The organism is Rhizobium sp. SAFR-030 (assembly GCF_059415005.1).
The window spans coordinates 166,735-220,611 of record NZ_JBPFDO010000001.1 but is presented as its reverse complement, the minus strand read 5'-3'; the positions used below and the strand labels follow the sequence as shown (position 1 = coordinate 220,611).

Genomic DNA, 53,877 nt, shown 5'->3' with positions numbered 1-53,877 from the left:
ATGTCCCGCACGATGATCGAGAACATCTTCAAGGGCGTGAAGGACGGTTTCGAGCGCAAGCTTGAAATCAACGGCGTCGGTTACCGCGCAGCCATGCAGGGCAAGAACCTGCAGCTGTCGCTCGGCTTCAGCCACGACGTTGTCTACGAGCCCCCGCAGGGTATCTCGATTGCCGTGCCGAAGCCGACGGAAATCGTCGTCACCGGCATCAACAAGCAGCAGGTCGGTCAGGTTGCCGCGGAAATCCGCGAATACCGCGGTCCGGAGCCCTACAAGGGCAAAGGCGTCAAGTACGCCGAGGAACGGATCGTCCGCAAGGAAGGCAAGAAGAAGTAAGGGTGACGCGAAATGGCTAGCAGGAAAGAAGCGCTTTCGAAGCGCGCGAGCCGCGTGCGCCGCCAGATCAAGGCGGTTGCCAATGGCCGCCCGCGTCTGTCGGTTCATCGCTCGTCGAAGAACATCTACGCCCAGATCATCGATGATGTGGCCGGCCGCACGCTGGCTGCTGCATCGACGCTCGATACGGGCCTCCGTACGTCTCTGAAGACGGGCGCCGACACTGCAGCTGCTGCTGCCGTCGGCAAGCTCGTTGCCGAGCGCGCCACGGCGGCCGGCGTGAAGGAAGTCGTGTTCGATCGCGGCGCCTTCATCTTCCACGGCCGCATCAAGGCACTCGCCGATGCTGCCCGCGAAGGCGGTCTGAGCTTCTAAGAATTTTCGCCCGGCTGCCTCGATAAGGGGAGGTCGGGCGAAAGGCGGTCACTCCGCCATCATCAGTCGTTCCGCCTGTTTGGCGGTTGGCTCCCAGAAATCGCCCGTTGCACCCGGAAAAGAAAAAGGAAAAGGACAATGGCACAAGATAGAAGAGGTTCGGGCAACGATCGCCAGAACCGCGAAGAGCGCGATAGCGAATTCGTCGACAAGCTGGTCGCGATCAACCGCGTTGCCAAGGTCGTCAAGGGCGGCCGTCGTTTCGGCTTTGCTGCTCTCGTCGTCGTCGGCGACCAGAAGGGTCGCGTAGGCTTCGGTCATGGCAAGGCACGCGAAGTGCCGGAAGCCATCCGCAAGGCAACCGAAGCTGCCAAGCGCGATCTGGTATTCGTACCGCTGCGCGATGGCCGCACGCTTCACCACGACGTCAACGGCCGCCACGGCGCCGGCAAGGTTCTGCTGCGCTCCGCCAAGGCTGGTACCGGCATCATCGCCGGTGGTCCGATGCGCGCCGTCTTCGAAACGCTCGGCGTTCATGACGTCGTTGCCAAGTCGACCGGTTCGTCGAACCCCTACAACATGGTTCGCGCCACGTTCGACGCCCTGAAGCATCAGGTGCACCCGAAGGACATCGCAGCTCAGCGCGGCCTCAAGTACGCCACGCTTCAGGCTCGCCGTGCCGCTTCCGGCAACGCGTCTGAAGAATAAGAGGAGTCTGATCCATGGCCAAGGCTACGCAGAAGACTGAAGCAAAGACGGTTACGATCGAACAGATCGGCAGCCCCATTCGCCGTCCGGCCGTACAGCGCGCAACGCTCGTCGGTCTGGGCCTCAACAAGATGCACCGGGTTAGCACGCTGGAAGATACGCCTTCTGTTCGTGGCATGATCCGGGCTGTCCAGCATCTCGTTCGCGTCGTCGGCGAGAAGTGAGACGGGAGTAGAGATCATGAAACTCAACGAGATCAAAGATAACGAAGGCTCCAGCAAGGACCGCATCCGCGTAGGTCGCGGTATCGGCTCGGGCAAGGGCAAGACCGGTGGTCGCGGCGTCAAGGGTCAGAAGGCCCGTTCCGGCGTGTCGATCAACGGCTTCGAAGGCGGTCAGATGCCAATCTACCGTCGCCTGCCGAAGCGCGGCTTCACCAACATCTTCCGTTCGGAATTTGCTGTTGTGTCGCTCGGCCGCATCCAGACCGCCATCGATGCCAAGAAGCTCGACGGCTCGGTCACCATCGATGCTGCTGCGCTCAAGGCTGCCGGCGTGATTCGTCGCCTGAAGGATGGCGTTCGCATCCTCGCTGACGGTGAACTGACGGCGAAGGTTTCGATCGAAGCTGCCGGCGCCTCCAAGGCCGCCGTCGAGAAGATCGAAAAGGCTGGCGGCTCGATCAAGCTGCCAGAAGTCGCTTCGGCCGAATAATATATCTCTTGAAATCGCCCGGGGTTCTTCACACCGGGCGATTTTGCTCTCATATGTGAGCCTCACGTGCCCGGGCCGCATTGGCGGCGCTCAGCCGGGCCATCGCGGAAAATGGGGTGAGGCATTGGTTGCGCTGCAGCCCTTCCGTCTCCCGGTTTTCTGAACCTGAATATGGACTGCCTTCCGGATGGGGCTCCCTGCATCCCGTCGGAATTGGTCAGGCGGAGAAATGCATGGCTTCTGCAGCTGAACAACTGGCCTCAAATCTCAATTTTTCGACCTTCTCGAAGGCAACTGACCTGAAGAAGCGCCTCTGGTTTACGCTGGCTGCACTTCTGGTCTACCGCCTCGGCACCCACATTCCGCTCCCCGGCCTCAATCCGGAAGCCTATGCGCAGGCCTTCCGCGGCCAGGCCGGCGGCATCCTCGGGCTGTTCAACATGTTCGCCGGCGGCGCTGTCCAGCGCATGGCGATCTTTGCCCTCGGCATCATGCCGTACATTTCCGCCTCGATCATCGTCCAGCTGATGACCTCGGTCGTTCCCTCGCTTGAGAACCTCAAGAAGGAGGGCGAACAGGGCCGCAAGATCATCAACCAGTACACGCGCTACGGCACCGTGCTGCTCGGCACGCTGCAGGCCTACGGCATCGCCGTCGGGCTTGAGAGCGGCAACGGCATCGTCCTTGATCCGGGCTGGTTCTTCCGTATCTCGACGGTCGTCTCTCTGCTTGGCGGCACGATGTTCCTGATGTGGCTCGGTGAGCAGATCACCTCGCGCGGCATCGGCAACGGCATCTCGCTGATCATCTTCGCCGGCATTGCCGCAGGCCTGCCGACAGCTCTCGCCAGCACGCTCGAGCTCGGCCGTACTGGGGCGCTGTCGACGGCATTGATTCTCCTGGTCGTCGTGGTCGCCATCGGCGTCATCGCTCTGATCGTCTTCGTCGAGCGTGCCCAGCGACGCCTGCTGATCCAGTATCCGAAGCGCCAGGTCGGCAACCGGATGTTCCAGGGTGATACCTCGCACCTGCCGCTGAAGCTGAACACCTCTGGCGTCATCCCGGCGATCTTCGCGTCGTCGCTGCTACTCCTGCCGGCGACGGCCGCGGGCTTTGCCGGCAACACCAGCCTGCCGACCTGGGCGACGAGCATCATTGCCGCCCTGCAGCACGGCCAGCCGCTGTTCATGGTGTTCTATGGTGCGCTGATCGCCTTCTTCGCCTTCTTCTACACGGCCATCGTGTTCAATCCGAAGGACACGGCCGACAACCTGAAGAAGCACGGTGGCTTCATCCCGGGTATACGTCCGGGCGACCGTACCGCCGAGTACATTGATTACGTGCTGACGCGGATCACCGTCGTCGGTGCGATCTACCTGGTGTTCGTCTGCATTCTTCCAGAAACACTGATTGCGCGCACGGGTATCCCGTTAGCCCTTGGTGGTACTTCGCTTTTGATCGTTGTCAGTGTAACCCTCGATACGGTAGCACAGATCCAGGGTCACCTCATTGCCCAGCAATACGAGGGTCTGATCAAGAAGTCGAAGTTGCGTGGAGGAAAGAGGGGACGATGAGACTGATTCTTTTGGGGCCGCCGGGCGCGGGTAAGGGGACCCAGGCCCAGCGGATCGTGGAGAAATACGGGATTCCGCAGCTCTCCACCGGTGACATGCTGCGTGCCGCGGTAGCGGCCGAGACGGAAGTCGGGAAACGCGCCAAGGCGGTCATGGATGCCGGCAAGCTGGTATCCGACGATATCGTCATTGCCATCGTCTCCGAGCGAATCGATCAGCCGGACTGCGCCAAGGGCTTCATTCTCGATGGTTTTCCACGCACCCTGGTGCAGGCGGACGCGACAGAATCGATGCTGCATGCCAAGGGTCTCGACCTGTCGGTGGTGATCGAACTGAAGGTCGACGACAAGGAACTGGTGCGCCGGGTTTCCGGCCGCTATTCCTGCGCCCAGTGCGGCAGCGTCTACCACGACACGGACCACAAGCCGGCAAGCGAGGGCGTCTGCGACAAGTGCGGCTCGACCCACTTCAAGCGCCGACCGGACGACAATGCCGAGACCATGATCCAGCGCCTCGAGGTCTACTACAAGGAAACCTCGCCGCTGATCGGCTACTACTACGCCAAGGGCCGGCTTAAGACAGTCGACGGCATGGCCGACATGGATGTGGTGACGAGAGACATCGAGGCGATCCTGGCGTCCCTCTGAGGGATGCTTCGCCTTGTGAATAAGAATCTTGGCGGGAACGGTTGCAATTTTTCGCCGATTCCGTTAAAGACCGCGCCAACTCGCTTCAATTCATTGCGATCGGCGCGGATCTCCCGAAAGGGATCCGTAGCGGTCGCTTTGACTTGTATCGGATGAGATTGACCGGGTGGCCCTTGTTGAAGGCCGCTCTCATGGAAGAAGTACCACTTGCCGGATGGCAACTGGAACCAAGGAGAATAGGCGTGGCACGTATCGCTGGCGTCAACATCCCGACCGCGAAGCGCGTCGTTATCGCGCTGACCTACATTCACGGGATCGGCCCTAAATTCGCTCAGGCAATCGTCGAGAAGGTCGGTATTCCGGCTGATCGTCGCGTTCATCAGCTGACGGACGCTGAAGTCCTGCAGATCCGCGAAACCATCGACCGCGACTATCAGGTCGAGGGTGACCTTCGTCGCGATACCGCGATGAACATCAAGCGTCTGATGGACCTCGGCTGCTACCGTGGCCTGCGTCACCGTCGCGGCCTTCCGGTCCGCGGTCAGCGCACGCACACCAACGCCCGCACCCGCAAGGGTCCGGCGAAGGCGATTGCCGGTAAGAAGAAGTAATTTCCGGTTATCCGGGAAGAGGGGCCGGCGCTTCGTCGCTGGCCTCTTTTTGAGTTTGGGTAAGGCCTCGGTCTTGCCCGGTGGAGCCGCTGGCACTACGGCGGTGACGATATCAACGAAAGGAAAGACATGGCCAAGGAAGCCACTCGCGTCCGCCGTCGCGAACGCAAGAACATCTCGTCGGGCGTTGCCCACGTGAACTCGACGTTCAACAACACCATGATCACCATCACCGACGCGCAGGGCAATGCAATTGCCTGGTCTTCGGCTGGTGCAAAGGGTTTCAAGGGTTCGCGTAAGTCGACCCCGTTCGCCGCTCAGATCGCTGCTGAAGATGCTGCCAAGAAGGCGCAGGAACACGGCATGAAGACGCTCGAAGTCGAAGTCACCGGTCCGGGTTCCGGCCGTGAATCGGCTCTGCGCGCCCTGCAGGCTGCCGGCTTCATGATCACCTCCATCCGTGACGTGACGCCGATCCCGCACAACGGCTGCCGTCCGCGCAAGAAGCGTCGCGTCTGACGCGTCTTCGCAGGCCTTCCGCTGGGAGGCCTCGGTCTGAATTTCGGTGATGCCGCCTTATCTCGCATTCGAGGTATGGCGGCTTTGCCGTAACGCCGAAGAAGAAGTCTCTTTCTTGGCGCTTCTCATGCTCGGTTGCCACGATTGGATAGTGGCAGCGAACGGAAGGTGAAACACATGATCCAGAAGAACTGGCAGGAACTGATCAAGCCGAACAAGGTGGAGTTCACCTCGTCCGGCCGCACGAAGGTGACGCTCGTCGCCGAGCCGCTGGAACGCGGCTTTGGTCTGACGCTCGGCAACGCCCTTCGTCGCGTTCTGTTGTCGTCGCTGCGCGGTGCAGCAGTGACTGCAGTGCAGATCGACGGCGTACTGCACGAATTCTCCTCCATCCCCGGTGTTCGCGAGGATGTGACGGACATCGTGCTGAACATCAAGGAAATCGCCATCAAGATGGATGGCGACGATGCAAAGCGCATGGTCGTGCGCAAGCAGGGCCCGGGCTCGGTAACCGCCGGCGACATCCAGACTGTCGGCGACATCGAGATCCTTAACCCCGACCACATCATCTGCACGCTCGACGAGGGCGCGGAGATCCGCATGGAGTTCACGGTCAACAACGGCAAGGGCTATGTTCCTGCCGATCGTAACCGTGCAGAAGACGCACCGATCGGTCTCATCCCGGTCGACAGCCTCTACTCCCCGGTCAAGAAAGTGTCCTACAAGGTGGAAAACACCCGTGAAGGCCAGGTTCTCGACTACGACAAGCTGACCATGGCCATCGAAACCGATGGCTCGGTTACTGGCGAGGACGCCGTTGCCTTCGCCGCTCGCATCCTTCAGGACCAGCTGTCGGTCTTCGTCAACTTCGACGAACCGCAGAAGGAAGCCGAAGAGGAAGCCGTTACCGAACTCGCGTTCAACCCGGCGCTCCTCAAGAAGGTCGACGAACTGGAACTTTCCGTCCGTTCGGCGAACTGCCTGAAGAACGACAACATCGTCTACATCGGCGACCTGATCCAGAAGACCGAGGCGGAAATGCTCCGTACCCCGAACTTCGGTCGCAAGTCGCTGAACGAGATCAAGGAAGTTCTCGCCTCCATGGGCCTGCATTTGGGCATGGAAGTTCCGGCCTGGCCGCCGGAGAACATCGAAGATCTCGCCAAGCGCTACGAAGACCAGTACTAACCATTTAGACTGCAGGCGGATGCCTGCAAGTAAAGGAGACCAGAGATGCGCCACCAGAAAGCCGGCCGCAAGCTCAACCGCACCGCCAGCCACCGCAAGGCCATGTTTGCCAACATGGCAGCCTCGCTGATCACGCATGAGCAGATCGTAACCACCCTGCCGAAGGCGAAGGAAATTCGCCCGATCGTAGAAAAGCTGGTTACGCTCGGCAAGCGCGGCGACCTGCATGCTCGTCGTCAGGCGATCTCGCAGATCCAGGATCAGGATGCCGTCAAGAAGCTCTTCGACGCCATCGCGACCCGTTACGCAACCCGCAACGGCGGCTACCTTCGCATCATGAAGGCCGGCTACCGCCAGGGCGACAACGCCGCTCTCGCCGTCATCGAGTTCGTCGAGCGTGACGTCAACGCCAAGGGCGCGGCCGACAAGGCCCGCGTTGCTGCTGAAGCAGAAGCTGCCGAAGCCGCTTGAGGCATTTACCCGACGCGAGCCGCTTGAGCGGCTCGCCGAAGGCCGGAACGACAAAAGGCCGGAGGAGAAATCCTCCGGCCTTTCTGCGTTCATGGTCAAAGCTTCGCTTGTCTGGCTGTTCAGTTGGGCCGCGGTTGAGCCACCCGACCGACCCCCTGCATTGCGGCTGCCTTCTTCTGACGTCGGCGCTCCATCAGCTTCGGCCTGATCACCCGGTAGCCGAGCAGCAGCGCGACGATTGCGATGTAGATTGCAGGCTCGAGCGTCAGGCTCTTGCGCGACAGGACGAAGTGCAGAAGCGCCGCCAGTACCAGGGGATAGGCGAGCTTGTGCAACTCGTTCCACCGGCTTCCGAGCCGTCGGATCGACCACCGGTTGGAGGTCAGCGCCATCGGGATCAGGATCAGCAGACCGACCATGCCGAGCATGATGTAGGGCCGCTTGAGGATGTCGCCGGCGATCGAGGAGAGCACCAAACCGCGGTCGAGCGTCAGATAGACCGTGAAATGCGCCAGCACGTAGTAGAAGGCGAGGAGGCCGAGTGCCCGCCGATAGGCGATCAGATTGACCGAGAACAGGTCGCGGATCGGAGTCACCGTCAGGCCGAGACACAGGAAGCGCAGCGCCCAGATGCCCAGGCGATGCTCGAATTCCCGGACGGGATCCGCGCCCAGACCGCCATAGATGCCGAGGTAGAAGGCGTAGAGGCCGGGTAGCAGGCCGATGGCATATAGCGCCCAGATGGAGGCAGGGCGGAACCGGGGTGGTAGCGAGAAGCCGGCCATCTCAGAACGACTTCTTCAGGTCCATGCCCGAATACAGGCTGGCGACCTGGTCGGCGTAGCCGTTGAAGGGAAGCGTATCCAGCCGGCGCCCGCCGAACAGGCCGTCGCCCTCTCCGATGCGACGCTCGGACGCCTGGCTCCAGCGCGGATGGTCGACCTGCGGATTGACGTTGGCGTAGAAGCCGTATTCCTTCGGCGCCGACAGGTTCCAGGTGGACGGCGGCTCCTTCTCGGTGAGGGTGATCTTGACGATCGACTTGATCCCCTTGAAGCCGTATTTCCAGGGCACTACCAGCCGGATCGGCGCGCCGTTCTGGTTCGGCAGCGTTTCGCCATAGAGACCGGTCGCGAGGATGGCGAGCGGATTGCGTGCCTCGTCAAGCCTCAAGCCCTCCACATAGGGCCAATCGAGCGCCTGGAAGAAGCCTCCCTGGCCTGGCATTTCCTCCGGCCGGACGACGGTCTGGAAGGCGACGTATTTCGCCGAGCCCAGCGGCTCCACCCGGTCGAGAAGGGCGGAGATGGGAAAGCCGATCCACGGGATGACCATCGACCAGGCTTCGACGCAGCGCATCCGGTAGATGCGCTCCTCCATGGCGAATTCCTTCATCACCGTCTCGATGTCGATGACCTGCGGCTTGGCCACCAGTCCACCGACCTCGATCGTCCAGGGCCGCGGCTTGAACTCGCCGCTGTTCTGGGCGGGGTCCGCCTTGCCGACGCCGAATTCGTAGAAATTGTTGTAGGTCGTGACGTCCTTCTGTGGCGTCAGCTTGTCGTCGACCTTGTAGGCTGTCGGCTTGCCGACGAGGGGTGCGGCCAAGGCGCTGCCAGCGCCGGAAAGCGCAAGGCCGGCTGCGGCGCCGGCCATGAAGGTCCGCCGGGACAGGTAGACCTGGTGGGGCGTGATCTCGGATGAAGCAATCGACGGCGGACGGTAGGCGGCCATGAACATCTCCTCGGCAGCTCGATGCGGCGTTTCCTCCTCTCATACGTAGAGAAAACCGCGGCGGTTTCACAGGCGGCGAAATCTTCTGGCGACCACTTTTGTGTGAAAGATCAGCGATGCGGTCAATCTGCATGTGACCGAAGCAAAGCAGCTTGTCTCCTTGCACTGCTTCACCGTTGAACTCTCGGCAAGGGTTCACCATCTAGAGCCTGTCAGATTATCGCTCGGGGAGAAGCCGGATGGTCGCCAGAAGCTGGAATGAAACGCAGGGTGCAGCGTTCGCGGATCAGATCGATCCTATCGAGCGGCTTCGGCGTCTGCGCCGTCTTGCAGGGATCGCCCGCGTGATGGATACGGCGATCCGTATTCCGGGCACGGGCATCCGGTTTGGCGCCGACTCGATCATGGGCCTTGTCCCGCTGGTCGGCGATGCAGGCGGCGCGATGGTTGGCCTTTATATCGTCAACGAAGCCCGGCGCCTCGGCATCCCGCCATCCAAGCTTGCGCAGATGGTCGGCAATATCGCGCTCGACGGCGTCGTCGGCAGCGTGCCGATGGTCGGCGACCTCTTCGATGTGTTCTTCAAGTCGCACCGTCGCAACCTGCAGATCATCCTCGACCACTTCGGCGTCCATCCCGACGAGTTGCACCAGCGGCGCTGACGCCTGTGGCCTGGCAACCGAGTAGGGTGGCCAGGCACCGTCGCGCAACCGTACCGCTTTGGCCTCTGCTGATAGTGACAGTTTTCGGCGTTTGGAGTAGGACTGCGGCCAAACCGGACAGTCCCTGTCGCGCCGATATGGAGGCAGTCCCGCTATCATACCGAGGATGACACCATGCCCGCTTACCGTTCCAGAACGACGACCCACGGCCGCAACATGGCGGGTGCCCGCGGTCTCTGGCGTGCGACCGGAATGAAGGACAGCGATTTCGGCAAGCCGATCATCGCCGTCGTCAATTCCTTCACGCAGTTCGTACCCGGCCATGTGCACCTCAAGGATCTCGGCCAGCTGGTGGCCCGCGAGATCGAGGCGGCCGGCGGCGTCGCCAAGGAATTCAACACCATTGCCGTCGACGACGGCATCGCCATGGGTCATGACGGCATGCTCTATTCGCTGCCGTCGCGCGAGATCATCGCCGACTCGGTCGAGTACATGGTCAATGCCCATTGCGCCGATGCCATGGTCTGCATCTCCAACTGCGACAAGATCACGCCCGGCATGCTGAATGCCGCGATGCGTCTCAACATTCCGGCGGTTTTCGTCTCCGGCGGCCCGATGGAAGCCGGCAAGGTCGTCATGCATGGCAAGACGGTGGCCCTCGATCTCGTCGATGCGATGGTGGCGGCGGCCGACGACCGGATTTCCGATGAGGACGTCTCCGTCATCGAGCGGTCCGCCTGTCCCACCTGCGGCTCCTGCTCGGGCATGTTCACCGCCAACTCGATGAACTGCCTCACGGAAGCACTTGGCCTGTCGCTGCCGGGCAACGGCTCGACGCTGGCGACCCATGGGGATCGCAAGCGCCTGTTCGTCGAGGCCGGCCACCTGATCGTCGATCTCGCCCGCCGCTATTACGAGCAGGAAGACGAGGGCGTCCTGCCGCGCTCGATCGCCACCAAGCAAGCCTTCGAGAACGCCATGACGCTCGACATCGCCATGGGCGGCTCGACGAATACGGTGCTGCACATCCTGGCGGCCGCCTATGAGGGCGGCGTCGACTTCACCATGGACGACATCGACCAGCTGTCGCGCCGCGTGCCGTGCCTCTCCAAGGTCGCGCCCGCCAAGCAGGACGTGCACATGGAAGACGTCCACCGCGCCGGCGGCATCATGCGCATCCTCGGCGAACTCGAACGCGGCGGATTGCTCAACACCGAGTGCAAGACCGTGCACGAGGCAACGCTGGGCGACGCCATCAACCGCTGGGACATCACCCGCACCAATTCGGAAAGTGTGCGGACCTTCTTCAAGGCAGCCCCCGGGGGCGTGCCGACGCAGGTCGCCTTTTCGCAGTCGTCCCGCTGGGACGAGCTGGACACCGACAGCGAAAACGGCGTCATCCGCTCGGTCGAGAAGCCGTTCTCAAAGGATGGCGGCCTTGCGGTTCTCTACGGCAACATCGCGCTCGACGGCTGCATCGTGAAGACCGCCGGCGTCGACGAATCGATCCTGAAGTTTTCCGGCCCGGCGCGCGTCTTCGAGAGCCAGGACGCCTCGGTGAAGGCGATCCTCAACAACGAGGTCAAGGCGGGAGATGTCGTGGTTATCCGCTACGAAGGCCCGAAGGGCGGTCCTGGCATGCAGGAAATGCTCTATCCGACGAGCTATCTGAAGTCGAAGGGTCTCGGCAAGGCCTGTGCGCTGGTGACCGACGGCCGCTTCTCCGGCGGCACATCCGGCCTGTCGATCGGCCATGCCTCGCCGGAAGCGGCACAGGGCGGCATGATCGGGCTGGTGCGCGAGGACGATCTGATCGAGATCGACATTCCCAACCGGACGATCCATCTGGCGGTTTCGGACGCGGAACTGGCATCGCGTCGTGCCGAACAGGACAAGCTTGGCTGGAAGCCGGCGGCACCGCGCAAGCGCAACGTGACGACCGCTCTCAAGGCCTATGCAGCCTTCGCCTCCAGCGCCGACAAGGGCGCGGTGCGGATCCTGCCGGAGTAAGGGCGCAAGCTGCATAGCGAGAAATGAAGCAACCCGTCGCTCATCACGGCGGGTTGCCTCGTTTGTGGCGGAGAAATCAGAGCGGCTTGATCAGGCCCTTGTAGGCTTCCTCAAGCTCCTTCATGCGCGTCTCGTAGGCGGTGCGGATGCAGCTCGCATCGGCGTCGCAGGCCTGCCGCGTCTTCAGCCAGGCCAATTGATCCTCACGCAGGACATCGCGGTTGCCCATCGGCATCAGGCCGGCCAGCAGATCGAAGGTGGTCACCATCTTGACGTCCAGGTCGTTCAGCGAAAGATCCTCGCAGATCGCCTTCTCGTCGGCGGCAAGGTCGCTTTTCTTGCAGTCGAAGCTGGCAGCATCAGCCGGTCGGGTGGCAAAGCCGGTAGCCCCGAGGGCCAGGCTTGCGAGAAGGAGGCTGGTGTAAAGGCGCGTGGTCATCATGTCGATCTCCGTGAACCCCGACTACGGGGCTGGAAGCGTTTGGTTCCATGACCGGGCAATGTCGGGGGCGAAGCTAGGATGGTGCCACTGTCTCGAAGGCCCGGCGGCGCGCGGAGGATTGCCGGGGATAGGCGAGGGGTCGCTTGGCAGGCGGGGCGATCGGCCCTATCTGTTCAACGACTGCTGCATGCTGGCGTCGTTGCCCTCCGTCATCCTCGCTGGGATGGCGGCTATCCTTTCCCGCATGCGGCGCTACAAGTTCATGACGTGCAATCAATGAGGAATCACATGCCGAGCATGCCGAAAAGCGCCTCGATCACTCTCCTGGCGTTGACGATGCTGCTGCCGCTCCAGGCCGCCGCGCAGGACAAGGTGCTGCCGGAGAGCCGCACCGAGATGCAGCTGTCGTTTGCGCCGCTGGTCAAGCAGACCGCCGGCGCCGTCGTCAACGTCTATGCCGAGCGCGTCGTGCAGCGTCAGAACCCGTTTGCCGGCGACCCCTTCTTCGAGCAGTTCTTCGGCCAGCGCATGCCGAACCGCTCGGAAAAGCAGTCGTCGCTCGGCTCCGGCGTCATCTTGTCCCACAACGGCCTGGTGGTCACCAACAACCACGTCGTCCAGGGCGCGGACGACATCAAGATCGCCCTGCCGGACGGCCGCGAGTTTCCGTGCGAGGTCCTGCTGAAGGATGAGAGCGTCGACCTCGCCGTCTTGAAGATCAAGGCCAAGGAAGAATTCCCGGTTCTCGGGCTCGCCAACTCCGATGCCGTCGAGGTGGGTGATCTGGTGCTCGCCATCGGCAATCCCTTCGGCGTCGGCCAGACGGTCACCAGCGGCATCGTCTCGGCGCTCGCCCGCAATCAGGTGAGCGATGGCGATGTGGGCTTCTTCATCCAGACCGATGCGTCGATCAATCCGGGCAATTCCGGCGGCGCGCTGATGAACATGAAGGGCGAGCTGATCGGCATCAATACGGCAATCTTTTCGCGCGGCGGCGGCTCTAACGGCATCGGCTTTGCCATTCCCGCCAACCTGGTGAAGGTGTTCCTCGCTGCTGCCGAAGAGGGCAAGCAGTCGTTCGAGCGTCCCTATGTCGGTGCTACCTTCCAGCCGGTGACGTCCGAAGTCGCCGAAGCGCTCGGCCTGAAGACGGCCCGGGGCGCGCTGATCGTCAGCGTCGTCGAGGGCGGGCCGATCGACAAGTCGGGCCTGAAGCCGGGAGAAGTCATCAGCGCGGTGAACGGCATTCCGGTCGAGCATCCCGATGCGCTGTGGTACCGCCTGACCACGGCCGGCCTTGGCCAGACCGTCACGCTGACGGCCCAGCAGAACGGCAGCAGCCGCGAGATCCAGATGACGCTGAGCTCCGCTCCGGAGACGGTGCCGCGTGACGAGCGCCTGATCGACGGCCGCAACCCGTTTGCCGGCGTGCGCGTCGCCAACCTGTCGCCGCGCCTTGCAACCGAGCTGCGGCTGACGACCGACAAGACCGGTGTTGTCGTCACCGAAGTGGTGCGCAACTCGCCAGCGGCACGTCTCGGTTTCCAGGCGGGTGACATCCTGATTTCCGTCAATGGCGATCCCGTTCCCTCGACCAAGGGACTGGAGGCTCTGGTGGAAGAGAACCCCGGCGTCTGGCGCGTCGAGATCGAGCGTGGCGGCAAGCGGATCCGCCAGTTCTTCCGATGAGCGAGGACCTCTTCGCGCCACGGATCCCGGAAGCGGTCACCAATCGGCGGCCGCTTGCCGATCGTCTGCGCCCGACATCCTTGTCCGAGGTCACTGGCCAGCCGCACCTGACCGGAGAGGACGGCGTGCTGCGCCGGATGATCGGTTCAGACTCGCTGGGCTCGATGATCTTCTGGGGACCGCCGGGGACCGGAAAGACGACCGTTGCGCGGCTGCTGTCGGGTGAGGCGGGTCTGGCCTTCGAGCAGATCTCGGCGATCTTCTCCGGTGTGGCGGACCTGAAAAAGGTGTTCGAGACCGCGCGTCTGCGGCGCATGGACGGGAGGCAGACCCTGCTGTTCGTCGACGAGATCCACCGGTTCAACCGCGCCCAGCAGGACAGCTTTCTGCCGGTGATGGAAGACGGCACCGTCATCCTCGTCGGTGCCACGACCGAAAACCCCAGTTTCGAGCTCAATGCCGCTCTCCTGTCGCGCGCCCGCGTCCTGACGTTCCGGTCGCATGACGAGGAAAGCCTCACTGAACTGCTCCAACGTGCCGAACAGGTGGAGGAGAAGCCACTCCCGTTGACCGAGGACGCACGGGCCATGCTGATCCGCATGGCGGATGGAGACGGACGCGCCGTGCTGACGCTTGCCGAGGAGGTTTGGCGTGCGGCCCGCGAGGGGGAGATCTTCGAAGGCGAGGGACTGACGCAGATCGTCCAGCGTCGCGCGCCGGTCTATGACAAGGCGCAGGACGGCCACTACAATCTGATCTCGGCGCTGCATAAATCGGTGCGCGGCTCCGATCCGGATGCTGCACTCTACTATCTGGCGCGGATGTTCGATGCCGGCGAGGATCCGCTTTACCTGGGGCGGCGGCTGGTGCGCATGGCGGTCGAGGATATCGGGCTTGCCGATCCGCAGGCGTTGGTCGTCTGCAACGCCGCCAAGGATGCCTATGACTATCTCGGCTCGCCGGAGGGTGAGCTGGCGCTGGCGCAGGCCTGCGTCTACCTGGCGACCGCGCCGAAATCAAACGCCGTCTACATGGCCTTCAAGGCGGCGACGCGGGCGGCCAAGGAGCATGGTTCGCTGCTGCCGCCGAAACACATCCTCAACGCGCCGACCAAGCTGATGAAGGGCGAGGGGTACGGCGACGGCTACCGCTACGATCACGACGAGCCTGATGCCTTTTCGGGCCAGGACTATTTTCCGGAAAAGCTCGGGCGGCAGACCTTCTACGATCCCCCGGAACGCGGCTTCGAGCGCGATATCAGGAAGCGGCTGGACTGGTGGTCGAAGCTGCGGCGCGAGCGCGGCGGAAGCTGATTAGGACGCCTTCTGCTGCCGGGGTGCCGAAGAAACGCCGGCCGCCGTCACCATCTTGACCGAGGATTCGGCCAGCCCGTGGTGCCCCTCGGCATCGACGAGCAGATGCCAGTGGCCGTTTTCCGGGATGACGATCTTCACCGGCGACTTCTTGGCGACGCCACCGACATACTTGAAGTCCAGCTTCTCGGTGAACCGCTTGAAATTCCCGGCCGTCATCAGCCGCACATTGTTGACGGCCGACAGCGTCACCTCGATCGTGGTTCCGGCGCGCAGTTCCTTGAGGTCGTAATGCGTGAATCGGAAGAGCGGTACCGACATGCGTTGCTCCATGGACAGGATTGGCGACAGGAGACCGTACGGCAACCTTCTTAACGAAATGTGGAACCAAGCGGCAGGTCGCTCGTTATTTAGGCGAAGCGAAGAGGGAAAGAGCTTTCCTTCCTCCCGCGATAAAAGGCGATGTTCCCCTGCAATCGCCGCACAACAAAACGTAAATGATCTCCAGTCAAGCTTGGCCCTCTACCGTCTCCCCTGCGGTAGAGGGCCTCTCCTTTTCTGCGGATCGCACTCTCCCACAGACAAGTCTAGAACGCCGTCGCCTGCCGCGTCCGTCGCCGCCGCAACCGGCGCTGCAGCGGCTGGTCGAGCCCGACGGTCAGCAGCCAGCTGATCAGCACCGTGGCGGTGATGAACGCGACACCTGCGTAAGGAGCGATGGCGGGCTCGGTCATCGACGGCCACACCACCAGTGCCCAGTCGAGAAGCGGCACGTGCAGCACGTAGACCGCATAGGAGGCGGTGCCGAGGAAGCTTACGATCGCCGCGATGCGCGGGCCCGGAACGATGCTGCTCGCCGCATAGAGGAGTGCTGGCCAGACAAGCACCACCACCACCAGATCGAAGGGCGCCTTCATCGGCTTCGGTGTAGGAAAGGCCAGCACCGCCGCCACCACCAGCAGGCAGGCAATTGCCGCGACGGGACGGACCGTCATCGGCGTGCGGCGAAACCGGTAGATCAGCACGCCGACGAAGAACGAGAAGAACACCCGCGCCATGCCCGCATACATTTCGTGCCACCGGAACCCGGCATGCAGCCGGTCGAACTGGATGGCGGCAATCGCCAGGCCAATCAGGCTGATGGCGATGACGACGAGGATCTGCCGCAGCGACGCCCGCGCGCCCTTCCAGGCATAGGCGAGGTTGGCGACCAGCTCGTTGAACAGCGACCAGGCCGGATGCACGAGGAACAGGGCGGCATTGAAGGATATGGTGACCGGCGAGGGGAGGAACAGCAGCCCGGTGACGATGCCGATCGCCAGTTCATGGCCGATCACGTACTGGCCGAAGAACACCGGCCGGCCGATTGCAAGGCTGTAGGCGTAGTAGGCGATGACCAGAGCCAGTGCCAGGGCGTAGAGCGGATAGAGCCGCAGCAGCCTGGCCTTCATGAAGGCGACCGGCGTCATGGCTCCCTCACGCAGGATCTGCCCGTAGGCATGCGCCAGCACGAAGCCGCTCAGCCCGAAGAACAGGTCGACGCCGAGATAGCTCGAGGGTAGCGCATCGCCCAGCAGTTCCTCGGTATGCCGCTGGATGATGAACACGGCGGCGATGCCGCGCAGTCCGTCGAGGAGCACGAAGCGCTGCGGCTTGGATCGGTTGGTCGGGCTCATCGGGGCTTTCGGTGACAGAGGCAAGGAGGGGCGCACGGTAGGATCATCAGGCAGGCGAGGTGAGGCGAGGCCGGAACAAGCCCGGCGACAAGAATGGCGCAGCCGCCGCACTTGTCGAGGTGTCTCCGCCAATTCTGCCGCGCTTGTGATCCGGCATCCACACTTCACGCGCTGCTGACGCAGACTTGACGAAACCATCCACCGCCGGCCGGGTTGTTCCCGCTTCGGACGTTGCCCGGGAGCTGCCGGGGACAATCTTGGAGGAACCGATGCAACTCACCCGCCGCACTCTGCTTGCCGCAACCACCGTCACCGCCGCTGCCGCCACTTTCGCCAGCCCGCACATTGCCCGCGCCGCGCTGCCGATCGCCCAGCCCAAGCTGCCGTTTGGCGACGACGCGCTGGCGCCGAGCATTTCCGCCCGCACCGTCGGTCTGCACTACGGCAAGCACCACAAGGCCTATTTCGACAAGCTGAACCAGCTGGCCGCCGGCACCCGGTATGCCGACATGGATCTGGCCGGCATCGTCACGGCGTCGGCCAAGTCCGAGGCGGATGCGAAGATCTTCAACAACGCCGCGCAGCCCTGGAACCACGTCGCCTACTGGGACCAGTTCGTGCCCGGCGGACCGAACCGGCCGGAAGGCGAGCTCGGCGCGATGATCGGCGAAACCTTCGGCGGCTATGACGGCTTCGTCGATCGGGTCGTGTCGGTCTCCGACGAGGTGTTCGGCACCGGCTGGGTGTGGCTGACCCGCAATGACGACAACCAGCTGGCGCTGATCGGCTACGAGGATGGCAACAACCCGGTCGCCGTCGGCCGCCCCGCCTATCTCGGCATCGACATCTGGGAGCATGCCTATTACCTCGACTACGAGAACCGCAAGCCGGAACACATCCGCGCCGTGCTCGACAAGCTGGTCAACTGGCGTGTCGTCGCCGACCGGATGGCCGTCTGACCGCATCGGCATGCACCGAGGTTCATGGTGACCGGCGCACGGCGCCGGTTTTCGCTTGCGTTGCGCGCTATCGCAGATCGTCCGGCTGATACCGGCGATTGCGCCGCGGGCCGATGCGGCCTAGAAGTGCCGGCCATGTATTCCCCTCTCTTGTCGATGTATCAATCCCGCTGCGCCGCCCGTGCGGCAGGGCTTGTTGCCGCCGGCATGCTGGTCGCCGCCTTCTGCCTTCCTGCCCAAGGGCTCGCCGCCGATCCGGAGGCCGGGCGTCGGACCTTCCAGTCCTCCTGCGCTTCCTGTCATGCGGTGGCGAGCGCCAGCAACGGCTTCGGCCCACATCTGAAGGGCGTGTTGGGTCGCCCGGCCGCCAGCCTGCCGGACTATGCCTATTCGCCGGCGTTGGCCGATGCGGGCGAGAAGGGGCTGGTCTGGGACGAGCAGGCGCTGTCCGAATTCCTGTCCAGCCCGTCGAGCAAGGTGCCGGGCACCAAGATGCGCTTCTTCGGCTTCTGGACCCAGTCGAGCATCGACGACGTCATCGCCTACCTCAGGAACAACCCGTGATCTGTCGCGGTCGCGGCCCCTCCACCGTCGATTACAGGCGGCAAGCACTCGAGACAAAACAAGGCAGGCTCTGCCACATTCGGTTAATCGAGTGTTTACGGATTCATGAAAATGAATGGCAGATGGTGCGGGGGTTGCTCGTGCGATGAGGGGTCCGGGCCGGGCCGCATGATCGCTCCCGTGGTGTGGAAGCCGGATGTATCGCCTGCGCATCGCCGCATGCAGGCTGTGTATGGAGTTTGAGACATGACCATGAAGCGCTTTGCCCTGGCGATTGCCACCCTTTCCGCTGCGCCCCTGCTGGCGACTGCTGCCGGCGCAGCAGACCTGACCTCCGCTTACGAGGCCCCCACCTATAACGAGCCGGCTGCCGCCTCGTCCGATTGGAACGGCGCCTATGTCGGCGTGCACGGCGGGCTTGCCTCGCCGAAGTTCAACCCGTTTGCCAGCGGCAAGGGCGTCGCGGCCGGTGCCCATGCCGGCTACAATGCCGATGTCGGCGGCGCCATCCTCGGCGGCGAAGTCGAAGCGTCCTACATGGGCGACACCGAAATCAAGGTGAACGGCGGCGAGCTGAAGGAACGTCACCGCCTGGCCGCCAAGGTCAAGGCCGGCGCACCTCTCGGCCAGACGCTCGTCTACGGCACGGCCGGTCTCGCCATGACCAACTTCCGCGACAATGACGGCGTATCCGGCCCGGATGGCTGGAAGCCCGGCTTCCTGGTCGGCGCCGGCGTCGAGCATAAGCTGACCGGCAACATTTCGGCGCGCGTCGAGTACAACTACACGGCCACCAACGAGGTCCGCAGCTTCTCCAACGGCATCGCCTCGGAAAAGGACCTGCACGACCACTCGGTCAAGGCCGGCCTGAACTACAAGTTCTAGTCGCCGGGCCTCCAGTCCCCGGTCTTAGAGACGAGCCCTCTCCCCGTGAACCGGGGTGGGGGCTTGTTGCGCTTCATGCTGTGCGGCACGTGCCACCGCTCGGTAGTAGGCAGTAGGCAGTAGGCAATAGGCAGTAGGCAGTGGGCAGTGGGCAGTGGGCAGTGGGCACTTCCGCCCTGAGCCGTCATCCTCGGGCCTGTCCCGAGGATCTGCTGCCGATCGCTCTGCCTTCACGCCCACGGATTCGCCCCCCATCGGCGACACCGGCCTTTCCCGTATCTGCGGTCGCGGATCCTCGGGACAGGCCCGAGGATGACGGAGTGTGTGGTGCGGGCTGTGCCAGACGAGCGGGTGACGAGACGCGCAGCCGTTGTCGCAACCCAGCCCGGCAACTCGGGCTACCGGGCACGCATGCGCATCTCTGACGCTATCCAGTGCGTTCGCCAGCATCACGCCATCAGCGGACGCATCACCCAGCCTACCCGCCGGCGCGCATCGGCCGCCTCCTCAAGGGGACGTGGGAGTTCGGAGCAGCTCTCGCTCTCTGACCCGTCATCCTGTGGTCGAAGAACACTGTTCACCGTCGCCCGTGGACTTGGATCCTGCCCCGAGCCGTCATCCTCGGGCCTGTCCCGAGGATCTACTGCCGATCGTTCTTTCTTCGACGCCCACGGAATCGCCCCCACCGGCGACACCGACCTTTCCCGTATCTGCGGTCGCGGATCCTCGGGACAGGCCCGAGGATGACGGAGTGTGTGGTGCGGGCTGTGCCAGACGAGCGGTTGAGGAGACGCGCAGCCGTTGTCGCGACGCAACCCGGCACCTTGGCTTGACGCGCCTGCCCGCGCATCTCTGACGCTATCCAGTGCGTTCGCCAGCATCACGCCATCAGCGGACGCATCACCGCAATGGCCCCGCCTCAAGGGGACGTGGGAGTTCGGAGCAGCTCTCGCTCTCTGACCCGTCATCCTGTGGTCGAAGAACACTGCTCACCGTCGCCCGTGGACTGGCATCCTGCCCTGAGCCGTCATCCTCGGGCCTGTCCCGAGGATCTACTGCCGATCGCTCTGCCTTCGACGCCCACGGATTTCGCTCCCACGGACGACACCGACCTTTCCAGTATCTGCGGTCGCGGATCCTCGGGACAGGCCCGAGGATGACGGAGGTTGTAGTGCGGGCTCTGCCAGACGAGAGGGTGACGAGAAGCGCAGCCGTTGTCGCGACGCAACCCGGCAACTAGGCTTGTCGTGCCCGCACGCACATCTCTGAGGCAGATGGCTACCGGCTATGCAACCGATACGTCCTTCTTTAACGATGGCGAAGGGCAGGATCATCGAGGGGAGGAGACCCATGAGCAGGATCGAGCAAAAGATCGCCGTCGTCACCGGCGGCAGCCAGGGACTGGGCGCCGCCATCGCCCTGCAGTTTGCGCAAGCCGGTGCCGGCGGCATCGTGATCGTCGGGCGTGACCTGGAGAAGGGCCGGGCAGTAGCGGCCCGCATCACCGAGGCGACCGGCGTGCGGGTCGAATGCGTCGCCGCCGATCTCGCCGATATCGAGGCGGTGCGCAGCATCATCCCGGCAGCCGAACGCCTGTTCGGCCGCGTCGATATCCTCGTCAATGCGGCAGGCCTCACCGATCGCGGCAATATCCTCAACACCACGCCCGAGCTGTTCGACCGGATGTTCGCCGTCAACACCCGCGCGCCGTTCTTTCTCATCCAGGATGCGGTGAGGCTGATGATCCGCCATGGCATAGAGGGGCGGATTGTCAATATCGGCTCGATGTCGAGCCTTGCCGGGCAGCCGTTTCTGGCGCCCTATTCGGCCTCCAAGGGGGCGCTTGCCACCGTCACCTGCAATACAGCCTTCGCGCTGATGCGCCACCGCATCCACGTCAACCAGCTGGACATCGGCTGGATGAATTCCGACCACGAGCGCCAGCTGATCCTGTCGGAGACCGGCGATCCCGATTTTATCGATCGCAAGGCTGCGGAAAAACCCTTCGGCCGCATCCTCGATCCGAAAGAGGTGGCGCGCACCGTGCTGTGGATGGCGTCCGACGAAAGCGGCATGATGACCGGCGCCGTCATCCCCTTCGACCAGTCCGTCTATGGTGGCTACGACGACGCGCCGGTGCCGGCGGATAGGCTGGAGGGGTGAGGGTTTCTGGTTGCTCGGTGCCGGTGGCCCGGCAGGGCAAGGGGGGAACTGGCTCAGGCGCCGGCGATCACGCCACGCCCTTGGCGAGCGCTTGCGCCGTGCTTTCAGGATGTCGGGCGATGACCTTCAGATAAGCGCGTGCCGTCTGGTCTGGCACGGAGCGGCCCTGTTCCCAATCGCGCAGCGTACCCAGCGGGATCTGATAGCGGGCGGAAAACTCTTCCTGCGTCAGGCCGAACGCCCGGCGGATGACCTTTACCTGCGGCATGCGAGGCGCTGCCCGCAACTGTTCCTGCGTCATCGGCGGATTGTCGGGATCGGCGAGCGCATTGGCCTCCGCTTCCTCATCGGTCATGGCGTCGACACGCGCCCAATCGGATATCTGAGATTTACGTGTTGGCATCGTCATACTCCCGTCGTTCCGCCCGCGTCGATTTTCGCGCAGAGATGAGACGAATTACCTCGCCGCGCTCGGTGTAGATTACCGTGAGGAAGATCCCGTTGCCAAGGCCAATGATCCTACGCCGAAGCTCTCTGTACTCCATCGAGCGTGCTTCGCTATCGACAGCGAATGGATCGTTGAAAACGTCACAGGCGGCTAGGAAGCTCACCCGGTGTTTGGCGAGATTGCTGGTCGCTTTTGCATCATCCCACTCGAAAGATAGCATGAGCTTATATAGGGTCCCAGTAGTGTTTCCAGCATTCATCGCTAAATCGGCAGCATCCGTTCAGCCTATGACAATTCCTTTCCCGCAATTGATCATACGATTTCCGGTGAAATTCATGCGCTCATTAACTACGAGCTCCCGATCAGTAAATCGCGCGTGACAAGGGGCCGGTATTTCACCACGTAGTCGTACTAATAGAACGTTTTCATCTTCCGGAATGCCCATGCCCGACGAGAGCTCTAATTCGGCAGCACTCATTTTTTCGCGGTCGATGAATTCGATCCTAAGATCAATGCGGTGGATCTTCGATCGGATGATCAACTTTGGCGTCCGGGGAGCTGCTTCAATTTCATCCAGATCACTGCGCGTGATCCAGTCATTTTGCCTCATCACGACGACTGGGTTTAAGCACACATCATAGATATTCAGAGAAAGTGTATCGTAGCCTTCGTCATCCTTTTCGAAGTATATCATATCAATTCCACGGGCCGTCAGCATCGCGCCGCATTGGTAGGCATAATTCCCTCCACAATCAAATATGGTATGGCGCCGTCTCCAATTGACTTTACTCTGAACGTGCGTGCGCCCTGATCTTTTCAGTCCACGCAATTGATTTTTTGTGAATGCGCCGCCATCTGCTTCGTCATGATGACGGGCGCAGAGAGCTATCATACCTTCCGGCGCATGATGATGCCGCTCGGCCCAAGGCGGATCAAAATGGTGATACTCCAGATGCGGGGAACCGCAGACTGGGCATCCAAACCCTACCTCTTTTCGCAACGCTAAACGTATCTGTCTCGGTGGCGTACGTCCGGTGCTGGATGTCACATTCATATAGAATCTCGTTCGCTATATGTTCCACCTTTAAGTCCAGCCCGGGGTTTCCCCCGGGCCGCACGCAATTCGGACCTTCAGCTCTACCTCAGCTGCAGCCACTCGTTGCGCCGCACGTGTCGCACTTCTCACAAGTCCCGTTGCGCACCATCGTAAAATTCTGGCACTCGGAGCACATGTTGCCGGTGTAGCCCTGCATGATCGACTTCATGCGGCGGTCGGCTTCCTTCTTCTTGGCTTCCGTCTTGGCGGCGGCGGCGTCTGCCTCGGCCTTGTCGGAGAAGAGGGCGGTGGCCGCCTGCTGGCCTTCGTCGGCGATCGCCTCGTCGGCAATCTCTTCCGTCAGTTCCTTGGCGCGCTCCTCGTAGTCGCGCTTGAAGGAGACGACTTCCGAAGTCGAGATGGCCAGTGTCGTTTCCAGCTTGCGGGCAGCCGAGCCGGCAAACGAGGTGACGTTGGTCGATGAGCCCCGGGCAGGGGCGGCGGTGGCCGATCCCTTCGGCTCGCCGGATGCCAGACGGTCGGAACCGCCCGAGACGAGCGTCGGCTTGTACCCGCGCGTCCAGCCGGTGGAGACGAGGTTGGTCTTGCCTTCCTCGATGCCCTTGCCGAGTGCGGTCTGCGAGAAGTCCGACGTGTCCACATGCGCCAGATCATGGCGGCTGAGGTAGGAGACGGCGAGCTCGCGGAACACGTAGTCGAGGATCGACGTGGCGTTCTTGATCGCGTCGTTGCCGGTGACGATGCCGGCCGGTTCGAACTTGGTGAAGGTGAAGGCCTCCACATATTCTTCGAGCGGCACGCCGTACTGGAGACCCAGCGAGATGGCGATGGCAAAGTTGTTCATCATCGCCCGGAAGGCGGCACCTTCCTTGTGCATGTCGATGAAGATCTCGCCGATGCGGCCATCGCCGAATTCGCCGGTGCGCAGGTACACCTTGTGGCCGCCGACATTGGCCTTCTGGGTATAGCCCTGGCGGCGGTTCGGCAGCTTTTCACGCTCGCGCGTGACGCGCTCCACCACCCGCTCAATGATCTTTTCGGTAACCGTGACCGCCTGGGCGGCCGCCGGCTGCTGGATCAGGTCCTCCAGCGCATCCTCGTCGTCCTCGTCCTCGATCAGCGAGGCGTTGAGCGGCTGGGAGAGCTTGGAGCCATCGCGGTAGAGCGCATTGGCCTTCAGCGCGAGCTTCCAGGACAGCATGTAGGCGGCGCCGCAATCCTCGACGGTCGCCTCGTTCGGCATGTTGATCGTCTTGGAGATGGCGCCCGAGATGAACGGCTGGGCGGCCGCCATCATGCGGATGTGGCTTTCCACCGACAGGTAGCGCTTGCCGATCTTGCCGCACGGATTTGCGCAATCGAAGACCGCCAGATGCTCGGACTTGAGAAAGGGCGCGCCTTCCAGCGTCATCGCACCGCAGACGTGGATGTTGGCGGCCTCGATGTCCTTCTTCGAGAAGCCGATATGCTCAAGCAGGTTGAAGCTCATGTCGGCGAGTTGCGCGTCGGAAACCTTCAGCGTGTCCTTCAGGAAGTCGATGCCCAAAGTCCACTGGTTGAAGACGAACTTGATGTCGAAGGCGGCCTTGGTGGCGCCGTTGATCGCCTCGATCTTGTCGTCGGTGAAGCCCTTGGCGCGCAGCGAACCGGGGTTGATGCCGGGTGCCTGGTTGATGTTGCCGTGGCCGACGGCATAGGCCTCGATCTCGGCCAGCTGGCTTTCCGAATAGCCCAGCGTGCGCAAGGCTTCCGGAACGGCGCCGTTGATGATCTTGAAGTAGCCGCCGCCGGCGAGCTTCTTGAACTTCACCAGGGCGAAATCGGGCTCGATGCCGGTCGTGTCGCAGTCCATGACGAGACCGATCGTGCCGGTCGGCGCAATCACCGTCGTCTGGGCGTTGCGGTAGCCGTGCTTTTCACCGAGCTCCAGCGCCTTGTCCCAGGCAGCCTTGGCATGGGCGACGAGATCCTGGTCGGGGTTGTCGGCATCGATGAGCGGTACCGGGTTGACCGACAGGCCTTCATAGCCGGTCTGTTCACCGTAGGCGGCGCGGCGATGGTTGCGGATGACGCGCAGCATGTTGTCGCGGTTCGGCGCAAAGCCCGGGAAGGGGCCGAGTTCCGAGGCCATCTCGGCCGACGTGGCGTAGGAGACGCCGGTCATGATCGCCGTCAGCGAGCCGGCGATGGCGCGGCCTTCGGTCGAGTCGTAGGGGATGCCGGACGACATCAGCAGACCGCCGATATTGGCGTAGCCGAGGCCGAGCGTGCGGTATTCGTAGGAGCGCTCGGCGATCTGGCGCGACGGGAACTGCGCCATCATGACGGAGACTTCAAGCACGACGGTCCACAGGCGAACGGCGTGTTCGTAGGCCGCGATGTCGATGTTCTTGGTCGTCGCGTCCTTGAACCGCAGAAGGTTCAGCGAGGCAAGGTTGCAGGCCGTGTCGTCGAGGAACATGTATTCCGAGCACGGGTTGGAGGCGCGGATAGGACCTGCGGCAGGTGACGTGTGCCAGTCGTTCATCGTCGTGTTGAAGTGCAGGCCCGGATCGGCCGACGCCCAGGCGGCGTAGGAGATCTTTTCCCACAGGTCGCGCGCCTTCAGCGTCTTCATCACCTTGCCGTCCTTCCGGGCGGTGAGGTTCCAGTCGCCATCATTCTCGACGGCGCGCAGGAAGTCATCCTTCAGCGAGACGGAGTTGTTGGAGTTCTGGCCGGAGACCGTCAGATAGGCTTCCGAATCCCAGTCCGTGTCATAAGTCTTGAACTCCATGTCCTTGTAGCCCTGGCGGGCGAACTGGATGACGCGCTTGACGTAGTTTTCCGGAACCTGGTCCTTCTTGGCAGCCTTGATCTCACGCTTCAGGGCAGGGTTCTGGTTCGGGTCGTAGCAGGCCTCGTTGTCGGCCTCGCAGTTGACGCAGGCCTTCATGATCGCCTTCAGGTGCTGGGCGACGATCTTCGAACCGGTGACGAGGGCGGCAACCTTCTGCTCTTCCTTCACCTTCCAGTCGATATAGGCTTCAATATCCGGGTGATCGATGTCGACGACGACCATCTTGGCCGCACGGCGCGTGGTGCCGCCCGATTTGATGGCGCCGGCAGCCCGGTCGCCGATCTTCAGGAACGACATGAGGCCGGACGAGCGACCGCCGCCCGACAGCTTTTCGCCTTCGCCGCGCAGATAGGAGAAGTTGGAGCCGGTGCCGGAGCCGTATTTGAACAGGCGCGCTTCACGCACCCAGAGATCCATGATGCCGCCTTCGTTGACCAGATCGTCCTCGACGGACTGGATGAAGCAGGCATGCGGCTGCGGGTGCTCATAGGCCGATTTCGACTTCGTCAGCTTGCCGGTGAAGGGGTCGACGTAGAAGTGGCCCTGGCCGGGGCCATCGATGCCATAGGCCCAGTGCAGGCCGGTGTTGAACCACTGCGGCGAGTTCGGGGCAACGCGCTGGGTGGCCAGCATGTAGGCAAGCTCGTCCTTGAAGGCGGCCGCATCTTCTTCCGAGGTGAAGTACTTGCCCTTCCAGCCCCAGTAGGTCCAGGTTCCGGCGAGACGGTCGAACACCTGGCGGGCGTCGGTCTCCGAGCCGTACTGCTCTTCCTTCGGCAGGTTCTTCATTGCCTCGAGGTCGGCAACCGAACGCCAGAGGAACGACGGCACGTCGTTTTCCTCGACCTTCTTCAGCATCTTCGGGACGCCGGCCTTGCGGAAATACTTCTGCGCCAGAACGTCGGTTGCCACCTGGCTGAACTGCGTCGGCACATCGATATCGGCAAGCCTGAAGACGATCGAACCGTCGGGATTGCGGATCTCGCTCACCGCCTTGCGGAATTCGATCTCCCCATAGGCACCTGTCTCAGGCCTGGTGAAACGACGTTCGATGCGCATTGCCTTATCCCTCGTCAGTTCGGCGCCGCGTTTTCGGGCGCACGTGTCCGTCCGGCCGCTCGCCATCATGGGCAGCCGGTAAAAATTCCATCATCCGTGAATCATCTTGGATGTCTAACTGTATCTTGTGACGGATGGTGCCTGCAAACACTAAATATGGTATTAACAGTTTCTTTGCGCCAGTGCCAATCACAGTTTAAGCGACTTCCGCCAGGCACGCGACCGCGATTGCCGAGGCGGGTGTAAAGCCGCCCAGGCACGTCGTCAGTCCGTCCATTCCGAAAGAGAACCGGCCTCGTATCTCCGGTCCAGTCGCCGCCGCAACATGAAATCCAATCTCGTTCGAATGCGTGATTCCGTCAAGGCATAGATCGCAATCATCTCTTAACCACAAGATATTGTGGGTCTGCCCTGTGGAAAACGGGGACAGGCGAATCACTCAAGGAACTCAATGGCTTGCCGGAAGAGGCTGGTGAGGGAGGACAGAAACCGGGCTCGGCCGAGATGGCGGTGACCGAAGCTACGACCGGTTGTAAAATCCGATACTTCGCCCACTTTTTTAACTTTCGATCCTTAGAAGGTGTGGACGAGCGGCTGGCCTGTCGATCCATGCGGGCCAGCGGTGGCTGCCCGTCGCATGAGATCCCTTTGGTCGGAGTCCGTACCGTGAGCATCAAGAATCTATCCATTTTGAAGAAGGTCAGCCTTGTCGTCGTGCTCATGGGCGCGGCGGCGGCCGCAATTGCCGCGGTCGGTGCACAAGGTCTGTTTTCCCTGGGGTCAGCGCTGAAGGATACCGGCGCCCGCGAGGAGGTGGCTCGCGAAGCCATGGACCTGCGCGTTGACATCATCGCCATCAGCCGCATGACCTATCAGCTGGCATTCGCACCGGAAAAGGCCGCAGATTTTGCCGCCGAAACCGAGAAGCGCGCCAAGGAAATGCTGGAGCGCCTGCCCAAGATCGCCGCCACGGCCGATGCCGAGGAAACCAAGCAGCTGGCCGACATCCGCACCAGCCTCGGGTCATACTTCGACAGCATCCGCGCCATGGTGAAGATCGCCGGAAGTGACGCCGGCAAGGATCCCAAGGTCATGGCCGATGCGCTGTCCAAGGCACTCGACGGCCAGAAGGCGGTCACCGCCGCCGTCAAGGTCTACAGCACCTACTCCGCCAACACGCTGTCCAATTCGCGCGCCTATGCCATCGGCGAATCGCAGTTCACCGTCATGGTGCTCGGCATCACCGCCGCGGTCTGCATCGCAGCCGGCGTCGCCCTCAGCCTGTTGATCGCCCGCCGCGGCATCGCCGGCCCGATCCGCCGCATGACCGGCGTCATGAGCGAGATGGCCAAGGGCCGCACCGATCGTGAAGTCACCGACACCGACCGCCTCGACGAAATCGGCGAGATGGCCCGGGCTCTGGAGATCTTCCGAGCCAATGAAATCCACATGCGCCAGATGGAAGCCCAGGAACAGGCTCTGAACCGTCAGAGCAAGGACCTGCAGGTCTCGATCAGCGGCATCGTCGCCGCCGCCGCCGCCGGCGACTTTAGCCAGCGCATCGAGAAGAGCTACGAAGACCAGGACCTTGAGCGCTTTGCCTCGAGCGTCAACGAACTGGTGGAGAGCGTCGACCGTGGCGTCACCGAAGTCCGCCGCGTGGTTGCGGCGCTCGCCGAGCAGGACCTGACGCAGGACATGCGCGGCCAGTTCCAGGGCGCCTTTGCCGAACTGCAGCAGAACGTCAACGCCACCATGGGCACGCTGCGTGCGACGATGGAAAACGTGCGCGGCGCTGCCGGCACGATCTCCGACAATTCCGGCGAACTGTCGTCGGCCTCAAACCAGCTGGCCCGCCGCACCGAGCAGCAGGCCGCATCGCTGGAAGAGACCGCAGCAGCGCTCGAAGAGATCACCTCGACGGTGCGCATGTCGACCGACCGCGCCAATGAAGCGACGCGGATGGTCACCGAGACCAAGCAGAGCACCGGCCGTTCGGGCGGCATCGTCCGCGACGCCATCGACGCCATGGGCCGCATCGAGCAGTCTTCGCAGAAGATCAGCCAGATCATCTCGGTGATCGACGAGATCGCCTTCCAGACCAACCTGCTGGCGCTGAACGCCGGCGTCGAGGCAGCCCGCGCCGGTGAAGCCGGACGTGGTTTCGCCGTCGTCGCCCAGGAAGTCCGCGAACTTGCCCAGCGCTCGGCCAATGCCGCCAAGGAGATCAAGACGCTCATCCACACCTCTGCGGAAGAGGTGAAGGGTGGCGTGACGCTCGTCCTGTCGACCGGCGAAGCGCTGAAGGAGATCGAGGACCTCGTCAACCGCGTCAACGACCACGTGGCATCGATCGCCCGCGCCGCCGGCGAACAGGCCGCGGCACTCGGCGAGATCAATACCTCGGTCAACCATATGGACCAGATGACGCAGCAGAACGCGGCGATGGTGGAAGAGACGACGGCGGCAAGCCAGGTGCTTGCTTCGGAAAGCCGCCAGCTCACCGAGATCCTTGCCAAGTTCCGCCTCAACGGCTCCGCCGGTGCCCCGCAGGGCTACCGCGCCGCCGCCTGAGCGACCGAACACCGAGCTTTAAAAGGCGCCGGAGCGATCCGGCGCCTTTTTCGTATGCGGTATCCGGAACCGCCTCGATGGTGGACCTTGGCCGGCGGGCGTGCAGAATGCAGCCGTTATGAGAACATCAGGGAGCACGCGATGTCGGGACAGTCAGGCTGGGAAGCGGGAACGTGGTTGAACCCGCCGCAGCAGCACACCATCGAGGACAGCGACCTTGCCGTGGTCACCGACAAGGCCACCGACTTCTGGCGCGAGACGCATTACGGCTTCACCCGCGACAGCGGACACATGCTGGGTTTTGCGACGGGTCCGGATTTCACCGCGCAGCTGCGGATCCGCGCCCGGTTCGACAGCCTCTACGACCAGGCGGGGCTGATGGTACGGCTCGACGAGGCGCGCTGGCTGAAGGCGGGCATCGAGATTTCCGACGGAAGGCCGATGCTGTCGAGCGTGCTGACCCGTCGACCGCTCGGACTGGGCGACCGCTCCTTATGCAGGTGACGCCGGCGACTTCTGGATGCGGCTGACGGTGAAGGACGGCGTTGTCCGGGTACAGGCGTCGCAGGATGGCATCCTCTGGCCACTCGTCCGGCTCGCGCCGTTTCCGCGCGCCGACAGCTACAGCGTCGGGCCGATGTGCTGCACGCCGGAGCGGGCCGGGCTTTCGGTGCGGTTTTCCGACTTCAGCCTCGGCCCGGCGCTCGGCAGGGACCTGCACGACCTGAGCTAGGCGAAATGCGCATCCCTCAGCCGCCGCTGTCGTCCGGCCGTCGATACGGCTGGCACAAAAAAGCCCGCCGGATCAGCGCGATCCGACGGGCCTTTTTTTAAGTCGAAGCGCAGTGCGTCAAGCTTTCGGGCCCTTGGCGATCGGCTCCTGGTAGGTGAAGCCCATATCCCAAGGGAAGTAGATCCAGGTGTCCTGCGAGACCTCGGTGATGAAGGTATCGACGGTCGGCACGCCCTTCGGTTTTGCGTAGACGCAGGCGAAATGGGCGTTCGGCATCAGGCCGCGCACTTGCGACGCGGTCTTGCCGGTGTCGGTGAGATCGTCGACCACCAGGACGCCGCGGCCGCCATCGACCATGAGTTCGGCGGCGATGCCCTTCAGCATGTGCATTTCGCCCTGGTTGACGTAGTCGTGGTAGGAGGCGACGCAGACCGTTTCGATCAGCCGGATGTTGAGCTCGCGCGAGATGATCGCCGCCGGCACCAGACCGCCGCGGGTGATGCAGACGATGGCGCGGAACTCCTCGCCGAGGCCGGCAAGCCGCCAGGCGAGCGCGCGGGCATCGCGGTGGAACTGGTCCCAGGAGACGGGGAAGGCTTTTTCAGGCAGAGACATCGTCAGGGCTCCGGACGGCGCGACAGGGAAAGGCCGCCGCCATTCCGCTGCAGCCCGCTGGGCCGACGCTTTCAGAGTGGCCCGTTGGCCGCTGGTATTAGCGGCAATAGCGAGGGTCTTGCAAGCTGCATGCGGCAGCAGTCGCTCTCTGGTGGCACTTGCCCACAGGCCTTGCCGCCGCATTGGTCGAAAGGCCGCGCCGATGGAAGGCGCGGCAGTTGGTTCTCGCCATGGGCTGAACTCCCATGCAGATGCCGGCCAGGCCGACGAGCGGATCAGCGGGACAGCAGCGTCAAGGCCGTCAGCGACGTCAGGATGCTGCGGGTCACGCCGCCGAAGAGCATCTCCCACCAGCGTGCATTGCCGTAGCCGCCCATCACCAGCAGATCGACGCTGTCGTCCTGCAGACGCTTTTCGATGGCGGCGGCGGTCGAGACCTCCGGGTTCTCCTCGGTGCGCAGCGAGACGTTGACGCCGTGGCGCGACAGCGCCGCCGCAAGATCGGAGCCGGCGAGGTCGGAGGCCTGTCCGGCGGCCGGGCCGTTCGCAGCCGGCGGATCGACGCAGAAGATCTCGACGCTTTCGGCGCGCTGCAGGAAGGGCAGGGCATCGAAGGCGGCCCGCGAAGCTTCGCGCGAGCCGTTCCAGGCGATCAGCACCCGGCGGATCGGCTGCGGCGTGCGCATCACGTGCGGAACGAGGAGCACCGGACGCCCGCTGTCGAAGAGCAGCGTCTCGAGGTCGGCGCGGTTGTCGGCATCGCCGGACGGATCGTTCTGGCAGGCGATGATCAGGTCGCTTGAGCGGACGCATTCCAGCACATGCGACGAACCGTAGCCGGTGGTGGCGACGAAGGTGCGCCATTCATACGAGAGACCCTCGCTTTCGGCGCGGGCGCGAAACACCTCGGCGATCCTGCGGGTTTCGGTATGCGCCACCTGCTGCAGCACCTGGGTTGCGGTCGGATCGGGGATCTCCATCGGCGCGATCAGCGGCACCGTTGCCAGCACCTCGGCGTGCAGGCCGACCACGTGGGAGGAGAATTCGCGCGACAGGGCCGCCGCGAAATCGGTGACGGCGACGGCATTGCGCTCGTCGTCCAGCACGGCAACAATGGTTCGGTAACTCATGGCGGTTTCACTCCTCTGACGCTATCGGCGGGTCTTTGCGTGCCAGCCTTGCACAGGACATGGGACGCGCATTGAGGCGGGTCAAGGAGCGGTCGGCCGCTACCGGTTTCGCTTCAGGTTTCGGGTCCCGGATGCGCTTCGGCGCGGGTCTTGTCCAGCGATGCGATCATCGCCACGATTGCATCGGCTGCCGCATCGAGGGCGCCCACATCGCGCGCCCGCACCACCAGTTCGGTCGAGAACCTCTGGCCGTCATACTTCGGATAGGAGCCGATGCTGGTCTGCGGATGCGCCTTCTGCACCGCCGCCAGCAGCGTGCCGATATCACCTTCGCCGTACGGGCAGGCAAGCGCCCGCGTCAGCATCCGCGTGCCCGTTGCAAGCTCCGGCAGGATGTTGTCGACCATTGCCTGGAAGACCTGCGGCACGCCGGCCATGACATAGACGTTCTCGACGATGAAGCCGGGCGCGGTGGAGACCGGGTTGGCGATGTGACGGGCGCCGCGCGGCATGCGGGCCATCCGCTGGCGGGCTTCGGTGAATTCCATTTCGCGTCGGGCATACATCTCGCCAAGCAGGCGCATGGCCTCAGCGTCGTGCTCGCAGGGCAGGCCGAAGGCCGCGGCGATCGCGTCGGCTGTGATGTCGTCATGCGTCGGGCCGATGCCGCCCGAGGTGAAGACATAGGTGTAGCGGGCGCGCAGCGCATTCACCGCCTCGACGATCGCCGGCTGTTCGTCGGCAACGATGCGCACTTCCTTGAGGTCGATGCCCGATAGCAGCAGCACGTCGGCGAGGTGGCCGATGTTCTTGTCCTTGGTGCGGCCGGACAGAAGTTCGTCGCCGATCGCCAGGATGGCGGCGGTCACGGTCTGAGACGTCATGGGATACCCTCACGGAAATTGATGCTGCTGTTCTAGGTCAAAACGGGCGCTGGAAAAAGAGCGATCGTGGGCACGGCGCTGTTGCCATTTGCTGACCGGCCGAGGCTCCGCGTTCACGAATGTCGAACAGTCCGTCCCGGCACGCCGGGCTGGACGGCTGGCGTGGAAAGGCTAAGTTCGGTTGAAACGCGGGTGCCATCGTGGACCGCGACGGACATGGAGAGAAGACATGGCGAAGGTTCTGGTGCTGTATCATTCCACCTACGGGCATATCGAGACGATGGCCTATGCGGTTGCCGAGGGTGCCAAGTCGGAAGGCGCGGACGTTACCGTGATGCGCGTTCCGGAACTGGTTCCGGACGAGGTGGCCAAGGCATCGCACTACAAGATGGACCAGGCCGCGCCGATCGCCAAGGTCGACGACCTCGTTGAATACGATGCGATCATCGTCGGCGCCGGCACCCGGTTCGGCACCATGGCATCGCAGATGCGCAATTTCTGGGACCAGACCGGCGGCCTGTGGTTCACCGGCAAGCTGACCGGCAAGATCGGCTCGGCCTTCACCTCGACGGCCACCCAGCATGGCGGCCAGGAATCGACCATCCTGTCCTTCATCCCGACCTTCCTCCACCAGGGCATGGTCGTCGTCGGCCTGCCTTACGCCTTCCAGGGCCAGATGGGCACCGAGGAAGTCAAGGGCGGCTCGCCCTACGGCGCGTCGACCATCACCAATGGCGACGGCTCGCGGATGCCTTCGCAGGTTGAGCTGGATGGCGCCCGCTTCCAGGGTGCGCATGTGGCAAAGCTGGCCGCCAAGCTCTCCGCCTGATCGCGGCGACATGGCCATTTAACAGAAAAGGGTGCCGACCGGCCGGTCGGCACCCTTTTCTGCGTTCGGATGAGCGGGAGATGACGGCGCGGAGGGCGTTGGGCTCAGGCCGTCGACGATGACAGCGGCTGGAACAGCTTGAGGCGCGCCGGCGGGTTGCGCGGCCGGCCATCCTTCCAGTCGACGACGAACTGGATGACGTCGGCTGCCGCCTGATGGGTGAGGGGCTTGGCGATCACGCCCAGCGCTCCGGCATCGCGGCCCTCGACGAGCATCGGATTGCCGGTGACGAATAGCACGGTCAGCCCGCGCTCGACCAGGATGCGGGCGATCTGCGGCCCGGTTTCGCCATCGGCCAGCCGCACGTCGACGAAGGCGATGTCGGCGTCGCCCGCATAATTCAGCGCCACGGTCATGTCCGGTGCGATGCCGATGACATCGTGGCCGCTGCGGGTGACGGCTTCTTCGAGGTCCATGGCGATGAGGAGGCTGTCTTCGACGATGAGAAAGCGGTACTTCACTGCGCGATCCTTGCACGTATTCTTGCGTTGGCGGAACATAGGGTTGCGTTCCGACCCGGCAAGAGCGCCAGACGTACGAAGCCGGACGGTCCGGCGCAGGCGCAGAAGCCGCAGCGCTCAGTCGTCGCCGAAGCTGATGAGCGCAGGCCGGTAGCGGCGCGTCGCAAGCCTCAACGACCGGTCCGGCTCGATCACATAGGTTTCGATCACCTGCCGCGATCCGTCGTTGAACTCGTGCTCGACGATGCTGCCGATCGGCGCCTTGGTAAGCTTGGTGCGCGGCTGGCCGCCATAGGTGATGCTGCCGGGAATCGGTTCAAGCGTGCCGGGAGCGGTCGTGCAGCCGGCCAGCATCAGGATGACCGGGGCTGCGAATATGTGTCTGGCTTTCATTGCGGCGTCCTTGGTTTCTCAAGCGATCAACACTACAGCGCGGCTGCGGTTCCAGCGCATCCTCAGGCAAGACCCGGGCGGCAGCGGCAACCCGACACGGGCTCACCGGCGGGTCAAGAAGGCAACGTCCGCGGATCGACGATTCCGGTGAAACATGCACTTGCATTTTCGCCGCAACCGGCGGAAGACAGCCCTAACGCGGACGTGGCGAAACTGGTAGACGCAAGAGACTTAAAATCTCTCGCCTTCGGGTATACGGGTTCGATCCCCGTCGTCCGCACCAGCCGTTTCTATCGCGATTTTCCGCAGTTCGGGTGGGCGAGATCGGTTGCTACTGCTGCTGTCTGCGGCAGGATCCGATGGCCTCACCGGCGCCAGAAGACCGGCGTCAGCAGCACCAGCACTGTCAAGACCTCGAGACGGCCGAGCAGCATCATCAGCGACAGCAGGTAGAGCGCCGGATCGGTGATGGTCGAAAAATTGCCGACCGGGCCGATGATGTGGCCAATGCCGGGGCCGGTGTTGGAGAGCGCCGTGACCACCGCCGAGGTGGCCGTCAGGATGTCATAGCCGATGAGCGTCATGCCGAGCGTGCCGGCGACCCAGAGGAAGATGAACAGGATGACGAACAGGAACACGCCGCGCTGCACCTCGGCATCGACGGTCGCATTGCCATAGCGCACCGGATAGATGGCATTCGGATAGACCAGCCGCTTCAGCCCGGCCATCACCACATTGAACATGATGACGAAGCGGTAGGCCTTGATGCCCCCGGCCGTCGACCCCGAGCAGCCGCCCATGAAGGTGGCAAACAGCGCCAGCGCCACGGCGAACGGTCCCCAGAGCGTATAGTCGTCGCTGGCAAAACCGCCCGTCGACAGGATCGAGGCGATGTTGAAGAACGAATGAACGAGCGCGCTGTCGATCGGAACGCCGTTGCGCAGGTGGTGGTAGATGCCGAGCGCTATGCCGAAGCTGCAGAGATAGCCGAGGAACACCATGATCTGCGGATCGCGGAGCGTGTCGAGCCGGCCGCGGATCGCCAGCAGGATAAGCACGGAGAAGGGCAGGCTGCAGAGGGCGAGGAAGATCGTCCCGATGACCAGGATCGCCTCGTTGTCGAAGAAGGCAAAGGATGCGTCGTGCGTCGAGAAGCCGGCCGTCGCAACCGTCGACATTGCGTGGTTCAGCGCGTCGAAATGGCTCATGCCCGCGATGTCGTAGGCGATCATGCACGACAGCGTCAGCATTAGGTAGACGGCGAGGAAGGCGCGGGTGAAGCTCGCGAGTTTGGCGAAGGGCTTGTCGTTGGTTTCCGACGATTCGAGCTTGAAGATCGACATGCCGCCGACATGCAGCGACGGCAGGATGAACAGCCCGAGTGCGACAATCCCGATGCCGCCCAGCCAGCAGAGCAGCGACCGCCAGACAAGAATGCCAGGCGCCATAGAATCGAGGCCTGGAATGACGGTCGAGCCCGTGGTGGTGATCGCCGAGATCGACTCAAACAGCGACTGGGCGAAGGTGAGATCAAGCGGCGACAGGTACAAGGGCAGGGCGCCGATCAGCGAGAACACCGCCCACAGCAGATTGACGAGGAAGAACCCGAACCGCTTGTTGAACACTGGCGGCGCGCCGCGCGTCGCAAGCGCGGTTGCCAGCGACAGGCCGCCGACAATGGTGCCGGACAGCGCGAACAGGCGCCAGTCTGGGTTGCCGTAGTAGAGATCGACGGCCGCCGGAACGAACATTGCCGCCGCCAGGTACATTCCGCAGAGCGCGGCGATGTAGATCGAAGACCGAAACAGGGTGGCGTTCAAAAGCTGGAGGTCCCGATGTGTTGGCAGCGGCACGACGGGCCGGCTGCGGAAAGAAGCTTTTGTCTCTTCCGACCAGCTATGGCATAGCGGGCCACGCTCCCAAATTCAACGGATGGACGATAATGACGAATGCAGCTGTGGATGATGCAATGCTGGCAATGCGGGAGATCTTTCCCGAGACGCCGCTGCAGCTGAACGAACACCTCAGCCGCCGCTTCGGCGCCGATATCTGGCTGAAGCGGGAGGATCTGTCGCCGGTCCGTTCCTACAAGATCCGCGGTGCCTTCAATTTCCTGCGCAAGGCGATCGCCACGGCCGGCAGCGGACGCGTATTCGTCTGTGCCTCGGCCGGCAACCATGCCCAGGGCTTTGCCTTCGTCTGCCGTCATTTCGAGGTGCAGGGAGTGGTCTTCATGCCGGTGACCACGCCGCAGCAGAAGATCGACAAGACGCGCATGTTCGGCGGAGAGTTCATCACCATTCGTCTCGTCGGCGATATTTTCGACCAGTGCTATGCGGCGGCGCGCACCTATGTGGAGGAGACCGGCGGCATGCTGGTGCCACCCTTCGACCACGCCGACATCATCGAAGGGCAGGCGACGGTGGCAGCCGAGATCGCCGCGCAGCTGCCGGAGGGTGTGACGCCGGACCTGGTGATCATGCCGGTCGGCGGCGGCGGCCTGTCATCCGGCATGACCGGCTATCTTGGCCCGAGGCTCGGCGACGACGCCTTCCTGATGGTCGAGCCGCAGGGCGCGCCAAGCCTCAAGCAGAGCCTGATCGCCGGCCATGCGGTGACGCTCGCCAAGGTCGACAATTTCGTTGACGGTGCCGCGGTGGCGCGCATCGGCGAGCTGAACTTCGCCGCCCTCAGCCGCTTTCCGGAGAGCCAGGTGATGGCGGTGCCGGAGAACGCCATCTGCGTGACGATCACCGAGATGCTGAACATCGAGGGCGTCGTGCTGGAGCCTGCCGGCGCCCTGTCGCTCACCGCACTTGCGTCGCTCGACCCGGAGGCGGTGCGCGGCAAGACGGTGGTCGCCGTGGTATCGGGCGGCAACTTCGATTTCGAGCGGCTGCCCGACGTCAAGGAGCGCGCCATGCGCTTTGCCGGCCTGAAGAAATACTTCATCCTGCGGCTGGCCCAGCGGCCCGGCGCGCTGCGTGACTTCCTCAACCTGCTGGGGGACGAGGACGACATCGCCCGGTTCGAATACCTGAAGAAATCGGCGCGCAATTTCGGCTCCATCCTGATCGGCATCGAGACCGCCAGGCCGGAGAATTTCGCCGCCCTGCTGCAGCGGTTCGAGACAGCCGGGCTCGGCTACGAGGACATCACCGACAACGAGATTCTCGCCAACCTGATCATCTGACGGTGATCGGGTTGCGCCATTGCGGGCGGGGGCGGGCAGGGCGGCACGGCTCCCGTCTTCCGCTTCGCCGGCCGATGTGCTAGGCAAAAAGCATGGCTTCAATCATCTCGAAATTCCTCTCGATGCTCTCCGGCACTGGCGAAAAGCCGACGGCCGGCAGTGCTGCCAAGGTCGATCCGCAGGAGCATGCGGGCTGCACCATCTATGCGGAACCGATCCGCGAGGGCTCGCAGCTGCGGCTTGCCGGACGGATCGAGAAAGATGTCGGCGGGCAGCGGCTGGTGCGCACCTTCGTGCGTGCCGACATGTTCACCTCGATGGACGACGCGGTGGATTGCACCTTCCGCAAAGCGCGCCAGATCATCGACCAGAACGGACAGTCGCTGTTCGGCGACGGGGTCGAAGAACGGCCGGCCTGACGGCCTGAGGCGCAGGTCGATCGGCCGCTCGGGCAGCAAGGAAGTGCTGGGAGTGCGTATGCCTGTACAGGCTGGACGAGGTTGACCCGACGGTGGTGAGCGCACACGCCTGCTTGCGGTGATGGCGTCAGCCCTGAGCGGCCGCACGAGCGCAACGAAAAAGGCCGCGGCGGGTGCCACGGCCTTCGCGTCAGTCATCAAGCGTCTGAGGATCAGGCAGCGATTGCCAGTTCGCGGGTACGGCTTTCGGCAGCGGCCAGCGCCTTGGCGACGGCTTCCGGACCGAAGGCGAGGCCTTCGACATAGATCACTTCCACATCCGTCATGCCCATGAAGCCGAGGACCGTCTTCAGATAAGGCACCGCATGGTCGAGGGAAGCGGCCGGACCGGCCGAGTAGACGCCGGCGGCAGCCAGCACGATGTAAACCTTCTTGCCGGTGACCAGGCCTTCCGGACCTTCGGCCGAGTAGCGGAAGGTCATGCCCGCACGGGCAATGGCGTCGATCCAGCTCTTCAGCGCCGAATAGATGTTGAAGTTGATGAGGCCGGTGCCGATGACGATCTGGTCGGCGGCGAAGAGTTCGGCGACCATCTGGTCGGAGATCGCGGCGGCAGCGGCTTCCTGCGGATCGCGATCGGCGGGAGCCTTGCGGATGGCCGATGTCGTCACCGTGTCGAGATGCGCGATCGGCGAGGTGCCGAGGTCGCGATGCACGATGGTGCCGCCGGTGCTCTGCGACAGGGCCTGCGCCAGATCGCCGGCGATCTTGTTGGAGACCGATTCGGCGCCGCGCGGGCTCGAGGTGACGAGGAGGATGTTGGACATGGGAGCACTTTCCAGATGTTGACGTTCGAGATTGTAACGGGAACCGGTCCGGCAGCTTTCGCCGCGGCCCTGGGGACAAGGCAGGTCGGGGTGGCATGCCTTCTTCGTCACCACACATAGAAATAGACAGCCATCGAGAAAATGCCGATAATGTAGAACCAACCCATCTAGGATCTCGATAGAACTCATGGATGCCAATCCCACTCTCGACCAGCTTCAGGTATTCCTCGCCGTGGCCGAAACCGGCAGCTTCTCGGCCGCCTCACGGCAGCTGAATCGCGCCCAGTCGGTGATCAGCTATACGATCGGCAATCTGGAGGCGCAGCTGGAGATGGCACTGTTCGACCGCAGCGGATCCCGCCAGACGCGGCTGACGGAGGCCGGCAAGGCGCTGCTTGCCGATTCGCGGCGTATCATGGCCGACCTGCAGGTAATGCGGGCACGGGCGAAGGCCCTGAAGCAGGGCCTGGAAGCCGAGGTTTCGCTGGCCATCAGCAACATGGTGCCGATCCACGCCATCGTCGAATCGCTCACCGAGTTCGGCAAGCGCTATCCGTCGGTGGCGCTGCACCTCAACTCCGGGGAACTGGGAATGGTCATGGACATGGTGTCGAGCGGCCGTGCTTCTGTCGGCATCGGCGGTCCGCTGCTGAAGGAAGACGATACCCTGATGGTCGACAGGATCGGTCACTCCTACATGGTGCCGGTGGTTGCCAGCATCCATCCGCTGGCGCAGTTGCGCCGTCCGCTCACCCGCTTCGATGTGCGCGAGGAAGTGCAGCTGGTGGTGACCGATGCTTCGGGTATCACCCGGGGCCGCGATTTCAACGTGCTGTCCTACAAGACCTGGCGCGTCGGCGACATCGCCACAAAGCACCAGCTGATCCGTGGCGGACTTGGCTGGGGCGGGCTGCCGGCGTCGCTGATCCATGAGGATCTGGCGAGCGGCCGGCTGGTGGCGCTGGAGATCGATGCCTACGAAAGCACGCTCTATCCGCTTTACGCCGTCAGGCGGACTGCCAACCCGCCCGGGCCCGCCACGCAGTGGCTGCTCGACAATCTGGCCGCACGGCTGGCCCAGTGCCCGGGGCAGGATCAGATGGCAGCGATGATCCACCGCCAACCGCCCGACGAGGAGCGCCTGGCAGCTGAATAGCCACCCGGTGCCGGGATTTTTGCGTCGCCGCTGAACCAGTTGCCCCGTGGAACGTAATGACGTTCGTGAGTTCAAATCCCGGGCAACCGCGTGCAGACATACCAAATCATTGTCGTGGCCGATGCCGGCTTGGTTCTGGATACAGTGAGGGCGGCGTGGCGTCGTTCAGGCATCAAGCTGAGCGGTCCATTCCGGCCAGAAGAGGTGGATGACGCGGAGCTGATCCGCTCGGGAGGCGTCGTGATCGACGTGTCGCTCGAAGCCTCAGAGCTGTTTGATCTGTCGGAACGCCTGCTGCAGCTCGACGTGCCGTTTCTCTTCGTCGTTGGATCGAACGCCCACTCTTCTGCCAGTGGTCTACCCTACAGGCTCACGGACGGACAGGCCGACATTGCCGCGATTCTGAACGGGCTCACCCAGGAGCATTTCGGAAAGACGACCGCGCAATTGCACTGAGGCGTTTAGCCGACGTTGCGCGTATCCTGGCAAAGGAGTTCCTGGACGTGCTGGTGCTGGATGCGGAACAGCAGTGCGCGCATGTCGCTTTCCGTTTCAATCTCGGCAGGATCGCGCCGGATTGCCTCGCGCGCCCTCATCAGCGTTCTGGCCGTCAGCATGGCAATCTCTTCCGATGACCGGAAATAGCGACCGGCCATGCGCTCTACATCCGGCAATGCTGCCTTCAGCAATTGCAGGGCGCGCGCCGTGTCGGCGGATAGCAGGTCTGGATTGCCGGTGGTCATCATCGTCTCCATCATGCTCGCAAGTTAATGTCCGTGCGCCAGGAGAGTTCCGGTACGCTAAAAGACAGAGAAGTCTCGTCGTCAGGGAACTTTCGTCGTGATTTGCGGTTTGTCCCTGCCAAGCACGCGCCACGGTTGACGAGGCCGCCCCTGAGGGAGCCGCCGACAACCAGGAAGGATGTTCCGTGAATGTTTCCCTGCGTCTGAGCGCCGGAAATCTTCTGCTCGCCCGGCTGCCGGACCGTGAGGCGCAACAACTGGGCCCGGATCTGGAGCGGGTGGAGCTGATAAAAGGCGAGAAGCTCGCTACGCCGGCGTCGGCTGCGACCCACGTCTACTTCCCGACATCCGGCATCGCTTCCGTCATTGCGGTCTCGCCGAAAGGCAAGGTCGCTGAGGCCGGCCTGATTGGCGCCGAAGGGTTTCTTCCCGTGGCCGCTGCGGCGGGACCGGTTGGACGGTTCGGAGATATCACCATTCAGCTCGCGGGCGAAGCATGCCGCATGCCGCTGGACACCTTCTCGCACCATGTCGCCGAATGCCCCGTGCTGCAGCAACTGCTTCTGCGAGCCATTATCGGATTTACGGCGCAGCTGGCGGAGACCGCTCTGGCGAACGCCGTCCACAGCGTCGAGGAGCGGCTCGCGCGCTGGTTGCTTCTGTGTCATGACAGGGTCAAAGGCGACGAGATCGCCCTCACTCACGAGTTCATCGCCCTGATGCTGTCGGTGCGCCGTCCGAGCGTCACCTCGTCTCTGCATCTTCTCGAAGGTCGGGGACTGATCCGCGCCGAACGCGGGCTGATCACCATGCGCAACCGTGCGGCAATGGAGACGTTCGCCATCGACACCTACGGCCGGGCCGATGAAGAATATCACCGGCTGATGGCGCTTCCGCTCGAAGGCGATGTATCAGAGCAGGCAGGCCGTCTGCGCGGCTGAGGCTGGAAGCGCATGCGTCCTACAGTTCGCCGATCAGGCGTCGATATTCCTCTTCCGGCTTGCCGTACACGTCCCCCGCGAACGATTCGAGGCCGGCCCGGTCCCGCACACTGATGCGGCCACGCTCGGCACGGATCAGCTTCTTTCCCTCGAGGATATGCAGCGCCGTCGTGACGCTTGGCCGGCGGACGGCGAGCATCAGCGAAATGAACTCGTGGGTGAGCAGGATCTCGTTGCCATCCACCCGGTCGTGGCACATCAGCAGCCAGCGGGCCAGCCGCTCGTCGATATTGTGCACGGCGTTGGAGAGTGCCGTGAACGAGATCTGAGAGCCGAAGGCGTGGATGAAGCGGGCGAGCAGGTTTGCCAGAACCGGGCAGCCGGCGAGCACAGACGTCAATTCGGCGAAGGAAATCCGGTATCCGGCGCCTTCAACCTGGATCACCACCTCGTGGATGCTGATGTTGCCGCCGACACCGGCAGGCGTCGGGGAAAAGCCCTCGCGGCCGAACATGCCGGCCTCGGCCCGGTGGCCTTCCGGCGATACCGTAACGACGGAGCCGATGCCCGATGTCGGAAAGTAGACGAAATCTATCGGCTGGTCCGGCTTAACGATGACGAAGCCTTTGGGAAGCTCGATGGGCGAGAGCGCTGAACCGACTTTTTCCAGTTCGATAGGTGGTAGCAGGGCAAGCAGTCGGTTGCGGATCTGGCTCAATTCTGTAGCGCCCATAGCTATGGCTGGCGTGAGGCGAGAACTGAGGTCTCGGCCGATCTGCCCCTGTATTTTCAGACAGTTGCCCGTATAGCATCATGTTCTTACAGGTGGCGTTGCGTACGCTGGCAGACGGAACCAGACATGCCCCGGCTTTTGTCTAAACTGACAGGCAACCTTCTCGTACGGGAGAACCGATGCACGTCGATCTGGAAGAAGGAGAGGTTCTCCTTCTGGAGGATCAAGCCTTGATCGCCATCTATGTGGAAGAACTGCTGGAACAGGAGGGTTGCGGTCCGATCGTTACCGTAACCTCCTGCGCCGATGCGTTGGCATGGTTGGTCGATCACCATCCGCGACTGGCCGTCATCGAAACCCGCGTCCAAGATGGCGATTCGACCGAGATCGCCGAGATCCTGACGCAACGGCGCATCCCGTTCATCGTCCACACATCCCGCACGAAAGAGGCAGGAGACACCGGTCCTGACGTTCCGCAGGTGGTACGGCTCTGGCTGTCCAAGCCTTGCCCGCCCGAAGACTTCCTTGACGCTATCCGCGCCTGCAGAACCGCCGTCGCCTGACGCTGCCTGAGGTGGCGTTCCAACGCCGCGCCGCACCTTCATCCATGATCGAAAAGCCGCCGGCACCTGTGAGGTGCCGACGGCTTTGCTGCGTCTAAGAACAGTGATGTGCCTCAGAGCACCAGGCGGAACTTGGCAAATCCCTCGGCGCCATCACCGGCATCCTCGATTTTTGCGCCCTTCACCTGGCCCGCATACTGGCGTCCCTTGGGGCCGCTCTCGAACACGGCTGTGGTGCCGGCCTGTGGCTTGAACGACCAGTTGGCGTCGGCGGTCGGATTGATCGTGCCCTGCTCGATGATGTAGCGCACCACCACGTCGCGATTGGTATCGGGTGCCACGAGGATCACCTTGTCGGCGGCAATCTCGGGGAACTTGCCGCCGCCACCGGCCCGGTAGTTGTTCGTCGCGACGACGAATTTCTGCGCCGGGTCGATCGGCTTGCCGTCGAACGTCAGCTCGACGATGCGGTGCGCGTCCGGATTGATCAGCTTGCCGTCCTTGTCGAAACGCGTCGGCTGCGACAGGTCGATCTGGTAGGTGACGCCGTCGATCACGTCGTAATTGTAGGACGGGAAGCCGCTGTTCAAGAGCGGTGCATCCTTGCTGCCGGCGGGCACCTGGTTGAACATGCCGGCCGACATTTCCAGCCAGTCCTTTACCTGCGCGCCGGTGATCAGCAAGGCCTGAACGGTGTTCGGATAAAGATAGAGGTCGGCGACGTTCTTGATGGCGATATCGCCGGCCGGCACGTCGGTAAAGTAATCGGCGCCACCGCGGCCGCCCGCCTTGAAGGGAGCTGCGGCCGAAAGCACGGGGAAGTCCTTGTATTTGCCGTCCTTCAGCAGGTTCTTCACGTACCAGGTCTGGGCATTGGAGACGATCTGCACCGACGGGTCGTCGGCAACGAGCGCGAAGTACGAGTAGAGCGGCGCGGATGTCTTGCCGACCGGGCGGCGGACATAGGCGAGCGTCGCTTCGTGCTCTTCCTTCACCGCGGCAACGATCTCCGGCTTGTCCTTGACATCGGCGACGACCTTGCGGCTGTCGTCGCGATGGTAGATCGGCCGCGCCTCGGAGGTGAAGTCGACGACCTTCCAGCTCGAACCATCCTTTTCCAGCAGAAGGTCGATGAGGCCCATATGCGAGCCCCAGAAGCCGGCCATGACGGCGGGCTTGCCCATCAGCGTGCCCTGCTTGGCATCGGCGCCGGTGATGCCCTCGAAGTCCTTGGGGCCGGGGAAGACCAGGTGCTGGTGGCCGGTGAAGATCGCATCGATGCCTTCGACGCCGGCGAGGTAGAGCGAAGCGTTCTCCATCCGCTCGCTCTGGCCGTTGCCGTCGATACCGGAATGCGACAGCGCCACGACGATATCGCAGCCTTCTTCCTTCATCGCCGGCACCCAGGCCTTGGCGGCCTCGACGATGTCGCGCGTCTGCGCCTTGCCTTCGAGGTTCTTGGCGTCCCAGACCATGATCTGCGGCGGCACGAATCCGATGAAGCCGACCTTGACCGGGCTGGTGGCGCCGGAGCCATCACGGATCTGCTTTTCGATGATCACGTAGGGCTTGAAGAACAGCTCATCCTTGCGCGCCTCCGATGCCAGCTGGCCCTTGGTGAGGTTGGCGCAGACGATCGGGAATTGCGCCCCGTTGAGGACGTTGAACATGAACTCCAGGCCGTAGTTGAACTCGTGATTGCCGAGCGTGCCGCAATCGTAGCCGAGCGCGTTCATCGCCTTCATCACCGGGTGCAGGTCGCCTGGCTTGATACCCTTTTGATAGGCCATGTAATCGCCCATCGGGTTGCCCTGCAGAAGGTCGCCGTTGTCGATCAGCATCGAGTTTCCGGCCTCGGAGCGCACCTGGTCGATGAAGCTTGCGGTCCGCGTCAGTCCCATCGTGTCGTTGGGTTTGTCCGCATAGTAGTCGTAGGGCATGATGTTCACATGGATGTCCGTCGTCTCCATGATCCGCAGATGCGCCTGATTGGCCTGGGCGCGGGCTGCGAACGGATGCAGCATGACGAGCGCGGAGCCTGCAGCGATACCGCCGAGCAGCGAACGGCGCGTCATCGGGCGCGTCATGGAAGGTGGGGTGAACAGGGTTGACATGGACCTCTCCAACAGTCGGTTGCAGCGGAAGTGTAGGAGCTATGTCGCAGCGACGCATCAGGAAAATGACGAACGACGCCGTCGTCCACCGCCGGTCAGCCAGGTGACGGGGAGGAACGCCGAGGCGCCCCCACGAATAAAGGGGTGGGAATCGGGGTGGGGCGATGCAGCCGGTCAGAAACGACCGCCGGCGCGTCCGTGGTAGAAGCGGAAATACGACGACACCTTTGCCCAGGCATTCGAGCTGCGGTCGAACTGGACACCGATCCGAAGGCCCTGGCACCATTGCACCGTGCCGTCGATCAGCCCCAACTCCTCGCTCTCGATGCGGATGCGGCTTCCGGTAGCTGCATGCAGGGGGCGATCGAGCTGAAGCGCGAGGCCTGCGGCGGAGAGGTCGATCACCCGCCCCTGCGTCTTTTGCAGGCCGTAGCGAACGGTGCCGGTGATGCGCGTGCGCCTGCGTTCGGCGTTGCGGGCCTTGATGCCGGAGAAGGGAAGCATGGCTGGAGCTGATCCTGGTGACGTGCCGGAAGATCATGCACGCAAAGCGTTTCCGAGCCCTTACGCCGTTCGTTCGGAAGCCGCTCGTAGAGCCTGACCAAGACCCATCTTAGATATATCGAAACACACTTGACACGCGCAGCATTCGGCGTAACTTAGATATATCGAAAGACAGTCTCGAAAGGAGCTGAACATGTTCGGAAACGAACACGACGCAAGACACGACGGACAGCATGGCGGTCATGAACATGGCCGCGATCATGGACACCGCGACTGGGCCGGCCTGTTCGCGGCCCGCGGCGGATTTGGCCGCGGCTTCGGACGTTCGGGCCAGGGTGGCCCGGGTGGACCCGGCGGTCACGGTGGCCATGGCGGTGACGATGGGGAGGGACGGATTGGCCGCTTCCTGCTGCAGGGCGATCTCCGGCTGCTGGTTCTGGCGTTGATCGAGAAGGAGCCGCGCCACGGCTACGAGATCATAAGATATATCGAAGATCTCACCTACGGCTTCTACGCGCCAAGCCCCGGCGTCGTCTATCCGACGCTCACCTATCTGGAGGAAGCCGGGTACGTGACCGCGGAAATGGACGGCACCAAGAAGCGCTACTCGATCACCGAGGAGGGGCGCGCCCATCTCGAGGACAATCGCAGCATGGCGGCGACGATCCTCGACCGCCTGTCGCAACTAGCCGAGCGGATCCGCCAGAAGCAGGAGCGCCGCGGCCGCGGTCGTGAAGATGCGCCGCATCTGCCGCGCAGCCTCGAGGCCGCGATGCTGAACCTGCACGAGGTCGTGGCGCGGCGCATCCAGGCCGACGAGCGGCAGGCGGGCGAGCTGGTGAAGCAGCTGCTGCAGTTTGCCGAGGAACTGGAACGCGGTGGCAACAGCCCCGCCTGAAGGCTGGCATTCATTTCGACGGCGGCGGTGGCTTGGTCACCGCCGCCGTTGCCGTTGGAGCTCAGCCGCGTTCGATGCGGCACTGGTAGCAATTGTTGCGCGCCGAGCGGACATGCACATAGGCGATGTCCGGCCGGGCCAGCAGATCCTGCGCACGCGCAGCGATTTGGCCGGTGGGGGTGACAGCACCGGTGCCATAAACGATCCGGTCGTCCGGCCCGTAGCCGCGCACGATGTAATCGGGGCTCTCGAGCATCGGCGGCAGAGCCTCCTCGGCCGCATAGCGCGGGCAGGGGCCGGCGTGCAGGAATATCGGCCCGGTCTCGGCGTAGGGCTGGGGAGACGGGAAGGGGCGGTGGGCGAGAACCAGCATCTCTTCGCCCGCCGCGATGAAGCCGAGGCAGTGGCGGCACGGCATTGCGCCGCCCGGAGACAGCATGCGCTCGCAAGGCTGTCCGTTGGCATCCGGCGCGCCGGCCCGCAGGGCTTCGACGGTCTCTGTTGGCAGGGCCTGGAAGCGGATCGACGTCATGGGCATCTCCTTTGGATGGATCGATGCCCGCATTCTGGAGGATCGGATGGTGCCGCCGCCACCCGATCCTTGCGCACCACCTCAGTCGCGTTTCAGCGCCGCCAGCCGTTCCTCGTCCGACATCGGCTCGACCCAGGTCTCGACGGTCGCCACCGGCGCAAAGCCCATCATCTGGTAGAGGCTGAGCGCCCGCGGATGGTCGAGCGTGTTGGTCGAAACCGTGACCTTCTTCGGGCTCATCTGCCAGGCCGTGTAGAGCGCCTGCAGCAGGAACCACTTGCCGATGCCGAGCCCCAGCGCATGTTCGAACAGGCCGAAATAGGAGAGCTCGACCTCGTCTTCGCTCTTCTGGAACAGCTCGAAAAAGCCGGCCGGCGCGCCGTTGACGTAAAGCACCATGACGCAGTTGCGCTCGTCGGAGAGGATGTCCGACAGATCCTCGTTGCTCAACCGCAGGCGATTGTACCAGTGCCAGCGGCTGCCGACCTGCCGGTAGAGATAGCGGTAGTAGTGGAGCGGGATCGACGGCGCGCGGATGATCGCCGTCTGGATGTTGACCGGGATCGGCACACTGGCGCGCGGCGGCGAGGTCATTTCCAGGAACGTGACGCGGGTGCGGATCGGTTCCGGCGGACCCGCGGGCGTGGCGGCCGTCGGCGGGCCGGTGACGACCGGCGTATCCTCAAGGCTGCCCCACTCCGACCACGAGCCGTCGTAAAGCGTCAGATCGGTCGCGCCGAGAGATTCCAGCGCCAGGCTGACCACCGCTGCCGTGACCCCGGAGCCGCAGCTGGTGGTGACGGGCTTGGTGAGGTCGACGCCCGCTTCGTCCATCAGCGTCTTCAGCGTCGCCAGGTCCTTGAAGTGGCCGTTCTCGGCAAAGATCGTTGCCGGCATGCTGCGCGCGCCCGGCATATGGCCCGAGCGCATGCCCGGCCGCGGCTCGGCCTCGTCGCCGGAAAACCGGCCGGCACCGCGGGCATCGATCACCTGACGCGATCCCTCGGCGACGATGCGGCGCATCTCGGCAAGGCTGGTCACAGACTTGGCACGCAAGCGGGGCGTGAAGGTGGCCGGCTGCGGCTGTGTCTCGCCGGTCTCCAGCGGCCGGTTCTCCGCCTTCCAGCCGTCAAGGCCACCGTCGAGCACATAGACCTTGTCGACGCCCATGGTACGCAGCATCCACCAGACACGCGGTGCCGAGAAGAAGCCCGGCCCGTCATAGACGACAATCGTATCGTTTTCGGAGAGACCGAGCAGGCCGACGCTTTCGGCGAACTGGTCCGGCGTCGGCAGCGAGTGCGGCAGTCCCGTCGCGTGGTCGGCGATCTCGTCCTGGTCGAAGAACACCGCACCCGGCAGATGGCCGGCGACAAATTCTTCGAGCGGCCGGCGCTTGTGGACCGGCAGATACCAGGAGGCATCGACCGGCTTGAAGCCGGGGGTGCCAAGCTGCGCCTCGACCCAGTCTGCCGATACGACGAAACGGCTTTTTCCTGCGTACATTCAAGTCCTCCGATTGAAGCCGGAGAACGGACCATTCACGCAGATTCGGCCGAGGTGCCGAAGCGAATGCGAAAGCGCCTGTTCTCCTTGCCCTTCTTTTCGATCTTGGCGATGTGAATCGCACCGACTTCCTGGGTTTCGGAGACATGTGTGCCGCCGCACGGCTGGCTGTCAACGCTGGAGTTCTCGCCGATGGAGACGAGACTGACCCGACCGAGACCGACCGGCGGCCGGACGTTCTTCGATTTGACGATGTCGGGATTGGCGGCGAGCTCTTCGTCGGTGATCCAGGTGACGAAGACCGGATGGTTTTCATCGACCAGCCGCATCAGCCGCGCTGTCACCTCGTCCTTGTCGATGACGTCGGTCATGTCGAAATCGACGCGCGATTCGTCCTCGCCGACAGCTGCACCGGTGATCGGGTACTGGCAGACGACCGACAGCAGGTGGCAGGCGGTGTGCATGCGCATCAGCCGGTAGCGGCGCGGCCAGTCGACATGCAGGGTCAGCGTCTCACCGACGTCCGGCCGCACCTCGCCGTCCTGCGGCACGTGCAGGATGATGTCCTTGGTCTCGCCATGGCGGGTCTGTCCGAGCATGATCTTCGTGCCGTCGGCCCGCTCCAGGAAGCCTGTATCGCCCGGCTGGCCGCCGGACGTCGCATAGAAGCAGGTCTGGTCGAGCTCGATGGCGCCGTCCTCGTGGACGGCGGTGACCGTGCCCTCCGCCGTGGATAGATAGAAATCGTCGCGGTAGAGGGCTCGGGTCATGCGGGTCTGCTCAGCTGGTCGGCTCGAAAGGGACGGTGATGTCTGTTTTTTCTACCAGCCAGCCGGGGATCGGCAAGTCCTTCGACCGCAGGAAGTCGGGGTTGAACAGTTTTGACTGGTAGCGGTTGCCGTAGTCGCAGAGGATCGTCACGATCGTATGGCCGGGGCCGAGATCGCGGGCCAGCCGGATGGCGCCGGCAATGTTGATGCCCGACGAGCCGCCGAGGCAGAGCCCCTCCTGCTGCACCAGGTCGAACACGATCGGCAGCGCTTCGGCATCCGCAATGCGATAGGCGAAATCCGGCGTGAAGCCTTCGAGATTGGCGGTGATGCGGCCCTGGCCGATGCCCTCGGTGATCGACGAGCCTTCCGACTTGAGCTCGCCATGCGCATAATACTCGTAGAGGGCGGCACCTTCCGGATCGGCGATGCCGATCTTGACGTCGGGATTGCGCTCCTTCAGCCCCATGCCGGTGCCGGCCAGCGTGCCGCCGGACCCGACGGCGCAGATGAAGCCGTCGATCTTGCCGCCGGTTTGCTCCCAGATTTCCGGCGCGGTCGTTTCCAGATGCGCCTGGCGGTTGGCGACGTTGTCGAACTGGTTTGCCCAGATCGCGCCGTTCGGCTCGGTCCTTGCCAGTTGCTCGGCGAGCCTGCCGGACAATTTTACGTAGTTGTTGGGGTTCTTGTAGGGAACCGCGGGGACCTCGACGAGCTCGGCGCCGAGCAGCCGCAGCGCATCCTTCTTTTCCTCGCTCTGGGTTTCCGGAATGACGATGACGGTGCGGTAGCCGAGCGCCTTGGCGACTAGCGTCAGGCCGATGCCGGTATTGCCGGCCGTACCCTCGACGATCACGCCGCCCGGACGCAGCAGGCCGCGCTTTTCCGCATCGCGAATGATGAAGAGCGCGGCACGATCCTTGACCGACTGGCCGGGATTGAGGAACTCGGCCTTGCCGAGGATCTCGCAGCCCGTCAGTTCCGAGGGGCCGTCGAGGCGCACCAACGGCGTGTTGCCGATGATGCTGAGCACGGACGGATGAATGGTCATGGGAAATGCCTTATCTTGCAAACAAAAGCTGCCCTGCTTTTCCATCCTGCCGAGCCAAAGCGCAAGGAATTCCGTTTCCGATGCGGCCGCTGGCCGGCAAAATCTGCACTGTCGGCGTTTTGGCAAAGTGGTGGAATGCAGAGCGGCGCCACTCGGCGACGATGCGCGTACCGGCATTCGACGGCGCTAACTCTGCGGACAGGCAATGGAAACGCAAAAAGGCCGGGATGAACCCGGCCTTCCGCTTGGGAGATGAGGATTAGTTCTGGCAGTCGTTGCGAGCGCCCTCGGTCACACCCTGTGAAACCTGGTTCTCATTGGAACCGCCGCAGTTGGTGCCTTCGGTCGACGGAGCGTCGCTGGTGCCGGCAATGCTGCCGGTCGAACCCTGGTCGATGCTCGAATTGGAATCCATCGAGCCCGAGCCGGTCATGCTCTGGGATGCGCCGTCGGTGCCCTGCGTGGTCGAGGCGCCGCTGCCGACCGAGCTGCCGCCCGTAGCGGTTTGGGCGAGCGCGCCCGTTGCAAGACCAAGCGACAGGACGGATGCGGTGAGCAGTTTCGATAGCATGTGCTTTCTCCTTGTTTTTCTTAAGGATGGGCCTGTTTTTCGTTACCCGGTGACTGAACCGCGACCGCCTGCGTGTTGTTCCGAAAAAAGTTAGATTAGCGCTCGCCGCCGCTCCTCTCCGGCGCCTGCCGAACCTCTTAAGATCAGGAGAGCCGGAGCGGCAACTGCACGCCCTTCGGCACGTAGATTGGCTTGCGGCTGGCGAGTTCGATCCGCTGGAACGTCTTCTTGCGGTCTTCCGCTTCCCGCTCGCGGGCAGCTCTGGATGCCGCCACGGCGGCAAGCGCGTTCTGAACGGCCTGTTCTGCACTGGTCATGAGCATCTCCTCATTCGTTCTCTTTTTGTTCTATTCTGTTTTCACCTGTAGGTCAAGAGTCGCGGGCGCCGTTCAGCTGATGTGGCGATGGTCAAGAGGTCTTGCAAGGTTTTACCCAAGGCGGCGTCACGGGCTGAGCGTCCTTGGTTGCAGCCGTGTAGCGAGCCAGCGATCGGCCGAGCGTCTCTGCGGGAACCAACTGGGGGGCATCCTTGTTCTCGATCCGCAAAAGGAGACAAGCAGATGAAAAAGATCGCACTCGCAGCCGCCGCGCTGATGGCAGCAACTTCCGCCCTGGCGCAGTCGGCAACGGAATCGACAGGCGTGAACTCGGTCCTGGGCGTCGCGCCGAAGACCGAAGATTTTGTCATGAAGGCCTCCGCCAGCGACATGTTCGAGATCGAATCGAGCAAGCTGGCGCTGCAGAAGGGCAATGATGCGACCAAGACATTCGCCCAGCAGATGATCACCGACCACGAGAAGACGACGATGGAGCTGAAGGGCCTCATCGACGGCGGCAAGGTGAAGGGTGCTCCGGTGACGGCGCTGCCTGAGGACCACCGCGAAGAGGTGGACGACCTGGCCAAGCTGAACGGCGCCGAATTCGACGAGGAATACATCGACGACCAGGTGGATGCCCACGAGGATGCCGTCGATCTGTTCAGGCGCTATGCGGCTGAAGGTGAGAACGCTGACTTGAAGGCCTGGGCCGCAAAGACCCTGCCGGCGCTCGAGCACCACTACAAGATGGCGCAGGATCTCGACAAGAGCTGACCCCGCACACGGCCTGCCCGCCTTGCAATAGTGCCGGCAGGTACTTCGACAAACCCGTCGATCAGCCGATCGGCGGGTTTTTTTGCGTCGCCCGCGTCTCCGCAAAGCTGTCGGAAGGCTGAGCTTTATCGGGTCTGGATGATGGAGAAGAATGAAAAATGCCCGCTTTCGGATCTCTCGACGAAAGCGGGCATTTCTTCTAAATTGGCTCCCCGGGCCGGATTCGAACCGGCGACCTGTCGATTAACAGTCGAATGCTCTACCGCTGAGCTACCAGGGATCACCGCTTGCCGCGGCGGTGAGCGGGGTAATACTCATGCTGGTTCGATTTGCCAAGCGCTTTTTTCGAAAAAATCGTGGTGCGCTTGCTTTATCCCCATGCGCTCCCCATCTCGCTGCAACACCGAAAATAGCGCAAGGACGTTCGATACGTGGAGAGCAAGGCAGGACAGCGCAGATTTGGCATCGACCCAAGGACCGGCCGCCTGCATGTCGGGTCATGGCACGTGCCGATGCCGCGCTCGCGGGTCGGGCGGATCGGGATCGGCTCGGCGCTGATTGCCGGCGGCGTGCTGGGTTTCCTGCCGATCCTCGGCTTCTGGATGGTGCCGCTCGGCCTGGTGGTCCTGTCGCAGGATCTGGCCGTGGTACGCCGCAAGCGGCGCCAGTTGGCGGTCTGGTGGATGCGCCGGAAGGCCGATCGCCAGCGGCGCTGACGATCGACCGAACAGCAACTATCGGGCGTGCTCAGCTCAAGAAGGTTGCCAGTCCCTGGCCGGCGGAAAACGCCATCAGCGCCAGCACCGCGAAATAGATGACGGTGATCACCAGGAACAGGTAGCCGCCCACCACCATCAGCCCGTCGCGCTGGATCATGCCTGTTGCCAGCAGCAGGATGGCGATTGCCGGCAGCGTATTGGAAAACGGCACCAGCCCCAGCGGAAACAGCAGCAGCACGCCGCCTGCGGTGATGCCGAGCGCATTGATGCGGTTGACCGCCGAGCCGCGGGTCATCGCCGGCCAGCGCGGCTTCAGGAAGCCATCGATGCGCGACACGATGCGCAGACCCTTTTCCAGAGCTGGTACGAGCTTGCCCGTGTCCAGCCGCCGGTCGAGGATGCGCTTCGGCAACCAGGGAAGGCGGTTGAGGAAGACGGCGATGCCGATCAGGATGATCGCTGCGCCGAACACGGTGCTGACGCCGGGGATCGAGACCGGGATGAGGAAGGGCAGCGAGGCGAGCGCGCAGATCAGCAGGAGACCCTGCTCGCCGACCGATTGCATCAATTCGCGCAGGCTGACGGTCGCGCCGTCAATGCCGTCGATCAGGCTTCGCAGGGTGTCGCTGAGAGGGCGCGACGTATCTTGAAACTCATCCGGTTGCAGCAAGCTCTCGTCTCCGTGCCGTGTGCGTTGGCGCGAAGCAATAGCAGCCTTTGGCCGGAGCTTGAAGTGTGCGTCAGTGCGGTCTGATCAACCAGTCGACTGCGCCGCAGGCAAGCACTGCCGCAAGCACGGCCAGTACATACGGATTGATGGCGGTGAAAAAGCTGAGATAATGCATGACGGTTCTCCTCCAACCGTTGAACACGCTCTCCCCGCGCTCCTCCGCAGCGAGAACATTCAGCAATTTATCACGGTTTCGTCATGAATGCCACTGCGGGTTGACGCCGAGGCTTGGATGGAAGCGGGAGAAGAAATACGAAGAAAAATTCTGTCGCGCAGAAGTACTTGTGCGCATAGCCCTCGCATGTTGTTATCGCTTTCCATGCTCAGGGAGGTCAAGATGAAGGCCGAATTCCTCGTTATGAGTATAATGCTGGCGCTGAGTATCGGCGGAGCCTTGCTGTTCGAGATGTGGAAGGTTTCCCTCTGTCAGTCCGGCGGCCATTCCATCATGCATGCATCACCGAATAGCTTTTCGGCGAAGAGCCACAGATAAA

Annotated in this window: 57 protein-coding genes, 2 tRNA genes and 1 pseudogene (1 of these 60 only partly in view); 32 read left to right on the top strand and 28 right to left on the bottom strand. The window is 63.2% G+C overall.

Going from position 1 to position 53,877, the window contains the following annotated elements; genetic code table 11:
• From rplF to rplQ, 11 genes are all read left to right on the top strand, one after another.
• Positions 1–336, top strand: partial view of a 50S ribosomal protein L6 gene (rplF, locus tag ACR65N_RS01140; RefSeq protein WP_430307969.1) — the 3' portion only. It extends 198 nt beyond the left edge of the window; only the last 336 of its 534 coding nucleotides appear in the window; its start codon lies beyond the left edge, outside the window; it ends in the stop codon at positions 334–336.
• 12 nt (positions 337–348) lie between these two features.
• Entirely contained in the window at positions 349–711 is a 363-nt protein-coding gene (gene rplR / locus ACR65N_RS01135; protein ID WP_430307970.1) for a 50S ribosomal protein L18, read from the top strand.
• 138 nt (positions 712–849) lie between these two features.
• Positions 850–1,419 carry a 30S ribosomal protein S5 gene (gene rpsE / locus ACR65N_RS01130; RefSeq protein WP_430307971.1) on the top strand — a complete coding sequence of 190 codons (570 nt, stop codon included), beginning with the start codon at positions 850–852 and terminating at the stop codon, positions 1,417–1,419.
• 14 nt (positions 1,420–1,433) lie between these two features.
• Entirely contained in the window at positions 1,434–1,643 is a 210-nt protein-coding gene (rpmD, locus tag ACR65N_RS01125) for a 50S ribosomal protein L30 (protein WP_440455430.1), read from the top strand.
• A gap of 16 nt (positions 1,644–1,659) precedes the next feature.
• Positions 1,660–2,133: a 50S ribosomal protein L15 gene (gene rplO, locus ACR65N_RS01120; RefSeq protein WP_430307973.1), complete on the top strand. Its 474-nt coding sequence runs from the start codon at positions 1,660–1,662 to the stop codon at positions 2,131–2,133.
• A gap of 233 nt (positions 2,134–2,366) precedes the next feature.
• Positions 2,367–3,707, top strand: a complete 1,341-nt coding sequence (gene secY / locus ACR65N_RS01115) for a preprotein translocase subunit SecY (RefSeq protein WP_430307974.1) — start codon at positions 2,367–2,369, stop codon at positions 3,705–3,707.
• Positions 3,704–4,354 carry an adenylate kinase gene (locus tag ACR65N_RS01110; RefSeq protein ID WP_430307975.1) on the top strand — a complete coding sequence of 217 codons (651 nt, stop codon included), beginning with the start codon at positions 3,704–3,706 and terminating at the stop codon, positions 4,352–4,354. Before secY ends, ACR65N_RS01110 begins: the two co-directional genes overlap by 4 nt.
• Positions 4,355–4,596: 242 nt before the next feature.
• Positions 4,597–4,965, top strand: a complete 369-nt coding sequence (gene rpsM / locus ACR65N_RS01105; RefSeq protein ID WP_430307976.1) for a 30S ribosomal protein S13 — start codon at positions 4,597–4,599, stop codon at positions 4,963–4,965.
• Positions 4,966–5,094: 129 nt separating this feature from the next.
• Positions 5,095–5,484 (top strand): 30S ribosomal protein S11, encoded by a 390-nt coding sequence (rpsK, locus tag ACR65N_RS01100; RefSeq protein ID WP_430307977.1) that lies wholly within the window; start codon positions 5,095–5,097, stop codon positions 5,482–5,484.
• Positions 5,485–5,661: 177 nt separating this feature from the next.
• Positions 5,662–6,672 carry a DNA-directed RNA polymerase subunit alpha gene (locus ACR65N_RS01095; RefSeq protein WP_430307978.1) on the top strand — a complete coding sequence of 337 codons (1,011 nt, stop codon included), beginning with the start codon at positions 5,662–5,664 and terminating at the stop codon, positions 6,670–6,672.
• 45 nt (positions 6,673–6,717) lie between these two features.
• The gene (gene rplQ / locus ACR65N_RS01090) at positions 6,718–7,143 is read left to right on the top strand and encodes a 50S ribosomal protein L17 (protein ID WP_430307979.1); all 426 of its coding nucleotides are present in this window, start codon (positions 6,718–6,720) and stop codon (positions 7,141–7,143) included.
• Positions 7,144–7,262: 119 nt separating this feature from the next.
• Here the strand turns inward: rplQ and msrQ are convergent, their stop codons facing one another.
• Together msrQ and msrP are read right to left on the bottom strand one after the other, a co-directional pair.
• Entirely contained in the window at positions 7,263–7,928 is a 666-nt protein-coding gene (gene msrQ, locus ACR65N_RS01085; protein WP_440455429.1) for a protein-methionine-sulfoxide reductase heme-binding subunit MsrQ, read from the bottom strand.
• A 1-nt stretch (position 7,929) separates the two neighbouring features.
• Entirely contained in the window at positions 7,930–8,877 is a 948-nt protein-coding gene (msrP, locus tag ACR65N_RS01080; RefSeq protein ID WP_440455428.1) for a protein-methionine-sulfoxide reductase catalytic subunit MsrP, read from the bottom strand.
• Positions 8,878–9,116: 239 nt separating this feature from the next.
• Between msrP and ACR65N_RS01075 the strand changes: the two genes are divergently transcribed.
• Together ACR65N_RS01075 and ilvD are read left to right on the top strand one after the other, a co-directional pair.
• The gene (locus ACR65N_RS01075) at positions 9,117–9,539 is read left to right on the top strand and encodes a DUF4112 domain-containing protein (protein WP_440455427.1); all 423 of its coding nucleotides are present in this window, start codon (positions 9,117–9,119) and stop codon (positions 9,537–9,539) included.
• A 174-nt stretch (positions 9,540–9,713) separates the two neighbouring features.
• Positions 9,714–11,549 carry a dihydroxy-acid dehydratase gene (gene ilvD / locus ACR65N_RS01070; protein WP_440455426.1) on the top strand — a complete coding sequence of 612 codons (1,836 nt, stop codon included), beginning with the start codon at positions 9,714–9,716 and terminating at the stop codon, positions 11,547–11,549.
• Positions 11,550–11,625: 76 nt separating this feature from the next.
• Here the strand turns inward: ilvD and ACR65N_RS01065 are convergent, their stop codons facing one another.
• The gene (locus ACR65N_RS01065; protein ID WP_440455425.1) at positions 11,626–11,991 is read right to left on the bottom strand and encodes a lysozyme inhibitor LprI family protein; all 366 of its coding nucleotides are present in this window, start codon (positions 11,989–11,991) and stop codon (positions 11,626–11,628) included.
• A gap of 288 nt (positions 11,992–12,279) precedes the next feature.
• Between ACR65N_RS01065 and ACR65N_RS01060 the strand changes: the two genes are divergently transcribed.
• Together ACR65N_RS01060 and ACR65N_RS01055 are read left to right on the top strand one after the other, a co-directional pair.
• Positions 12,280–13,680: a DegQ family serine endoprotease gene (locus tag ACR65N_RS01060; RefSeq protein ID WP_430307987.1), complete on the top strand. Its 1,401-nt coding sequence runs from the start codon at positions 12,280–12,282 to the stop codon at positions 13,678–13,680.
• On the top strand, positions 13,677–14,993 hold the full coding sequence (locus ACR65N_RS01055; RefSeq protein ID WP_440455424.1) for a replication-associated recombination protein A: 1,317 nt from the start codon (positions 13,677–13,679) through the stop codon (positions 14,991–14,993). The genes ACR65N_RS01060 and ACR65N_RS01055 overlap by 4 nt, the downstream gene beginning before the upstream one ends.
• On the opposite strand, the gene ACR65N_RS01050 is transcribed toward ACR65N_RS01055, so the two are convergent.
• Together ACR65N_RS01050 and ACR65N_RS01045 are read right to left on the bottom strand one after the other, a co-directional pair.
• Entirely contained in the window at positions 14,994–15,314 is a 321-nt protein-coding gene (locus ACR65N_RS01050) for a DUF1883 domain-containing protein (RefSeq protein ID WP_440455423.1), read from the bottom strand.
• 266 nt (positions 15,315–15,580) lie between these two features.
• Positions 15,581–16,669: an acyltransferase family protein gene (locus ACR65N_RS01045; protein WP_440455422.1), complete on the bottom strand. Its 1,089-nt coding sequence runs from the start codon at positions 16,667–16,669 to the stop codon at positions 15,581–15,583.
• Between the two features lie 269 nt (positions 16,670–16,938).
• Here ACR65N_RS01045 and ACR65N_RS01040 point away from each other — a divergent pair, with 269 nt between their 5' ends.
• The 4 genes from ACR65N_RS01040 to ACR65N_RS01025 all read left to right on the top strand — a co-directional run bounded on the left by ACR65N_RS01040 (position 16,939) and on the right by ACR65N_RS01025 (position 21,240).
• A complete protein-coding gene (locus tag ACR65N_RS01040; RefSeq protein WP_440455421.1) occupies positions 16,939–17,628 on the top strand; it encodes a superoxide dismutase in 690 nt (229 codons plus the stop codon).
• A gap of 135 nt (positions 17,629–17,763) precedes the next feature.
• Positions 17,764–18,192, top strand: a complete 429-nt coding sequence (locus ACR65N_RS01035; protein ID WP_440455420.1) for a c-type cytochrome — start codon at positions 17,764–17,766, stop codon at positions 18,190–18,192.
• Positions 18,193–18,438: 246 nt separating this feature from the next.
• On the top strand, positions 18,439–19,077 hold the full coding sequence (locus ACR65N_RS01030; protein ID WP_440455419.1) for an outer membrane protein: 639 nt from the start codon (positions 18,439–18,441) through the stop codon (positions 19,075–19,077).
• A 1,350-nt stretch (positions 19,078–20,427) separates the two neighbouring features.
• On the top strand, positions 20,428–21,240 hold the full coding sequence (locus tag ACR65N_RS01025; protein ID WP_440455418.1) for an SDR family oxidoreductase: 813 nt from the start codon (positions 20,428–20,430) through the stop codon (positions 21,238–21,240).
• A gap of 67 nt (positions 21,241–21,307) precedes the next feature.
• Here ACR65N_RS01025 and ACR65N_RS01020 read toward each other — a convergent pair whose 3' ends face one another.
• The 4 genes from ACR65N_RS01020 to ACR65N_RS01005 all read right to left on the bottom strand — a co-directional run bounded on the left by ACR65N_RS01020 (position 21,308) and on the right by ACR65N_RS01005 (position 26,643).
• Positions 21,308–21,649, bottom strand: a complete 342-nt coding sequence (locus tag ACR65N_RS01020; RefSeq protein WP_440455417.1) for a helix-turn-helix domain-containing protein — start codon at positions 21,647–21,649, stop codon at positions 21,308–21,310.
• Positions 21,630–21,908, bottom strand: coding sequence for a BrnT family toxin (locus ACR65N_RS01015; RefSeq protein ID WP_440455416.1), 279 nt, complete (start codon positions 21,906–21,908; stop codon positions 21,630–21,632). The genes ACR65N_RS01020 and ACR65N_RS01015 overlap by 20 nt, the downstream gene beginning before the upstream one ends.
• Before the next feature lie 60 nt (positions 21,909–21,968).
• Entirely contained in the window at positions 21,969–22,742 is a 774-nt protein-coding gene (locus tag ACR65N_RS01010) for an HNH endonuclease signature motif containing protein (protein WP_440455415.1), read from the bottom strand.
• Positions 22,743–22,830: 88 nt separating this feature from the next.
• The gene (locus tag ACR65N_RS01005; RefSeq protein WP_440455414.1) at positions 22,831–26,643 is read right to left on the bottom strand and encodes a vitamin B12-dependent ribonucleotide reductase; all 3,813 of its coding nucleotides are present in this window, start codon (positions 26,641–26,643) and stop codon (positions 22,831–22,833) included.
• Positions 26,644–27,309: 666 nt separating this feature from the next.
• Between ACR65N_RS01005 and ACR65N_RS01000 the strand changes: the two genes are divergently transcribed.
• Together ACR65N_RS01000 and ACR65N_RS00995 are read left to right on the top strand one after the other, a co-directional pair.
• The gene (locus ACR65N_RS01000) at positions 27,310–29,217 is read left to right on the top strand and encodes a methyl-accepting chemotaxis protein (RefSeq protein ID WP_440455413.1); all 1,908 of its coding nucleotides are present in this window, start codon (positions 27,310–27,312) and stop codon (positions 29,215–29,217) included.
• 141 nt (positions 29,218–29,358) lie between these two features.
• A pseudogene (locus tag ACR65N_RS00995) lies at positions 29,359–29,950 on the top strand (DUF1349 domain-containing protein).
• Between the two features lie 117 nt (positions 29,951–30,067).
• On the opposite strand, the gene gpt reads toward ACR65N_RS00995, so the two are convergent.
• The 3 genes from gpt to ACR65N_RS00980 all read right to left on the bottom strand — a co-directional run bounded on the left by gpt (position 30,068) and on the right by ACR65N_RS00980 (position 32,579).
• Entirely contained in the window at positions 30,068–30,565 is a 498-nt protein-coding gene (gene gpt / locus ACR65N_RS00990; protein WP_430308000.1) for a xanthine phosphoribosyltransferase, read from the bottom strand.
• Positions 30,566–30,840: 275 nt separating this feature from the next.
• Positions 30,841–31,695 carry a universal stress protein gene (locus tag ACR65N_RS00985; RefSeq protein WP_430308001.1) on the bottom strand — a complete coding sequence of 285 codons (855 nt, stop codon included), beginning with the start codon at positions 31,693–31,695 and terminating at the stop codon, positions 30,841–30,843.
• 113 nt (positions 31,696–31,808) lie between these two features.
• On the bottom strand, positions 31,809–32,579 hold the full coding sequence (locus tag ACR65N_RS00980; protein ID WP_440455412.1) for a competence/damage-inducible protein A: 771 nt from the start codon (positions 32,577–32,579) through the stop codon (positions 31,809–31,811).
• 229 nt (positions 32,580–32,808) lie between these two features.
• Between ACR65N_RS00980 and wrbA the strand changes: the two genes are divergently transcribed.
• On the top strand, positions 32,809–33,408 hold the full coding sequence (gene wrbA, locus ACR65N_RS00975) for an NAD(P)H:quinone oxidoreductase (protein WP_430308003.1): 600 nt from the start codon (positions 32,809–32,811) through the stop codon (positions 33,406–33,408).
• Positions 33,409–33,512: 104 nt separating this feature from the next.
• On the opposite strand, the gene ACR65N_RS00970 is transcribed toward wrbA, so the two are convergent.
• Together ACR65N_RS00970 and ACR65N_RS00965 are read right to left on the bottom strand one after the other, a co-directional pair.
• The gene (locus tag ACR65N_RS00970; protein WP_430308004.1) at positions 33,513–33,968 is read right to left on the bottom strand and encodes a response regulator; all 456 of its coding nucleotides are present in this window, start codon (positions 33,966–33,968) and stop codon (positions 33,513–33,515) included.
• 78 nt (positions 33,969–34,046) lie between these two features.
• On the bottom strand, positions 34,047–34,322 hold the full coding sequence (locus ACR65N_RS00965) for a hypothetical protein (protein ID WP_440455411.1): 276 nt from the start codon (positions 34,320–34,322) through the stop codon (positions 34,047–34,049).
• A 198-nt stretch (positions 34,323–34,520) separates the two neighbouring features.
• Here ACR65N_RS00965 and ACR65N_RS00960 point away from each other — a divergent pair.
• A tRNA-Leu gene (locus ACR65N_RS00960) sits at positions 34,521–34,605 on the top strand.
• Between the two features lie 82 nt (positions 34,606–34,687).
• Here the strand turns inward: ACR65N_RS00960 and ACR65N_RS00955 are convergent.
• The gene (locus tag ACR65N_RS00955; RefSeq protein WP_440455410.1) at positions 34,688–36,142 is read right to left on the bottom strand and encodes a TrkH family potassium uptake protein; all 1,455 of its coding nucleotides are present in this window, start codon (positions 36,140–36,142) and stop codon (positions 34,688–34,690) included.
• Positions 36,143–36,264: 122 nt separating this feature from the next.
• Here ACR65N_RS00955 and ilvA point away from each other — a divergent pair, with 122 nt between their 5' ends.
• Together ilvA and ACR65N_RS00945 are read left to right on the top strand one after the other, a co-directional pair.
• A complete protein-coding gene (gene ilvA, locus ACR65N_RS00950; protein WP_440455409.1) occupies positions 36,265–37,515 on the top strand; it encodes a threonine ammonia-lyase in 1,251 nt (416 codons plus the stop codon).
• A gap of 92 nt (positions 37,516–37,607) precedes the next feature.
• Positions 37,608–37,934, top strand: a complete 327-nt coding sequence (locus ACR65N_RS00945; protein ID WP_440455408.1) for an HlyU family transcriptional regulator — start codon at positions 37,608–37,610, stop codon at positions 37,932–37,934.
• Between the two features lie 212 nt (positions 37,935–38,146).
• On the opposite strand, the gene ACR65N_RS00940 is transcribed toward ACR65N_RS00945, so the two are convergent.
• On the bottom strand, positions 38,147–38,761 hold the full coding sequence (locus ACR65N_RS00940; protein ID WP_430308009.1) for an FMN-dependent NADH-azoreductase: 615 nt from the start codon (positions 38,759–38,761) through the stop codon (positions 38,147–38,149).
• Between the two features lie 187 nt (positions 38,762–38,948).
• Here ACR65N_RS00940 and ACR65N_RS00935 point away from each other — a divergent pair, with 187 nt between their 5' ends.
• Positions 38,949–39,917: a LysR family transcriptional regulator gene (locus ACR65N_RS00935; protein ID WP_440455407.1), complete on the top strand. Its 969-nt coding sequence runs from the start codon at positions 38,949–38,951 to the stop codon at positions 39,915–39,917.
• Positions 39,918–40,007: 90 nt separating this feature from the next.
• Positions 40,008–40,373 carry a hypothetical protein gene (locus ACR65N_RS00930; RefSeq protein ID WP_440455406.1) on the top strand — a complete coding sequence of 122 codons (366 nt, stop codon included), beginning with the start codon at positions 40,008–40,010 and terminating at the stop codon, positions 40,371–40,373.
• Positions 40,374–40,378: 5 nt separating this feature from the next.
• Here the strand turns inward: ACR65N_RS00930 and ACR65N_RS00925 are convergent, their stop codons facing one another.
• Positions 40,379–40,660, bottom strand: a complete 282-nt coding sequence (locus ACR65N_RS00925) for a hypothetical protein (protein WP_440455405.1) — start codon at positions 40,658–40,660, stop codon at positions 40,379–40,381.
• A 185-nt stretch (positions 40,661–40,845) separates the two neighbouring features.
• On the opposite strand from ACR65N_RS00925, the gene ACR65N_RS00920 reads away from it, so the two are divergent.
• Positions 40,846–41,601 carry a Crp/Fnr family transcriptional regulator gene (locus ACR65N_RS00920; protein WP_440455404.1) on the top strand — a complete coding sequence of 252 codons (756 nt, stop codon included), beginning with the start codon at positions 40,846–40,848 and terminating at the stop codon, positions 41,599–41,601.
• A gap of 19 nt (positions 41,602–41,620) precedes the next feature.
• Here ACR65N_RS00920 and ACR65N_RS00915 read toward each other — a convergent pair whose 3' ends face one another.
• A complete protein-coding gene (locus tag ACR65N_RS00915; RefSeq protein ID WP_430308014.1) occupies positions 41,621–42,319 on the bottom strand; it encodes a Crp/Fnr family transcriptional regulator in 699 nt (232 codons plus the stop codon).
• Positions 42,320–42,513: 194 nt separating this feature from the next.
• On the opposite strand from ACR65N_RS00915, the gene ACR65N_RS00910 reads away from it, so the two are divergent.
• On the top strand, positions 42,514–42,897 hold the full coding sequence (locus ACR65N_RS00910) for a response regulator (protein WP_440455403.1): 384 nt from the start codon (positions 42,514–42,516) through the stop codon (positions 42,895–42,897).
• 113 nt (positions 42,898–43,010) lie between these two features.
• Here ACR65N_RS00910 and ACR65N_RS00905 read toward each other — a convergent pair whose 3' ends face one another.
• Together ACR65N_RS00905 and ACR65N_RS00900 are read right to left on the bottom strand one after the other, a co-directional pair.
• Positions 43,011–44,984: a bifunctional 2',3'-cyclic-nucleotide 2'-phosphodiesterase/3'-nucleotidase gene (locus ACR65N_RS00905; protein ID WP_440456096.1), complete on the bottom strand. Its 1,974-nt coding sequence runs from the start codon at positions 44,982–44,984 to the stop codon at positions 43,011–43,013.
• 201 nt (positions 44,985–45,185) lie between these two features.
• The gene (locus tag ACR65N_RS00900) at positions 45,186–45,515 is read right to left on the bottom strand and encodes a PilZ domain-containing protein (RefSeq protein WP_430308016.1); all 330 of its coding nucleotides are present in this window, start codon (positions 45,513–45,515) and stop codon (positions 45,186–45,188) included.
• Between the two features lie 193 nt (positions 45,516–45,708).
• On the opposite strand from ACR65N_RS00900, the gene ACR65N_RS00895 reads away from it, so the two are divergent.
• Positions 45,709–46,413: a PadR family transcriptional regulator gene (locus ACR65N_RS00895; RefSeq protein WP_440455402.1), complete on the top strand. Its 705-nt coding sequence runs from the start codon at positions 45,709–45,711 to the stop codon at positions 46,411–46,413.
• Between the two features lie 61 nt (positions 46,414–46,474).
• Here the strand turns inward: ACR65N_RS00895 and ACR65N_RS00890 are convergent, their stop codons facing one another.
• From ACR65N_RS00890 to ACR65N_RS00865, 6 genes are all read right to left on the bottom strand, one after another.
• Positions 46,475–46,945, bottom strand: a complete 471-nt coding sequence (locus tag ACR65N_RS00890) for a DUF1203 domain-containing protein (RefSeq protein WP_440455401.1) — start codon at positions 46,943–46,945, stop codon at positions 46,475–46,477.
• Between the two features lie 81 nt (positions 46,946–47,026).
• Positions 47,027–48,451, bottom strand: coding sequence for a 3-mercaptopyruvate sulfurtransferase (gene sseA, locus ACR65N_RS00885; RefSeq protein ID WP_440455400.1), 1,425 nt, complete (start codon positions 48,449–48,451; stop codon positions 47,027–47,029).
• Positions 48,452–48,486: 35 nt separating this feature from the next.
• Positions 48,487–49,221, bottom strand: coding sequence for an alanyl-tRNA editing protein (locus tag ACR65N_RS00880; RefSeq protein ID WP_440455399.1), 735 nt, complete (start codon positions 49,219–49,221; stop codon positions 48,487–48,489).
• Between the two features lie 10 nt (positions 49,222–49,231).
• On the bottom strand, positions 49,232–50,272 hold the full coding sequence (locus ACR65N_RS00875; protein ID WP_440455398.1) for a cysteine synthase A: 1,041 nt from the start codon (positions 50,270–50,272) through the stop codon (positions 49,232–49,234).
• Between the two features lie 259 nt (positions 50,273–50,531).
• Positions 50,532–50,843 carry a hypothetical protein gene (locus tag ACR65N_RS00870; protein WP_430308022.1) on the bottom strand — a complete coding sequence of 104 codons (312 nt, stop codon included), beginning with the start codon at positions 50,841–50,843 and terminating at the stop codon, positions 50,532–50,534.
• Between the two features lie 143 nt (positions 50,844–50,986).
• Complete coding sequence (locus tag ACR65N_RS00865; RefSeq protein WP_430308023.1) at positions 50,987–51,160, bottom strand: hypothetical protein; 174 nt, start codon at positions 51,158–51,160, stop codon at positions 50,987–50,989.
• A gap of 243 nt (positions 51,161–51,403) precedes the next feature.
• Here ACR65N_RS00865 and ACR65N_RS00860 point away from each other — a divergent pair, with 243 nt between their 5' ends.
• Positions 51,404–51,934, top strand: a complete 531-nt coding sequence (locus ACR65N_RS00860; RefSeq protein WP_440455397.1) for a DUF4142 domain-containing protein — start codon at positions 51,404–51,406, stop codon at positions 51,932–51,934.
• Positions 51,935–52,139: 205 nt separating this feature from the next.
• Here ACR65N_RS00860 and ACR65N_RS00855 read toward each other — a convergent pair.
• A tRNA-Asn gene (locus ACR65N_RS00855) sits at positions 52,140–52,214 on the bottom strand.
• A gap of 232 nt (positions 52,215–52,446) precedes the next feature.
• On the opposite strand from ACR65N_RS00855, the gene ACR65N_RS00850 reads away from it, so the two are divergent.
• Positions 52,447–52,650, top strand: a complete 204-nt coding sequence (locus ACR65N_RS00850) for a hypothetical protein (protein ID WP_430308086.1) — start codon at positions 52,447–52,449, stop codon at positions 52,648–52,650.
• 31 nt (positions 52,651–52,681) lie between these two features.
• On the opposite strand, the gene ACR65N_RS00845 is transcribed toward ACR65N_RS00850, so the two are convergent.
• The gene (locus tag ACR65N_RS00845; RefSeq protein ID WP_430308025.1) at positions 52,682–53,323 is read right to left on the bottom strand and encodes an exopolysaccharide biosynthesis protein; all 642 of its coding nucleotides are present in this window, start codon (positions 53,321–53,323) and stop codon (positions 52,682–52,684) included.
• Positions 53,324–53,877 lie beyond the last annotated feature (554 nt).

Bases quoted from the DNA above. Each gene is read 5' to 3' on its own strand.
- rplR (WP_430307970.1), top strand. From the start codon at position 349: ATGGCTAGCAGGAAAGAAGCGCTTTCGAAGCGCGCGAGCCGCGTGCGC.
- rpsE (WP_430307971.1), top strand. From the start codon at position 850: ATGGCACAAGATAGAAGAGGTTCGGGCAACGATCGCCAGAACCGCGAA.
- rpmD (WP_440455430.1), top strand. From the start codon at position 1,434: ATGGCCAAGGCTACGCAGAAGACTGAAGCAAAGACGGTTACGATCGAA.
- rplO (WP_430307973.1), top strand. From the start codon at position 1,660: ATGAAACTCAACGAGATCAAAGATAACGAAGGCTCCAGCAAGGACCGC.
- secY (WP_430307974.1), top strand. From the start codon at position 2,367: ATGGCTTCTGCAGCTGAACAACTGGCCTCAAATCTCAATTTTTCGACC.
- ACR65N_RS01110 (WP_430307975.1), top strand. From the start codon at position 3,704: ATGAGACTGATTCTTTTGGGGCCGCCGGGCGCGGGTAAGGGGACCCAG.
- rpsK (WP_430307977.1), top strand. From the start codon at position 5,095: ATGGCCAAGGAAGCCACTCGCGTCCGCCGTCGCGAACGCAAGAACATC.
- ACR65N_RS01095 (WP_430307978.1), top strand. From the start codon at position 5,662: ATGATCCAGAAGAACTGGCAGGAACTGATCAAGCCGAACAAGGTGGAG.
- rplQ (WP_430307979.1), top strand. From the start codon at position 6,718: ATGCGCCACCAGAAAGCCGGCCGCAAGCTCAACCGCACCGCCAGCCAC.
- msrQ (WP_440455429.1), bottom strand. From the start codon at position 7,928: ATGGCCGGCTTCTCGCTACCACCCCGGTTCCGCCCTGCCTCCATCTGG.
- msrP (WP_440455428.1), bottom strand. From the start codon at position 8,877: ATGGCCGCCTACCGTCCGCCGTCGATTGCTTCATCCGAGATCACGCCC.
- ACR65N_RS01075 (WP_440455427.1), top strand. From the start codon at position 9,117: ATGGTCGCCAGAAGCTGGAATGAAACGCAGGGTGCAGCGTTCGCGGAT.
- ilvD (WP_440455426.1), top strand. From the start codon at position 9,714: ATGCCCGCTTACCGTTCCAGAACGACGACCCACGGCCGCAACATGGCG.
- ACR65N_RS01065 (WP_440455425.1), bottom strand. From the start codon at position 11,991: ATGATGACCACGCGCCTTTACACCAGCCTCCTTCTCGCAAGCCTGGCC.
- ACR65N_RS01060 (WP_430307987.1), top strand. From the start codon at position 12,280: ATGCCGAGCATGCCGAAAAGCGCCTCGATCACTCTCCTGGCGTTGACG.
- ACR65N_RS01055 (WP_440455424.1), top strand. From the start codon at position 13,677: ATGAGCGAGGACCTCTTCGCGCCACGGATCCCGGAAGCGGTCACCAAT.
- ACR65N_RS01050 (WP_440455423.1), bottom strand. From the start codon at position 15,314: ATGTCGGTACCGCTCTTCCGATTCACGCATTACGACCTCAAGGAACTG.
- ACR65N_RS01045 (WP_440455422.1), bottom strand. From the start codon at position 16,669: ATGAGCCCGACCAACCGATCCAAGCCGCAGCGCTTCGTGCTCCTCGAC.
- ACR65N_RS01040 (WP_440455421.1), top strand. From the start codon at position 16,939: ATGCAACTCACCCGCCGCACTCTGCTTGCCGCAACCACCGTCACCGCC.
- ACR65N_RS01035 (WP_440455420.1), top strand. From the start codon at position 17,764: ATGTATTCCCCTCTCTTGTCGATGTATCAATCCCGCTGCGCCGCCCGT.
- ACR65N_RS01030 (WP_440455419.1), top strand. From the start codon at position 18,439: ATGACCATGAAGCGCTTTGCCCTGGCGATTGCCACCCTTTCCGCTGCG.
- ACR65N_RS01025 (WP_440455418.1), top strand. From the start codon at position 20,428: ATGAGCAGGATCGAGCAAAAGATCGCCGTCGTCACCGGCGGCAGCCAG.
- ACR65N_RS01020 (WP_440455417.1), bottom strand. From the start codon at position 21,649: ATGACGATGCCAACACGTAAATCTCAGATATCCGATTGGGCGCGTGTC.
- ACR65N_RS01015 (WP_440455416.1), bottom strand. From the start codon at position 21,908: ATGCTATCTTTCGAGTGGGATGATGCAAAAGCGACCAGCAATCTCGCC.
- ACR65N_RS01010 (WP_440455415.1), bottom strand. From the start codon at position 22,742: ATGAATGTGACATCCAGCACCGGACGTACGCCACCGAGACAGATACGT.
- ACR65N_RS01005 (WP_440455414.1), bottom strand. From the start codon at position 26,643: ATGCGCATCGAACGTCGTTTCACCAGGCCTGAGACAGGTGCCTATGGG.
- gpt (WP_430308000.1), bottom strand. From the start codon at position 30,565: ATGTCTCTGCCTGAAAAAGCCTTCCCCGTCTCCTGGGACCAGTTCCAC.
- ACR65N_RS00985 (WP_430308001.1), bottom strand. From the start codon at position 31,695: ATGAGTTACCGAACCATTGTTGCCGTGCTGGACGACGAGCGCAATGCC.
- ACR65N_RS00980 (WP_440455412.1), bottom strand. From the start codon at position 32,579: ATGACGTCTCAGACCGTGACCGCCGCCATCCTGGCGATCGGCGACGAA.
- wrbA (WP_430308003.1), top strand. From the start codon at position 32,809: ATGGCGAAGGTTCTGGTGCTGTATCATTCCACCTACGGGCATATCGAG.
- ACR65N_RS00970 (WP_430308004.1), bottom strand. From the start codon at position 33,968: ATGTTCCGCCAACGCAAGAATACGTGCAAGGATCGCGCAGTGAAGTAC.
- ACR65N_RS00965 (WP_440455411.1), bottom strand. From the start codon at position 34,322: ATGAAAGCCAGACACATATTCGCAGCCCCGGTCATCCTGATGCTGGCC.
- ilvA (WP_440455409.1), top strand. From the start codon at position 36,265: ATGACGAATGCAGCTGTGGATGATGCAATGCTGGCAATGCGGGAGATC.
- ACR65N_RS00945 (WP_440455408.1), top strand. From the start codon at position 37,608: ATGGCTTCAATCATCTCGAAATTCCTCTCGATGCTCTCCGGCACTGGC.
- ACR65N_RS00940 (WP_430308009.1), bottom strand. From the start codon at position 38,761: ATGTCCAACATCCTCCTCGTCACCTCGAGCCCGCGCGGCGCCGAATCG.
- ACR65N_RS00935 (WP_440455407.1), top strand. From the start codon at position 38,949: ATGGATGCCAATCCCACTCTCGACCAGCTTCAGGTATTCCTCGCCGTG.
- ACR65N_RS00925 (WP_440455405.1), bottom strand. From the start codon at position 40,660: ATGACCACCGGCAATCCAGACCTGCTATCCGCCGACACGGCGCGCGCC.
- ACR65N_RS00910 (WP_440455403.1), top strand. From the start codon at position 42,514: ATGCACGTCGATCTGGAAGAAGGAGAGGTTCTCCTTCTGGAGGATCAA.
- ACR65N_RS00905 (WP_440456096.1), bottom strand. From the start codon at position 44,984: ATGACGCGCCCGATGACGCGCCGTTCGCTGCTCGGCGGTATCGCTGCA.
- ACR65N_RS00900 (WP_430308016.1), bottom strand. From the start codon at position 45,515: ATGCTTCCCTTCTCCGGCATCAAGGCCCGCAACGCCGAACGCAGGCGC.
- ACR65N_RS00895 (WP_440455402.1), top strand. From the start codon at position 45,709: ATGTTCGGAAACGAACACGACGCAAGACACGACGGACAGCATGGCGGT.
- ACR65N_RS00890 (WP_440455401.1), bottom strand. From the start codon at position 46,945: ATGACGTCGATCCGCTTCCAGGCCCTGCCAACAGAGACCGTCGAAGCC.
- sseA (WP_440455400.1), bottom strand. From the start codon at position 48,451: ATGTACGCAGGAAAAAGCCGTTTCGTCGTATCGGCAGACTGGGTCGAG.
- ACR65N_RS00880 (WP_440455399.1), bottom strand. From the start codon at position 49,221: ATGACCCGAGCCCTCTACCGCGACGATTTCTATCTATCCACGGCGGAG.
- ACR65N_RS00875 (WP_440455398.1), bottom strand. From the start codon at position 50,272: ATGACCATTCATCCGTCCGTGCTCAGCATCATCGGCAACACGCCGTTG.
- ACR65N_RS00870 (WP_430308022.1), bottom strand. From the start codon at position 50,843: ATGCTATCGAAACTGCTCACCGCATCCGTCCTGTCGCTTGGTCTTGCA.
- ACR65N_RS00865 (WP_430308023.1), bottom strand. From the start codon at position 51,160: ATGACCAGTGCAGAACAGGCCGTTCAGAACGCGCTTGCCGCCGTGGCG.
- ACR65N_RS00860 (WP_440455397.1), top strand. From the start codon at position 51,404: ATGAAAAAGATCGCACTCGCAGCCGCCGCGCTGATGGCAGCAACTTCC.
- ACR65N_RS00850 (WP_430308086.1), top strand. From the start codon at position 52,447: ATGCCGCGCTCGCGGGTCGGGCGGATCGGGATCGGCTCGGCGCTGATT.